The organism is Lentzea sp. NPDC005914 (assembly GCF_040629405.1).
In the GTDB taxonomy this organism is placed as follows: Bacteria; Actinomycetota; Actinomycetes; order Mycobacteriales; family Pseudonocardiaceae; genus Lentzea.
Genome location: NZ_JBEXVQ010000051.1, coordinates 1 through 57,671 on the forward strand (window position 1 = coordinate 1; position 57,671 = coordinate 57,671).

General features: G+C 69.1%; 49 protein-coding genes and 2 pseudogenes (1 of these 51 running past the window's edge). 15 read left to right on the plus strand and 36 right to left on the minus strand.

The window, feature by feature from the left end; genetic code table 11:
• Positions 1-100: 100 nt before the first annotated feature.
• Complete coding sequence (locus ABZ345_RS43035) at positions 101-976, plus strand: ABC transporter ATP-binding protein (protein WP_359860799.1); 876 nt, start codon at positions 101-103, stop codon at positions 974-976.
• On the opposite strand, the gene ABZ345_RS43040 is transcribed toward ABZ345_RS43035, so the two are convergent.
• From ABZ345_RS43040 to ABZ345_RS43060, 5 genes are all read right to left on the minus strand, one after another.
• Positions 961-3,096: a discoidin domain-containing protein gene (locus ABZ345_RS43040; protein WP_359860801.1), complete on the minus strand. Its 2,136-nt coding sequence runs from the start codon at positions 3,094-3,096 to the stop codon at positions 961-963. The two genes, ABZ345_RS43035 and ABZ345_RS43040, sit on opposite strands and share 16 nt — an antisense overlap.
• A 164-nt stretch (positions 3,097-3,260) precedes the next feature.
• On the minus strand, positions 3,261-3,593 hold the full coding sequence (locus ABZ345_RS43045; protein ID WP_359860803.1) for a hypothetical protein: 333 nt from the start codon (positions 3,591-3,593) through the stop codon (positions 3,261-3,263).
• A 69-nt stretch (positions 3,594-3,662) separates the two neighbouring features.
• Positions 3,663-4,526, minus strand: coding sequence for a patatin-like phospholipase family protein (locus ABZ345_RS43050; RefSeq protein WP_359860910.1), 864 nt, complete (start codon positions 4,524-4,526; stop codon positions 3,663-3,665).
• Positions 4,517-7,582 carry a BTAD domain-containing putative transcriptional regulator gene (locus ABZ345_RS43055; protein ID WP_359860805.1) on the minus strand — a complete coding sequence of 1,022 codons (3,066 nt, stop codon included), beginning with the start codon at positions 7,580-7,582 and terminating at the stop codon, positions 4,517-4,519. Before ABZ345_RS43055 ends, ABZ345_RS43050 begins: the two co-directional genes overlap by 10 nt.
• Positions 7,583-7,629: 47 nt before the next feature.
• On the minus strand, positions 7,630-8,718 hold the full coding sequence (locus tag ABZ345_RS43060) for an alkaline phosphatase family protein (RefSeq protein WP_359860807.1): 1,089 nt from the start codon (positions 8,716-8,718) through the stop codon (positions 7,630-7,632).
• Positions 8,719-8,766: 48 nt separating this feature from the next.
• Here ABZ345_RS43060 and ABZ345_RS43065 point away from each other — a divergent pair, with 48 nt between their 5' ends.
• Entirely contained in the window at positions 8,767-11,094 is a 2,328-nt protein-coding gene (locus tag ABZ345_RS43065; RefSeq protein WP_359860809.1) for a Tex family protein, read from the plus strand.
• A 54-nt stretch (positions 11,095-11,148) separates the two neighbouring features.
• Here ABZ345_RS43065 and ABZ345_RS43070 read toward each other — a convergent pair whose 3' ends face one another.
• Entirely contained in the window at positions 11,149-12,387 is a 1,239-nt protein-coding gene (locus tag ABZ345_RS43070; RefSeq protein ID WP_359860811.1) for an ABC transporter substrate-binding protein, read from the minus strand.
• A 209-nt stretch (positions 12,388-12,596) separates the two neighbouring features.
• On the opposite strand from ABZ345_RS43070, the gene ABZ345_RS43075 reads away from it, so the two are divergent.
• From ABZ345_RS43075 to ABZ345_RS43085, 3 genes are read left to right on the plus strand one after another with little or no spacing between them, the layout of a single operon-like run.
• A complete protein-coding gene (locus tag ABZ345_RS43075; protein WP_359860813.1) occupies positions 12,597-13,139 on the plus strand; it encodes a hemerythrin domain-containing protein in 543 nt (180 codons plus the stop codon).
• Complete coding sequence (locus ABZ345_RS43080; RefSeq protein WP_359860815.1) at positions 13,136-13,402, plus strand: hypothetical protein; 267 nt, start codon at positions 13,136-13,138, stop codon at positions 13,400-13,402. Before ABZ345_RS43075 ends, ABZ345_RS43080 begins: the two co-directional genes overlap by 4 nt.
• Positions 13,399-14,937 carry an NAD(P)/FAD-dependent oxidoreductase gene (locus tag ABZ345_RS43085; protein ID WP_359860817.1) on the plus strand — a complete coding sequence of 513 codons (1,539 nt, stop codon included), beginning with the start codon at positions 13,399-13,401 and terminating at the stop codon, positions 14,935-14,937. The genes ABZ345_RS43080 and ABZ345_RS43085 overlap by 4 nt, the downstream gene beginning before the upstream one ends.
• Before the next feature lie 4 nt (positions 14,938-14,941).
• Here ABZ345_RS43085 and ABZ345_RS43090 read toward each other — a convergent pair whose 3' ends face one another.
• The 4 genes from ABZ345_RS43090 to ABZ345_RS43105 all read right to left on the minus strand — a co-directional run bounded on the left by ABZ345_RS43090 (position 14,942) and on the right by ABZ345_RS43105 (position 17,391).
• Positions 14,942-15,391, minus strand: a complete 450-nt coding sequence (locus tag ABZ345_RS43090) for an SRPBCC family protein (protein ID WP_359860819.1) — start codon at positions 15,389-15,391, stop codon at positions 14,942-14,944.
• A gap of 21 nt (positions 15,392-15,412) precedes the next feature.
• Positions 15,413-16,042 carry a DUF4041 domain-containing protein gene (locus ABZ345_RS43095; protein WP_359860821.1) on the minus strand — a complete coding sequence of 210 codons (630 nt, stop codon included), beginning with the start codon at positions 16,040-16,042 and terminating at the stop codon, positions 15,413-15,415.
• Positions 16,043-16,117: 75 nt separating this feature from the next.
• The gene (locus tag ABZ345_RS43100) at positions 16,118-16,876 is read right to left on the minus strand and encodes an LLM class flavin-dependent oxidoreductase (protein ID WP_359860823.1); all 759 of its coding nucleotides are present in this window, start codon (positions 16,874-16,876) and stop codon (positions 16,118-16,120) included.
• A gap of 47 nt (positions 16,877-16,923) precedes the next feature.
• Positions 16,924-17,391: a hypothetical protein gene (locus ABZ345_RS43105; RefSeq protein ID WP_359860825.1), complete on the minus strand. Its 468-nt coding sequence runs from the start codon at positions 17,389-17,391 to the stop codon at positions 16,924-16,926.
• A 141-nt stretch (positions 17,392-17,532) separates the two neighbouring features.
• Here ABZ345_RS43105 and ABZ345_RS43110 point away from each other — a divergent pair, with 141 nt between their 5' ends.
• Positions 17,533-18,069, plus strand: a complete 537-nt coding sequence (locus ABZ345_RS43110; RefSeq protein WP_359860826.1) for a hypothetical protein — start codon at positions 17,533-17,535, stop codon at positions 18,067-18,069.
• Here the strand turns inward: ABZ345_RS43110 and ABZ345_RS43115 are convergent.
• Both ABZ345_RS43115 and mug read right to left on the minus strand, forming a co-directional pair.
• Positions 18,059-20,887 carry a BTAD domain-containing putative transcriptional regulator gene (locus ABZ345_RS43115; protein WP_359860828.1) on the minus strand — a complete coding sequence of 943 codons (2,829 nt, stop codon included), beginning with the start codon at positions 20,885-20,887 and terminating at the stop codon, positions 18,059-18,061. The two genes, ABZ345_RS43110 and ABZ345_RS43115, sit on opposite strands and share 11 nt — an antisense overlap.
• A 191-nt stretch (positions 20,888-21,078) precedes the next feature.
• Positions 21,079-21,573, minus strand: coding sequence for a G/U mismatch-specific DNA glycosylase (gene mug / locus ABZ345_RS43120; protein ID WP_359860830.1), 495 nt, complete (start codon positions 21,571-21,573; stop codon positions 21,079-21,081).
• A gap of 23 nt (positions 21,574-21,596) precedes the next feature.
• Between mug and ABZ345_RS43125 the strand changes: the two genes are divergently transcribed.
• The gene (locus tag ABZ345_RS43125; protein WP_359860832.1) at positions 21,597-22,073 is read left to right on the plus strand and encodes an HAD domain-containing protein; all 477 of its coding nucleotides are present in this window, start codon (positions 21,597-21,599) and stop codon (positions 22,071-22,073) included.
• Here ABZ345_RS43125 and ABZ345_RS43130 read toward each other — a convergent pair.
• From ABZ345_RS43130 to ABZ345_RS43150, 5 genes are all read right to left on the minus strand, one after another.
• Complete coding sequence (locus tag ABZ345_RS43130; RefSeq protein WP_359860834.1) at positions 22,060-22,194, minus strand: hypothetical protein; 135 nt, start codon at positions 22,192-22,194, stop codon at positions 22,060-22,062. The two genes, ABZ345_RS43125 and ABZ345_RS43130, sit on opposite strands and share 14 nt — an antisense overlap.
• Positions 22,195-22,357: 163 nt before the next feature.
• Positions 22,358-22,678 (minus strand): hypothetical protein, encoded by a 321-nt coding sequence (locus ABZ345_RS43135; protein WP_359860836.1) that lies wholly within the window; start codon positions 22,676-22,678, stop codon positions 22,358-22,360.
• A gap of 11 nt (positions 22,679-22,689) precedes the next feature.
• Positions 22,690-23,145 carry a hypothetical protein gene (locus tag ABZ345_RS43140; protein WP_359860838.1) on the minus strand — a complete coding sequence of 152 codons (456 nt, stop codon included), beginning with the start codon at positions 23,143-23,145 and terminating at the stop codon, positions 22,690-22,692.
• Positions 23,146-23,219: 74 nt separating this feature from the next.
• The gene (locus tag ABZ345_RS43145) at positions 23,220-24,872 is read right to left on the minus strand and encodes a 5'-nucleotidase C-terminal domain-containing protein (RefSeq protein ID WP_359860840.1); all 1,653 of its coding nucleotides are present in this window, start codon (positions 24,870-24,872) and stop codon (positions 23,220-23,222) included.
• 87 nt (positions 24,873-24,959) lie between these two features.
• Complete coding sequence (locus ABZ345_RS43150) at positions 24,960-25,463, minus strand: hypothetical protein (protein ID WP_359860842.1); 504 nt, start codon at positions 25,461-25,463, stop codon at positions 24,960-24,962.
• Positions 25,464-25,572: 109 nt separating this feature from the next.
• On the opposite strand from ABZ345_RS43150, the gene ABZ345_RS43155 reads away from it, so the two are divergent.
• The 5 genes and pseudogenes from ABZ345_RS43155 (at position 25,573) to ABZ345_RS43175 (ending at position 31,736) form a co-directional block, all read left to right on the plus strand.
• Positions 25,573-26,298 (plus strand): response regulator transcription factor, encoded by a 726-nt coding sequence (locus tag ABZ345_RS43155; protein WP_359860844.1) that lies wholly within the window; start codon positions 25,573-25,575, stop codon positions 26,296-26,298.
• Entirely contained in the window at positions 26,276-27,694 is a 1,419-nt protein-coding gene (locus tag ABZ345_RS43160) for a HAMP domain-containing sensor histidine kinase (protein WP_359860846.1), read from the plus strand. Before ABZ345_RS43155 ends, ABZ345_RS43160 begins: the two co-directional genes overlap by 23 nt.
• Before the next feature lie 18 nt (positions 27,695-27,712).
• A complete protein-coding gene (locus ABZ345_RS43165; protein WP_359860848.1) occupies positions 27,713-29,437 on the plus strand; it encodes a glycosyltransferase family 39 protein in 1,725 nt (574 codons plus the stop codon).
• Positions 29,438-29,662: 225 nt separating this feature from the next.
• A pseudogene (locus ABZ345_RS43170) lies at positions 29,663-29,833 on the plus strand (glycosyltransferase family 2 protein); the annotation flags it as partial.
• Positions 29,834-29,927: 94 nt separating this feature from the next.
• Complete coding sequence (locus ABZ345_RS43175) at positions 29,928-31,736, plus strand: glycosyltransferase family 39 protein (protein WP_359860850.1); 1,809 nt, start codon at positions 29,928-29,930, stop codon at positions 31,734-31,736.
• 3 nt (positions 31,737-31,739) lie between these two features.
• Here ABZ345_RS43175 and ABZ345_RS43180 read toward each other — a convergent pair whose 3' ends face one another.
• From ABZ345_RS43180 to ABZ345_RS43225, 10 genes are all read right to left on the minus strand, one after another.
• Positions 31,740-32,519 carry an SGNH/GDSL hydrolase family protein gene (locus ABZ345_RS43180; protein WP_359860852.1) on the minus strand — a complete coding sequence of 260 codons (780 nt, stop codon included), beginning with the start codon at positions 32,517-32,519 and terminating at the stop codon, positions 31,740-31,742.
• A gap of 53 nt (positions 32,520-32,572) precedes the next feature.
• The gene (locus ABZ345_RS43185) at positions 32,573-33,745 is read right to left on the minus strand and encodes a hypothetical protein (RefSeq protein ID WP_359860854.1); all 1,173 of its coding nucleotides are present in this window, start codon (positions 33,743-33,745) and stop codon (positions 32,573-32,575) included.
• A gap of 102 nt (positions 33,746-33,847) precedes the next feature.
• The gene (locus ABZ345_RS43190) at positions 33,848-34,789 is read right to left on the minus strand and encodes a DUF389 domain-containing protein (protein ID WP_359860856.1); all 942 of its coding nucleotides are present in this window, start codon (positions 34,787-34,789) and stop codon (positions 33,848-33,850) included.
• Entirely contained in the window at positions 34,783-35,055 is a 273-nt protein-coding gene (locus ABZ345_RS43195; RefSeq protein WP_359860858.1) for a hypothetical protein, read from the minus strand. The genes ABZ345_RS43190 and ABZ345_RS43195 overlap by 7 nt, the downstream gene beginning before the upstream one ends.
• Positions 35,056-35,414: 359 nt before the next feature.
• Complete coding sequence (gene aspS, locus ABZ345_RS43200) at positions 35,415-37,199, minus strand: aspartate--tRNA ligase (RefSeq protein ID WP_359860859.1); 1,785 nt, start codon at positions 37,197-37,199, stop codon at positions 35,415-35,417.
• A 126-nt stretch (positions 37,200-37,325) separates the two neighbouring features.
• Complete coding sequence (locus tag ABZ345_RS43205; protein ID WP_359860861.1) at positions 37,326-37,688, minus strand: hypothetical protein; 363 nt, start codon at positions 37,686-37,688, stop codon at positions 37,326-37,328.
• Between the two features lie 8 nt (positions 37,689-37,696).
• Positions 37,697-39,352 carry a HEAT repeat domain-containing protein gene (locus ABZ345_RS43210; protein ID WP_359860863.1) on the minus strand — a complete coding sequence of 552 codons (1,656 nt, stop codon included), beginning with the start codon at positions 39,350-39,352 and terminating at the stop codon, positions 37,697-37,699.
• A gap of 58 nt (positions 39,353-39,410) precedes the next feature.
• Positions 39,411-40,589 (minus strand): S8 family peptidase, encoded by a 1,179-nt coding sequence (locus tag ABZ345_RS43215; protein WP_359860865.1) that lies wholly within the window; start codon positions 40,587-40,589, stop codon positions 39,411-39,413.
• 108 nt (positions 40,590-40,697) lie between these two features.
• On the minus strand, positions 40,698-41,771 hold the full coding sequence (locus tag ABZ345_RS43220) for a S8 family peptidase (protein ID WP_359860867.1): 1,074 nt from the start codon (positions 41,769-41,771) through the stop codon (positions 40,698-40,700).
• Positions 41,772-41,845: 74 nt separating this feature from the next.
• Positions 41,846-43,009, minus strand: a complete 1,164-nt coding sequence (locus tag ABZ345_RS43225; RefSeq protein WP_359860869.1) for a S8 family peptidase — start codon at positions 43,007-43,009, stop codon at positions 41,846-41,848.
• 178 nt (positions 43,010-43,187) lie between these two features.
• On the opposite strand from ABZ345_RS43225, the gene ABZ345_RS43230 reads away from it, so the two are divergent.
• The gene (locus tag ABZ345_RS43230) at positions 43,188-44,099 is read left to right on the plus strand and encodes a hypothetical protein (RefSeq protein ID WP_359860871.1); all 912 of its coding nucleotides are present in this window, start codon (positions 43,188-43,190) and stop codon (positions 44,097-44,099) included.
• On the opposite strand, the gene ABZ345_RS43235 is transcribed toward ABZ345_RS43230, so the two are convergent.
• From ABZ345_RS43235 to ABZ345_RS43275, 9 genes and pseudogenes are all read right to left on the minus strand, one after another.
• Positions 44,039-44,851 carry an alpha/beta hydrolase gene (locus ABZ345_RS43235; RefSeq protein ID WP_359860873.1) on the minus strand — a complete coding sequence of 271 codons (813 nt, stop codon included), beginning with the start codon at positions 44,849-44,851 and terminating at the stop codon, positions 44,039-44,041. The genes ABZ345_RS43230 and ABZ345_RS43235 overlap by 61 nt on opposite strands.
• Before the next feature lie 13 nt (positions 44,852-44,864).
• The gene (locus ABZ345_RS43240) at positions 44,865-46,004 is read right to left on the minus strand and encodes an acyl-CoA dehydrogenase family protein (RefSeq protein ID WP_359860875.1); all 1,140 of its coding nucleotides are present in this window, start codon (positions 46,002-46,004) and stop codon (positions 44,865-44,867) included.
• Positions 46,001-47,848, minus strand: coding sequence for a biotin carboxylase N-terminal domain-containing protein (locus ABZ345_RS43245; RefSeq protein ID WP_359860877.1), 1,848 nt, complete (start codon positions 47,846-47,848; stop codon positions 46,001-46,003). The genes ABZ345_RS43240 and ABZ345_RS43245 overlap by 4 nt, the downstream gene beginning before the upstream one ends.
• 7 nt (positions 47,849-47,855) lie before the next feature.
• A complete protein-coding gene (locus ABZ345_RS43250) occupies positions 47,856-49,406 on the minus strand; it encodes an acyl-CoA carboxylase subunit beta (protein ID WP_359860879.1) in 1,551 nt (516 codons plus the stop codon).
• A complete protein-coding gene (locus ABZ345_RS43255; RefSeq protein ID WP_359860881.1) occupies positions 49,406-50,521 on the minus strand; it encodes an acyl-CoA dehydrogenase family protein in 1,116 nt (371 codons plus the stop codon). Before ABZ345_RS43255 ends, ABZ345_RS43250 begins: the two co-directional genes overlap by 1 nt.
• Positions 50,518-51,989 (minus strand): annotated as a pseudogene (locus ABZ345_RS43260) (acyclic terpene utilization AtuA family protein). Before ABZ345_RS43260 ends, ABZ345_RS43255 begins: the two are co-directional and overlap by 4 nt.
• Positions 51,990-52,248: 259 nt before the next feature.
• Positions 52,249-52,980 (minus strand): TIGR03084 family metal-binding protein, encoded by a 732-nt coding sequence (locus tag ABZ345_RS43265; protein WP_359860883.1) that lies wholly within the window; start codon positions 52,978-52,980, stop codon positions 52,249-52,251.
• Positions 52,977-53,558, minus strand: a complete 582-nt coding sequence (locus ABZ345_RS43270; protein ID WP_359860885.1) for a TetR/AcrR family transcriptional regulator — start codon at positions 53,556-53,558, stop codon at positions 52,977-52,979. The genes ABZ345_RS43265 and ABZ345_RS43270 overlap by 4 nt, the downstream gene beginning before the upstream one ends.
• 58 nt (positions 53,559-53,616) lie before the next feature.
• Positions 53,617-56,286, minus strand: a complete 2,670-nt coding sequence (locus ABZ345_RS43275; protein ID WP_359860887.1) for a hypothetical protein — start codon at positions 56,284-56,286, stop codon at positions 53,617-53,619.
• A gap of 413 nt (positions 56,287-56,699) precedes the next feature.
• Here ABZ345_RS43275 and ABZ345_RS43280 point away from each other — a divergent pair, with 413 nt between their 5' ends.
• The gene (locus tag ABZ345_RS43280) at positions 56,700-57,437 is read left to right on the plus strand and encodes a putative protein N(5)-glutamine methyltransferase (protein WP_359860889.1); all 738 of its coding nucleotides are present in this window, start codon (positions 56,700-56,702) and stop codon (positions 57,435-57,437) included.
• Positions 57,438-57,462: 25 nt separating this feature from the next.
• Positions 57,463-57,671 carry the 5' portion of a nuclear transport factor 2 family protein gene (locus ABZ345_RS43285; protein WP_359860891.1) on the plus strand. 136 nt of this gene lie beyond the right edge of the window, so only the first 209 of its 345 coding nucleotides appear in the window; its start codon is at positions 57,463-57,465; the stop codon falls past the right edge of the window.

Consider the following 57,671-nt stretch of genomic DNA (forward strand, 5'->3'; position numbering starts at 1 on the left):
CTCGGAAGCCACCCAACGACAAGCAACCATCAGCCACACCTCGTCGCTCCAGGCATCCAGAACATCCCGTCCTGAACATCAACAATCTTATGGAGCGATCATGAATCCCCTGACCGCCACCGCGGTGGGCAAGCGGTTCCGCACCCGCTGGGCGGTCCGCGACTGCGATTTCGCCATTCCCGAGGGCAAGGTCGTCGCCCTGGTCGGCCCGAACGGCGCGGGCAAGAGCACCCTGCTGCGCATGGCCGCGGGCCTCACCCACCCGTCGACCGGTGAGCTGAAGGTCTTCGGCGCCCCGGTGCGGGGCCGCATCCACCCGGACGTCTCGTTCCTGGCCCAGAACCGATCGCTCTACCGCGACCTCACGGTGCGCGAACTGGCGCGCGCCTGCGCGGCCATGAACGACCGGTGGTCCGCCGACCGGGTCCACGAGGTGCTCGGGCTGCTGGCCGGCGTGGACCAGGACATGAAGGTCGGCACGCTGTCCGCGGGTTCCCTGACCCAGGTGGCCATCGCGATGGCGCTGGGCCGGCTCCCCCGCCTGCTGCTCCTGGACGAACCGCTGGCCGACCTGGATCCGCTGGCCCGCGACGAGACGCTGCGGATCATCATGACCGAGGTCGCCGAGCGCGGCACCACGGTGGTGATGTCCTCGCACCTGCTCGGCGACCTGCGCGAGGTGTGCGACCACATCCTGCTGATCGACGACGGCCGTGTTCAGGTCGACGGCGACATCGAGGAAGTCCTCGCCCAGCACCGGATCCTGGTCGGCCCGGCCGCGGACGAGTCCGCTGTGGAGGGAACGCTGATCAGCGCGACCCGCACCGAGCGCCAGGCCACCCTGCTGCTCCGCGAGGCCAGGCCGGCGCCGAAGGGCTGGATCGGCACCGAACCTGACCTCGAAGCACTGGTCATGGGCTACCTGCGGGCATCGCGCGAACGGCGCTCAGCCCACCGCGGTCACACCTCCAGGTAGTCCAGGTTCGGACCGCCGTTCGCGGTCGTCGCGACTGCCCGGACCGTGTTCTCGCCCGCCTCCAGGTTCAGCGTCACGGTCACCGACTGCCAGGTCGTCCACGCGCCGGTGCCCGCGAACGCCTGCTCGTCGACCGCGAGCTGCCCGTTGACCGAGATGTCCAGCGGCCGGTTCACCGTCGTGCCGTTGGCGAACCGCAGCGTCACCTGCTTCGGTCCCGCCACGTCGCTGTTCACCTTGAACTCGACCGAGGAGCCCGCGACGTTGTCGTAGTTGACGAAGCCGGTGCCGGAGAACCCGGCGTGGTTCGACTCCACGACGCCCTGGGTGACGACACCGTTCTCCGCCTCGAACCGCGTCTCGGGCGTGGGCTCGCCACCGCCACCGCCGGCGTAGCCCGAGCCGAGCCACGCCTCGTCGATCCGCAGCTGCGCCTTGCCCTGCGTGGACGTCTTCTCGACCCGGATGTGCCGCGCGGTCGTGTTCGCGGGCAGGTCGATGAACTGCACACCGCGGTGGTTGGGCAGCGACCCGGACTTCACATTCGTCCAGTTGGAACCGTCGTTGGACGTGTAGACGTTGTAGTTCTTGATGCGCGCGGAGCCCGAGGCCGGGTAGGTCGTCGAGTCCTCGCGCTGGTTCAGCGCCACGTACGAGACCTTCTTGGCCGAGCCGAGGTCGAAGCGCAGCGACACCGTGCCCGCACCCGTTGCGTCCCAGTAGGTCTGGTAGTTGCCGTCCGCCGCTGCCGAGGCCGGGTGGCCGGAACCGGAAGCCGACGCGCTCATCGTGTACGACGACGGCGGGATGATCCCCTCACGCCCGGCCGTCTCGACCTTGAACACCGTGTCGTACTGGTCCCAGTTCGAGATGCCGCTGAGCGTGATCGTCCCGCCCGACTGCGTCCAGCTGACCGCCGCGCCGGTGCGCAGGTTGGTCACCTTGCTGACCTTGTAGCCGTTGTCGCGGACCTTCAGCGTGCTGCCGGACGGCTTGGTGATCACGTGGACGTAGTTCAGGTTCGGGTTCGCCTTCGACACCGTCGTGACGCCGTGCGCGCCGTCGTTGAAGAACCCGGGCTTGAGGCCGCCGTTGAGGTAGCCGCCACCGGATGTCCCGCCGATCGACTCCCAGATGTCACCCAGGTACGTGTTCGTGAAGTTGTTGAAGGTCGCCTGGTTCGACGGGAACTTGCCGTTGACCATCGCGGTCTCGGCCATCAACGCCTTGACGTCACTGCCGGCGTTGGTGATCAGCCGTCCGAGCGTCAGCTTGTAGTCGACCGTCGAGTTCGAGCCGGAGTACCACCACGCGCCACCGCTGGGCAGCTTGAAGCACGCCTCGATCAACCGCGGCGCCGCCGTGTAGACCGCCTGCGGGTAGTCGTAGCTCGGCGTCATGCCGGTCTTCTGCTCGTTGCTGATCGTGTCCATGATCGGCGTGTCCTCGTTGTTGTTGCTGAGGACCATGTCCGGGCGATCCTTCCGGATCCGCTCGTACAGACCGTTCTGCTCCCAGTAGGCGTTGTCGTTGTCGATCCAGAACCCGGCGAGCTTCGGGTAGCGCGCCATGACCTCGACGAAGTTGTCGTAGCTGAACTGCCCGAACCCGGGCCGCTCCTGCAGGTTGACCGTCTTGCCCTTGTACTTCGAGTACGCGGACGAGTCGAGCCACTCGTGCCCGCCCTCGTTGTGCCACTGGGGGTCGTCGGTCATGTAGTTGATGACCTTCACGCCCTCCTTGTCGGCGGCTTCGATCAGCTCACCGAGGAAGTCGCGCTTGGTCGAGCAGCTGCCGGGGATCGAGGACGGCCACGCGCGCGCGTAGCCGAGCCTGCTGTGGAACGACGCCAGCACCAGGTACTGCGCGTGCAGCTTCTTCGCCTCGTCCACCCAGTACTTGGCCGACCAGCCACCGTCGGTGACAGCGGACTCCCAGGCGCTGCAACTGGTGTAGCCCGGTGAAGTCCGCATCCCCCAGTGCAGGAACAGACCGGACGTGGAAGCACGCAACCAGTCCTGCCGCGGATGCAGCACCTCGGCCTGCGCCGGAGTGCTCACGCCTACAACGAGTAGAGCGGCGGTCATCAACACGCCGAGACGACGCAACGTTTTGCGCACGAGCCAGCCTCCTGGTGGACGCCTCCTGCGGCGGTAGGAAGACGTGCTCGGTGTTACCGCGCAAAGGTCTACGCCACTTAGCCGCTGAAGTTCAATAGGTCCTCGGAGGTATGACCGAGTTACACGACCAACTGAATCGAAAAAGGCTCCAAATGAGCCGATGTCTAACGGTCATCCCGCTTGAACAGCCGGCCTACGCCACGAAGGCAGAGTGCGAGCACCCACCCCACCAGGGTGAACCCGAGCGCGAACCACTTGGCCGGGCCGGGCGGCACCCAGAGCTGGCTGTGGTTCAGGCTCACGACCGGCAGGAGCAGGTCGATCGTGTACAGCCACGGGTCGAACCACTCTGGTTTCAGGTCGGCCCGCATCTTGGCGAAGTTGTCGGGGTCCCGGCTGAGGCAGCGGAAGATCCACCCGCCGGCGACCACGAGGAAGCCCAGCCACCACAGGATTCGCAGCGACCGGTACCCGCACCCCACGGTGGGGTTGAGCAACCACCACACCATCCGGTGCAGTCGGCCCGGGAACCCTTCCGAGCTGCAGATAGACCTGCGGCACATCGTTCAGCCGTGGGACGGATGGCCGTACAACCCGGCCCCGGCGATCTCCACCGACGTCAGGAACGCCACCGACGCGATGTAGGAAGCCTCGACCAGTTCCGCGGTGTGCGAGAAGTCCAGCGGCGTCACGGCCTGCACGGGCGGCCCCGGCAGGTACAGCACGGGCGCGTGCTGCGACGCCAGTTCGACCTCCAGCACGGCCTGGTTCCGCATGCCCAGCGTGGCCCAGAACAACAACGTCTCGGCCAGCGTCTCCGGCACCGTCGGCAGATGCCCCGGGAACGCACAATCCAGCACCACCAACGACTGAGCGCCCATCGCGAGCGCCTGCCGGATCGGCACGTTCGCCAGCACCCCGCCGTCGTAGAGCACCCGGTCGCCGATCCGCACCGGCGGATACACGCCGGGAATCGCCGCGCTGGCCAGGATCGCCGGGACAAGGTCCCCGGACGTGATGTTGACGGGCTCGCCCGTCACGCAGTCCACCGACACCGCGCCGAACGGCAGCGTCAGCGCGCCGAAGTCAGTGCACCCGTCCAGCCCCTCCGCCAGCACGTCGGCGAGCCCGGTGTTCGGGAACAGGTAGGTCTTGTTCGTCCGCAACGACCGGAGCTGCGCGATCGGCCCGCCGGGGAACACCCGCTGCCGGGTCATGCCCTCCCACATCACGGCCAGCCGCTCTGGAGCCTTCTCGGGGTCCAGCGCCAGCAGCGACCCGTTGACCGAGCCCACGGACGTGCCGACGACGAGATCGGGGCGCACGCCGTGTTCCTGCAACGCACGCAGCATGCCGACCTGCGACGCGCCGAGACTGCCTCCGCCGCCGAGGACGAAGGCGACCGGTCCGGGCAATGAGATCACGAGCAGAACGTACAAGAAGGCTCGAGCGACAGCACGCTGGCCGGGGCGTGCGCGGCCGAACCCGTGCAGCGCTGGAAGATCTCGGCAGCTTGCCCGTGTTCACCCAAAAAGGACCACGCCTCGGCCTGCGCCAACGCGTGCCCGGTGGCCAAAGCGATCTCCAAAGCCTCCTCCGCCCGCGACTGTCCCAGCACGGACAGCGTTGTCAGCGCACGGGCGTGGATCACCTGGAAACCGCGCGCCACAGCCAGTTCCAGAGCCAGGTACGCGTGCCGGGCGGCCTCCACGGGGTCGCCGGCGGCGAAGAGAGCACGAGCGAGCGACACCCTCGACCACGCCTCCTGGTAGGCGACCGAGCGGTCCACCGCCACGGAGACACCGCGGGTCAGCGAGGCGATCGCCACGTCGAACCGGCCCAGGTGGCGCTGCACGGTGCCGATGACGTCGAGCGCGCGCAGCAGGTAGTGCGTGTTCGCGGACGCGCGGACGGCCATGTCGTGCAACCGGGTCGCGACCGACAACGCCTGCGCGGACTGGCCCGTGTCCATCAGCAACAGGGATTCGTCGTGCAGCACGCACAGTTCCCAGTGCGGCACGCCCGCGGCGCTGGCAGCGGCCCGGCCGATCAGGTCGCGGGCCCGTGACACGTCGCCCAGGGCCAGCGCCACCTCGCCCGTCCAGCCGAGGGCGGGGACGTCGTCGGGCAGGAGCTTGATCGCCTTGTCGTAGTGCGCCATGGCCTCGTGCAGGTCGCCGGATGCCACGAACGCCGGGCCCACCGTGACCATCATCAGCGCGGTTTCCGACGCGCCGACCTGATGTCCGGTCGCCTCGCGGTAGACCTCCAACGCCTTCACCGGATAGCCCTGCACGACGTGACACGCGCCGAGGTTGTGCAACGCGCGGTGTGCTCCGACCAGGTCACCGGCCGAGCGGAACAGCTCCGCCGCGCGCGTGAAGTGCCCGACGGCGGTCCCGGCGTCCCACCCCATGACGGCGGTGCCGATCGCGGACTCCATCGTCGCCTGGCCGGCCAGGTCTCCCTCCTGCTTGGCGTGCCGCAGGGCCGCCGTCGCCACCGCCTGGGCGGTCTGGTGGTCGCTGCGCATCCAGAGGTAGCGCCGCAGCGCGTCGGCCATGTGCCAGCAGCCGCTGAACGCCAGCGTCACCATGCTGTCCCGCTCACTGTCCAACCAGGACAGTGCGGACTCGCGGTCGCCGAACGGCGGCACCTCGACCGTGCGCGACGGGCGTTCGGCGTGCAGCATCCGCGGCATCAGCACGTCCAGCGCGGCGTCGGCAGTGAGCACGTAGAAGTCGAACAACCGTTGCCGCGCCTCGGGATCATCGCCGAGACCACGAGCGTAGAGGTGCAGCAGGTCGTGCAACCGGTAGCGCCCGGCGGTGTGCGGCTCGATCAGGTTCGCGATCTCCAGCGCGGCAACGCAGGCCCTGGCCGACGCGAGCGGCTCCCCCAGCAGAGCGGCCGCCGCGTGCACGGTGAAGTCGGTGCGCGGCAACAATCCCAGCAGCCGGAACAACCGCGCGGGCCCAGGAGCCAGCTCGCGGTGGGAAAGAGCGAAGGCCGCCGACACCACGGCGCGCTGGTCGCCGCGGATCGCCAGCTTCGACAGCCGGTCGTCGCCTTCCAACGCCGCCACGGCATCGGCCACGCGGTCCCGGGACGCCGCCAGGTTCGCCGCCGCGACCCGCAACGCCAGCGGCAGGTGCCCGCACAACCGTGCCAGCGACTCCACCGCTTCGGGCTCGGCCGACGCCCGCGCCGGACCCAGCATCCGCCCGATCAGCGCGGCGGACTCCGACGGCGTCAGGACGTCGAGCTCCAGTCGATGCGCGTCGTCGACGGCCATCAGCCCGCGCAGGTCGTTGCGGCTGGTCACGACGACGACACAGCCAGGACTGCCGGGCAGCAACGGCCGCACCTGATCTTCGGAGACAGCGTTGTCGAGCAGCACGAGCATCCGCCGTTGGGCCAGCACCGACCGGTACAGCGCGGCCTGCTCCAGCTCGTCCCCCGGCACCTGCGAAACGCCCAACGATCGCAGAAACCCTGTCAGCGCCTCGGAAGACGTGATCGGCGGCGCGTCGTCGAACCCGCGCAGGTTCACGTAGAGCTGACCGTCCGGAAAGGACTCGCTGACCCGATGTGCCCAGTGCACGGCCAAAGCCGTCTTGCCCACGCCCGCCACACCCGCGATCGACGTGATCACCACGGTCGAACTGGACTCCAGCAACGCGTCCAGCGACTGCAGATGGTCCTCCCTGCCGGTGAACCGCACCAGGTCGGCGGGCAGCTGCCGGGGCACGACCTGCCCCGCCGGCACCACCCCCGCGTCCTGCGCCAGCACCGCGTCGTGCGCCTCGCGCAGCACCGGGCCGGGCTCCACCCCCAGCTCGTCGACGAGCCGCCGATGCGTGACCCGGTACAGCTCCAGCGCGTCGGCCTGCCGATCCGACCTGTACAGCGCGGTCATCAGCAACGCCACGAGACCTTCGCGGAACGGGTGCTCGGCCACCAGAGCCGTCAGCTCCGGCACCAGCTCGCGATGCCCGCCCAGCTCGAGTTCGAGAGAGCAGCACCGCTCGGTGACCGAGATCCGCCGTTCGTCGCACCGGTCGGCGTCGATCCGCAGCTCCGAGCTCGCCAGCCCGGCCAGCGCGGGCCCGCGCCACAGCTCCAGCGCCGACCGCAGCACCGGCGCCGCCTGCGAGGGTTCGAGAACGGCGGCCGACCGCACGCGATCTTCGAACGCGGCGACGTCCGTGCCGGCGACGACCCGGTAGGCCGTGCCGTCCGTGACGATCACCGAGGAACCGAGCAGCGCTCGCAGCGACGCGATCGACTTCTGCACCTGATGCCGGGCGGTGGAAGGAGGATCGACGTCCCACGCGACGGCCACCAGGTGGTCGAGAGCGACCAGCCGCCCGGACGCGAGCGCCAGCGCCGCCAGCACCTTCTGGTCCCGCGTGCTGCCGATCCGCACCCGCTCGCCGCTGCCCGCGAGAACCTCCAGAGGTCCGAGCAGCCGGATTTCCGTCACGGTCAGAAGATAACGACGGAATGCCCGCGACCGACCATCTGAGACAGTCAGGAGGCGCGAAACAGCAGTGGAATCGCCAATTCCTGTCTTGTTCTGGACCCGTGGAATCCGTTCAGCTTGCTCAGCACGGGTTCCGCCTGCCCCCGCACGACCACCGCCGAGTTTTTCATTGCCACGACAACATCTCCGATGCGGTCGAGCGCGAGCGGGCTGACCGGGCCGAACCAGCCGGCCTCCACGGCGTCCTCCTTCATCACCACGTCCGCGCGGTCGCCGAGGAACTCGCGCCACACCGCGAGCACCTCATCACTTTCGGTGTGCAGATAGCGCACGCGAGGATCTCCGGCGATCACCCGGACTCCCTGCCACAGCAGAGGTTCGGTGTCGAAGTCGATCCGGTCGTCCGCGGTGATCATTCCGTGGTCCGCGGTCACCACGAACAGGGAATCGGGCGGCATTCGCGCGGCGATGCGGGAAGCCAGCGCGTCCACGAATTCCAACTGCAGCAGCCACTCGTTGGAGCCCGCCCCGTAGATGTGGCCGATCATGTCGAGATCGCCGTGGTAGGCGTAGCAGAACGAGCGGTCCTGCTCGAGCGCCGCGACGGCACCGAGTGCGAGGTCGCCGAAGCCCGCCGCGCCCCGGAACCACGACCCGCGCAGCACGGCGCGCGTGAGCCCGCTGGTGCGTTGGGCGAGCGGCGCGACCGCGCTGACCGCCACCCCGGCCGCCGCGGCGCGTTCGAACAGCGTCGGATGCGGCTGGACGACCTCGGGCACGAGCAGCTTGCGCAGGTCGCCGTGGTCGTTCCCGGCCCGCGACCAGGTCAGCGCGTTGAGCACCTCGTCTCCGACCGCGAACGAGTAGCCGACGATGCCGTGCTCGCCCGCCAGCAGCCCGGTGCCGATCGAGGCCAGGCTCGTGGCGGTCGTCGACGGGAACCCGGCGTTGATCTCACGGCCGCCCAGACCCGCGAGGAACGGAGCGTGCTCGGCGTACTCGCGCAGCAGCTCGTGGCCCAGGCCGTCGACGAGCAGCAGCACGACACGCCGGGCGGACGGCAGGTCCAGGGTGTTGTCGGCGCCCGGAACGGCCAGGCCGGAGAGCAGTGACGGGACGACCTCGGCGATGGTCATGAGGCCACGGTGCCACGTCGAATCGGACAACGGGCAGAATGGCGCGCTGTGACAACGCTCATCCACCAGAAGATCGCTGACGAGCTCGGCGTGGCCAGCGGCCAGGTCAGCTCTGCTGTCGAACTGCTCGACGGTGGCGCGACCGTCCCGTTCGTCGCCCGCTACCGCAAGGAGGCGACCGGCGGTCTCGACGACGCGCAGCTGCGCACGCTCGAGGAGCGGCTCGGCTACCTGCGCGAGCTGGAGGAGCGCCGCGCGGCCGTCCTCAACTCGATCCGCGAGCAGGGCAAGCTGAACGACGCCCTCGAAGCCCAGATCCTCGCCGCCGACTCCAAGGCGCGGCTCGAGGACCTCTACCTGCCGTACAAGCAGAAGCGCCGCACGAAGGCCCAGATCGCGAAGGAGGCCGGTCTCGAACCGCTGGCCGACGCGCTGCTGGGCGACCCCGGGCTGAACCCGCAGGAAGAAGCCGCCAAGTTCGTCGACCCCGCCAAGGAGGTCGCGGACGCCGCGGCCGCACTGCAGGGCGCGCGGGCCATCCTCGTCGAGCGGTTCGGCGAGGACAGCGACCTGATCGGTGACCTGCGCGAACAGATGTGGACGCGCGGCCGGGTCGTCTCCAAGGTCCGCGAGGGCAAGGAGACCGAGGGCGCCAAGTTCGCGGACTACTTCGAGTTCGACGAGCCGTTCGCCAAGCTCCCGTCGCACCGCATCCTGGCGCTGTTCCGCGGCGAGAAGGAGGAGGTCCTCGACCTCGTCCTCGAGCCCGAGGAGCCTCGCGAAGAAGGCCCGTCCTCCTTCGAGGTGCGCATCGCGGCCCGGTTCGGCATCGACGACCGCGGCCGTCCCGGCGACAAGTGGCTCACCGACACCGTGCGCTGGGCCTGGCGGACCCGGATCCTCGTGCACCTGGGCATCGACCTGCGCGGACGCCTGCGCCAGTTCGCCGAGGACGAGGCCGTGAAGGTCTTCGCGTCGAACCTGCGCGACCTGCTGCTGGCCGCCCCGGCCGGCACGCGCGCCACGATGGGTCTCGACCCCGGCTACCGCACCGGTGTGAAGGTCGCGATCGTCGACGCCACCGGCAAGGTCGTCGCGCACGGCGTCATCCAGCCGCACGTGCCCGCGAACCGCTGGGACGAGTCGATCGCCAAGCTCGCGGCGTGGGCCAAGCAGCACAACGTCGACCTGATCGCGATCGGCAACGGCACGGCGTCGCGCGAGACCGACAAGCTGGCCGCCGACCTGATCAAGCGCCACCCGGAGCTCAACCTCACCAAGATCGTGGTGTCCGAGGCCGGTGCGTCGGTCTACTCGGCCTCCGCGTACGCCTCCTCGGAACTGCCGGGGCTCGACGTGTCGATCCGTGGCGCGGTGTCGATCGCCCGGCGGCTGCAGGACCCGCTGGCCGAGCTGGTGAAGATCGACCCGAAGTCCATCGGCGTCGGCCAGTACCAGCACGACCTGGCCGAGGCGAAGCTGTCGCGTTCTCTGGACGCGGTGGTCGAGGACTGTGTGAACGCGGTCGGCGTCGACCTGAACACGGCCTCGGTGCCGCTGCTGACCCGCGTCTCCGGCATCACGGCCGGTCTCGCGGAGAACATCGTGCTGCACCGCGACGCGAACGGGCCGTTCAGGACCCGCAAGTCGCTCATGGAGGTCGCGCGGCTCGGCCCGAAGGCGTTCGAGCAGTGCGCGGGCTTCCTCAAGATCCGCGGCGGTGACGAGCCGCTGGACGCCTCCTCCGTGCACCCCGAGGCGTACCCGGTGGTGCGCAAGATGCAGTCCGCGGCCGGCGCCGAGCTGATCGGCAACACCGCGGTGCTCACAAAGCTGCGGCCGGAACAGTTCGTCGACGAGCAGTTCGGTTTGCCCACCGTCACGGACATCCTCCGCGAGCTCGAGAAGCCCGGCCGCGATCCGCGGCCGGCGTTCAAGACCGCGACCTTCGCCGACGGCGTCGAGAAGATCGCCGACCTCAAGCCCGGCATGGTGCTGGAGGGCGTCGTGACGAACGTGGCCGCGTTCGGCGCGTTCGTGGACATCGGCGTGCACCAGGACGGTCTGGTGCACATCTCGGCCCTGTCCAACACCTACGTGAAGGACCCGCGCGACGTCGTGAAGTCCGGCGACGTGGTGCGGGTGAAGGTGCTGGAGGTCGACGAGGCCCGCAAGCGCATCGGCCTGACGCTGCGTCTGACCGACGAGCCGGGCAAGCCCGCTCCGAAGCAGCAGGGCGGCGGTGGCGGCGGTCGTGACCGGCGTCCGCAGCAGCGCGGTGGCGGGCAGCAGCGCGGCGGCCAGCAGCGCAGCACGCCTCCGGAGGCGAGCGGGTCCATGGCGGACGCGCTCCGCAAGGCCGGGTTCGGCAAGTAAGGCAACGAAAAGAGAGCCCCTCCCGGCGTCGGGAGGGGCTCTTTTTTTCTGGCTCTACTTGGCGCGAGTGCCCTTGGCCTTCACCAGCTCCGACTCGAACAGCTCCTCGACGGTCGTCAGACCACCGGGCGCCGACCTGTCGACCTTGGTGATGTACGACTGCGTGGACGACGGCCGCCCCACCAGCGAGTAGTGCAGCGTGCCGGTCAGCCCCTGGGTGTCCAGGCCGTTGGTGTCGTGGAACGCCCTGAGCACGCCATCGCGCGTGAGGTCGCCGTTCTTGCAGGCCTTCTCCACGACCGAGAGGAACACCTTCGCGACCGTGTACCCGTGGTCGACGTACAGCGCGGGCTTCTCGTTCGGGTAGTTCTTGTTGAACGCCGCCGCCACCTCGCGCGGACCCGCCTTGGTGCCCGTGAACGGCGCCACCGACGTCACCACGGAGACCTGCTTCTCCACGGCGGCGGCGACGGGCGAGTCCAGGAGCGCGGGGTCGTAGCCCACGACGTTGACCATGAACGGCACGTCCCACTTCATCGCCGCGGCGACACCCACGGCGGCGGCGGTCTGCGCGGGCGCGGTGCTCAGCACGATGGCCTTGGCGCCCTGGGCCTTCAACGAGGCGATCTGCTGCGACAGGTCGGCCGTAGTCTCACCGATCGGCTGCTTGGCGATGTTCATCTTCCACTGCTCGCCGACGAACGTGGAGCCTTCGAGCGCGTTGTCGCCGTAGCTGCCCTGGACGTACACGTGACCGACCGTGTCGCCCTCCTTGATGATCCCGCGCCGCTTGTAGAAGTCGAGTCCGTTGATGACGTCGAGGTCGTAGGTCGTGCCCACGATCATCATGTGCGGGTTGCCGAGCAGCGACGCGGCCCAGCTCGCGGGCGCGGTCAGCGTGCGGGTCTGCATGATGTCGGGCTCGATCGCCGCGGTCATCGGCGTGCCCGCGAGCTCCAGCAGACCCAGGACCTGCGGTTCCAGGTCGAAGTAGGCGTCGAGCGCCTTCTGGACGTCGTACGCGTGGTCCTTCAGCTTGAGGTCGACCCGGCGACCGCAGATGCCCCCGCGGTCGTTGACCTGCTTCAGGTACAGCTCGTAGCCCTTCAGGCGGGTCAGCGCGGACGCCTTGAACGGACCTGTCATGTCCGTGAGGATGCCGAGCGAGATCGTGTCGTCGGTAACGCCCGGCCCGGTCTTGACCTGGGCTTTCTCAGGTTCCCGAGCGCCACAGCCACCCGCTAGGACGGCGAGCGCTAAGGCGGCGGGCAGTACACGGCGGCGGAAGGGCATTCAGAGTCCTTGTCGAAAGATCAGAGCCGAACATACTAAGCGGTAGCTCAGTATTCGTTGAGCTGTCACATATTGCCTCTCTATGTGGTACGTGACACAGGATTGTTAGGTTCATGTGACTACCGCTCGACTACGCACTGTGCTAGCTCTTCGGCACCGAACGAAATGAGATACGGCGTTGGCCGTCACATTTCGGGTACCCGTGCGACATGGCTGATGACGTGATCACTTTGCTGCACCGGCAGCACGAGGACATCCGGATGCTGTTCGCCGAAGTCGAGGCCGCCGTCGGCGACGACGAACGCAAAAACGCATGGCATCGGCTCGTGCGCCTGCTTTCGGTCCATGAGACCGCGGAGGAGGAGATCGTCCACCCCGCTATCGCGCGGGTGAGCGGCGGCGAGCCCATCGTGGAGGCACGAGTCGCCGAGGAGCGGCGCGCCAAGGAGCTCCTCAGCACGATGATCGACATGGGGCCCGAGGCCGAAGGCTTCGACACGCTGCTCGTGCAGCTCCGTGACGACGTGCTCGCCCACGCGGACCACGAAGAACAGGCCGAGTTCCCACTGCTGCGCAAGGTGCACGACCAGGAACGGCTCGAACGGATGGCGCGTGCGGTGGAGGCCGCTGAGGCGATCGCGCCCACCCGCCCGCACCCCGGCGTCGAGAGCCCGATCGCGAACATGGCGCTCGGCCCGATCGTCGCCGTGGTGGACAAGGCGCGCGACGCGATCCGCAAGGTGCTCGGGTGACGATCGTGTTGACCGGCGGCACCGCGCTACGGCGTCACCTCGAGTTCGAGGACGTCGGTGTGGACATGCGCACGAGGCGTAGAGCGTTCGATGCGTTCAACCTCGCCGCCGAGCCGGTGCCGCCCGCGCCGATGATCGCGGAACGTCGGAACCGACCTCTCGTGAGGACCACACGAACGCACGAAGATCTGGAATGGTGGCCCGAACACGACGCGCGTGCTGTGCTGCGCGAGGTCGTCACGGCAATGGGGAGGCGCGCGTGAACGAGGTGGACGCGGTCGTCATCGGCTCGGGCCCAAACGGCTTGGTCGCGGCGGCTCTGCTGGCGGACGCGGGCTGGGACGTGCTGGTGCTGGAGCAGCGCGCCACCCCCGGCGGCGCCGTCACGTCCGCCGAGATCACGGCGCCTGGGTTCACGAACGACGTCTACAGCGCGTTCTACCCCCTCGGCCTCGGCTCGCCCGTCCTCGGCGCGTTGAACCTCGACGTGCAGTGGCAGCACGCACCGGCCGTGCTCGCCCATGTCCTGCCCGACGACCGCGTGGCGCTCCTCTCTCGTGAGATCGAAGCCACCGCGAAGTCCGTCGGCACGTTCGCGCACGCCGACGCCGACCGCTGGGAGTCCGAGTTCTCACGCTGGCAATCGGTGCGTGATGCCGTGCTCGAGTCGTTGCTGCGTCCGTTCCCACCGGTGCGTGGCGGTCTTTCTCTCTTGAAGGCCGCGGGCGTCGGCGAGGCCCTACGGCTGGCGCGCACCCTCACGCTGCCGGTGCGCCGTCTGGGCGAGGAGCTCTTCGAGGGCGAAGGCGCGCGCGTGTTGCTGGCGGGCAACGCGATGCACACGGACCTCGGACCGGACCAGGCCGGCAGTGCGGGTTTCGGCTGGCTGCTGGCCATGCTGGCGCAGGAGATCGGCAACCCGGTCCCCCGCGGCGGCGCGAAAGAACTGACGGCGTCCCTGGTGCGTCGCTTCGGCGGACGCATCGAGACGAACGCGCGTGTGACCTCTGTGCTCCATGCGCGCGGTGTCGCCGTAGGCGTGCGTCTGGCCGATGGTTCGGTCGTGCGCGCACGTCGAGCCGTCCTCGCCGACATCCCCGCACCTTCGCTGTACCTGGACCTGATCGGCGGCGACGCACTCCCGTCGCGGCTCGCGGAGGACTTGAAGCGGTTCCAGTGGGACGGCGACACGATCAAGGTCGACTGGGCGCTGTCGGGCCCGATCCCGTGGACCAACCCGGACAGCGCGCAGGCAGGGACGATCCACCTCGGCGGCGACGTCAACGGCCTGGCCACCGTGGCCCACGAGCTCGCGTGCGGCAAGGTGCCGCGCAACCCGTTCATGGTCATGGGCCAGATGACGACGACCGACCCGTCACGCTCACCCGCCGGCACCGAGGCGGCCTGGGCGTACACACACGTGCCGCTGAGCGGAGGCTGGACGCCGGACCGCCTGAAGCGCCGCGCCGACCGCATCGAGCTGATGATCGAGGAACGCGCGCCCGGCTTCCGCTCCCGGATCTTGCAGCGCTCGGTCCTCGGCCCGGCGGAGATCGGCTCGGTCAACGGCGGCACGTCGGCCATCCACCAGCAGCTGATCTTCCGGCCCGTGCCGGGTCTCGGCCGCGCGGACACCCCGTTCGACCGCCTCTACCTGGCGGGTTCGTCGGCGTGGCCGGGCGGCGGCGTGCACGGTGCGGCGGGAGCGAACGCGGCACGGGCGGCGCTCACGCGGTGGGGCGCGGCCGGCGAGGTCTACAAGACCCTGATCCAGGGGTTGCACAAGGCGATCTACTGACGGTTCAACCGGCGTGCTCGGCACGTCCGCGAGCCAACGCGTCCAGCCGCGCCAGCGATTCCTTGTTGCGTGGAATGAGCAGCACGTCCTGCACGAACTTCGGCAGCAACGTCGACGGGCCGCGCACGACCTGCTCGGCCATCCGCACCTCCGTGAGCGACGCCGACCGCGCCCGCAGGGTCAGCGCGATCCGCGCGGCCCCCACCGGCCAGAGCCGTGCGTCGAGTTCGAGAACGTGGAACGGCTTGCAGTGCACCACCTCGGTGGTGTCCTGGATGACCAGCGGCCACGGCCCCACGCTGTGGTGGATGCGCGTGCCGGGCTCGGGCCAGCCGGGGTCGACGTCGCGGATGTGCGACGCGCCCACCACCCATCCCACGTACGACCAGCCGTCGGCAAGCACTGCCCACACGGCCTCGAGGGGCGCTTCCACGTCCAGAGAAACCTCAGCCACGCACGGGAGGTACCCGCTGCGTCAGGAGGCAATCCGGCGCGTTCGGCGGCTTTCGGCCTTGCGCTGCAGGTGGCCGGCGGTGAGCTCCAGCTCGTAGGACCGAAGAGCCTGGTAGCGCGGCGAGATCCGGAGGGCGAACGTGCCGCTGAGCCGCTCGATCGCCGACGCAGCGCGATCGAGCCGCCTGCGGGCGGTGTCCAGGCCACCGGCTCGCAACATGCGCAGGCAGTTCTCGGCCTCGCAGTTGTACGAGCGGAGCATCAGCGCCGACCAGTCCTCGACGAGCCGCCGCCCGGTGGCGTCCGACCCGTTGTAGGTGACCTGCCCGCCGCCCTCGATCGCGGCACCGGTCTTGATCAGCGTCTTCATCTCGTCGTGGATCAGGTCGAGCTGCGCCTGGTGGTCCAGGCCCGCGTCGGTGCGGAAGACACCGGCCCGTTGGAAGGTCAGCTCCTCCTTCAACGGCTGCAGCTCGGCACGCGCGTTCTTGATCCGGTGGCGCAACGCCACCAGTTCGGCTCCGGCGCGGTCGACCTCTTCCAGCGCCTCTGTTTGCGCTGTTCGGGCGTCACCGATTCGAGCGAGCAGCTCCTGCAGGCCTTCCACGGCCCGCTCCAGCTCAGCGACCCGGCGGTTCTTGCGCCCGAACATGCTTACCTCCCCGAACAGCGACGAAAGGCCCACGACCGTTCCATCGCAAGGAGGTATCCACCGTTATCTATCGCGCTATGCACTCACTCCATCGAGTGAACCCACGAATCGGACGAACCCTTCGGGGTCCTCGCTCGTCGCCGACTGCTGCAAGATCACGCTGGTAGCGCCCGCCTCGGCCACCGAGGAGACGAGATCGGAGACGAACGCGCGGTCCCGCGAGTCCGTCTCCACGTAGACGACGATCGGGTGCTCGCGGCTCGCCCGCGTCTCGCGCACCCGAGCCAGATCGGCCGACGCGTCCAGGATGGTGCCGTCACCGACCTCACCGGCGAGATCCAGTGTCTTGGGGCCCAGTCCGCCCACGTAGATCGGCATCGGCGCGGCGGGCGGCCAGTCCAGTGCCACACCCGTCAGCGACACGTACTTGCCGGAGCAGGTCACCCGTTCGCCTGCCAGCAGTGCTTTCAGGGCGTCGGTGTACTCGCGCAACAGGGTCAGCGGCGACGGCACCCGCGCGCCGACCTGGCCCATCCACGACTGCAGCCCGTGCCCGACGCCGATCGTGACGCGGCCGGGGAACAACCGGTCCAGCGTCGCGGCCTCCATCGCGGTCAGCGCGACGTTGCGCAACGGCACCGGCAGCAGCCCGACGCCGACCTTCAGCCGTTGCGTCCACGCCAGAGCCGCTGACGCGCAGGCGATGCCGCTCTCCAGGAAGCAGTCCTCCCACAGCCACAACGAGTCCACACCGGACTCCTCGGCCGCGAGGACGACGGAACGCAGGTTCTCAGGAGGAAGCTGGGGCCGGTAGACAGCGCCGAGTGTGGTCACCCGTCCACTACTACCGGCCCCGGCCGTGGTTCAGCAACAGAGTCGGATCAGCCGGCGCTGTGGTACGTGATGTCCCAGTGGTTCGACTCGAAGTAGTAGATGTTGCCCGCGTTCGACTTCCACTTGTTGCCGCCGATGGACGTGAACCTGGTCTTGATGTAGTTGGTCACGCAGCTGGACAGCGAGATGTCCACCTTGTAGCCGTTCCAGTGCGAGTAGGTGCCCGACGCGTGACCGGTCTCGGTGCCACCGGAGATGTTCACCGCGCAGCCGGACGCGCTCTTGAACGTCTTGATGCCCGCGATGGTCGTCTGGTTGATCTGCTCGAACGACGTGCAGTTCGAGCGGTTGCGGTCGCTGCAGCCACCGCTGGACGACCAGGTGATGCCGGCCGCGCGCAGCTGCGCGGTCGCCTGCGCGTGGGTGTACTTGGCCGGCGCCGCCGAAGCGACGGACGCGCCGATGATCAGAGCCGCGAACATCGCGATCACAGCGGCGATCATGCGAACGAACATGCTCTCTCCTTATGCCCAAAGCAAGTGCGGCAGAAGCTAGGAAGGAGCGGTAAAGAGACGCCTAAATCGGTCTTTGGCCGATCTTTGGCGCTGTCGTGGACAGTCCCGGTCGTCATCAACCAGGGGATCGGAGCACCAACGATGCGCATTCGCCACGCCGTCGCGGCGACCGCACTTTCGCTCGGACTGCTGTCCGGCGTCACCGGCATCGCCCACGCGGCGCCCGAGGGCACCATCGGACAGGAAGAGGTCGCCGCCGCGGGTTACGGCGGTTCGATCAGCCGTACCGAGGTCATCAGCCGGGCGAAGAACTGGTGGGACCGCAAGGTTCCGTACAGCCAGTCCGCCTCCGCGTGGGACGTCAACCACGGCAAGCAGTACCGCACTGACTGCTCCGGCTTCGTGTCCATGGCGTGGAAGCTGACCTCCAGCCGCACCACGTCCACTTTGGACGGAGTTGCCACGAAGATCGCGTGGGGCAGCCTCAAGCCGGGCGACATGATCCTGCGCAACGGCCACGTGAAGCTGTTCGAGAAGTGGGCGAACACCGCCCACACCTCCGTCTGGATCTACGAGGAGGGCAGCACCGCGACCGACATGGACCACGAGACCGTGACGATCGCGACGCTGAAGGACGGCGGCTACGCGCCGTGGAAGTACAACAAGATCACGGGCTGACCAGTCCCCACTGAGCGCGCCAGCTGGGCACTTCCGTCATTTCACGGGTGCCCAGCCGCGTGAACAGCTCGGCGGCCTCACCCCAGCTGCGGTCCGCGCCTGGCACGTCCCCCCGACAGGCGTGGACCGCACCGAGGTCTCTGAGCGTGCGTGCCCGCCACAACGGCAGCCCCAAGTCGGACCACGCCGCCAGAGCCTCGGTCAGCACCACCAGCGCACCCGCGTGATCACCCGCCGCCAGCCGCCACTCCCCCAGCGTGCGGCGGACGAGCGCCTCGCCGAACCGGTCGCCGACGTCGCGGCAGCCGTGCATGGCGGTGGCGATCAGCGGTTCGGCGTGGTCGAGCGAACCCTTGCGGATCAACACCTTCGCCCACGCCTGGGCCGTGTAGCACCCGAGCAGCTCGTCACCGGTGCCCGCGACCATCTCGTGGGCGCGCACGATGTGCTCCTCGGCGAGGTCCAGCTCGCCTTTCGCGCGGTGCACGAGCCCCGTTCCGCGCGCTGCCAGTGCTTCGCCTCGCCGGCTCTTCGACGCGCGGTACGTGGTCTCCGCGAGCGCGAGGGTGGCCAGCGCTTCCTCGTCGTCGCCGAGTTCTCGTTTGATGGAGCCGATGCCGTAGAGCGCGTGAGCGACACCCTCCGGATCCTGCGATTCCAGCAGCTCGCGTGCCCTGCCGAGAGCCTCCAGCGCGCACGGGTACTCGCCGACGTCGCGGCACACCATGCCGATGCCGTTCATCGCGACGGCTTCGCCGCGCTTGTCGCCCAGGTTCACGAACAGCGTCTGCGCCGTGTCGAACCACGACCGCGCCTCGGCGAGGTTGTCCCGCTTGTAGTGCATCTGGCCGAGGCTGCAGCGCAGGACCGCTTCCAGGCGCAGGTCCCCGGTCTTCCACACGGCTTCCAGCGCCGCCGTGTGTGTTCGTTCCCAAGCCTCGTAACGGTTTCTGAGCCCGAACCAGGCGAACACCAGCACCTCGGCGAGCTGCGAGGCGATCTCCGCGAGGCCCAGCTCCGCGGCGCGCTCGACCAGCCTGGTCAGGAGTGATTCCTCGCGGGCGAACCACGCGTCCTTGTCCGTCGGGCGCGCTGCCGTGGTGACTATGCCCAGCGAGTCCTGCATGCGTGGCACGGCGAGGAAGAGCTGCTCGGTCAGTCCATCCACAGTGGACAGAGCGGCGACCAGGGCTCGTCTGACGACGTCTTCGCGTTCCTGTTGCGGGTCTTCGGCTTCCGCCAGCTCGCGGGCGTGCAGCCGCACCAGCTCGTGCATCCGGTACCGCGCGCTGCCGATGACGTCGAGCAGCCGCGCGTCGACGAGCTGGTCGAGCACGTCCTCGTCGAGCAGGTGCACCCAGAGGAAGCTCGGCACCTCGGGCAGCCCGAGGAACCCGAAGCTCCGATACGCCTTGCGGGCGTTCTCGTCGAGCGCGCGGTACGTCAGCTCCAGGCTCGACCGCACCGCCAGGTCGTCCGCGACCAGCTCGTCGAGCCGGCTGCGCTCGTCCGACAGCCTTCTGACCAGCTTCGACACCGGCCAGTGCGCCCGTCCGGCCAGCCGCGCCCCGGTGATCCGCACGGCGAGCGGCAGGTACCCGCACAGCCGCGCGACCTCGTCGGCCTGATCCGGTTCCGTGGCGACCCTGTCGTCGCCGAGGATCTTCTTGAGCAGCGTGACCGCTTCGTCGCTGCTCAGGACGTCGAGCGGGACGCGCCGCACGCCTTCCAGCCCGCACAACCGGCTGCGGCTCGTGATCAGCGTGAGGCAGCCGGGGCTTCCCGGCAGCAGCGGCCGGACCTGCGACACGCTCGTGACGCCGTCCAGCACGATCACCACGCGCCGCCCGCTGACCGTCGCCCGCCACAGCGCCGCGCGTTCCTCGGCCGACTCGGGAACCCGCTCGCTCGGCACGTCCATGGCGCGCAGCAACGAGTCCAGCGCCCCGGACGGCGAGTGCAGGTCCACGAACAGCTGCCCGTCCGGATACCGGTCCGCGAGCCGATGCGCCGCGTGCACCGCCAGCGCCGACTTGCCGACGCCCGCGGGCCCCTCGATCCACCAGACGCCGCCGTCGCTGTCGAGAAGCCTGCTCAGCTCCCTGTCGCGGCCGGTGAAGTCGCCGGCGTCGCGCGGCAGGTAGTTGCGCCTGCTGTCCCGCGCCCCTTCCAGCACGTCGCGGTAGAGCTGCTGCAGCTGCTCGCCCGGCTCGACGCCCAGTTCGTCGACCAGGATCTTGCGCGTCTCCCGGAACACCCGCATCGCGTCGGCCCGGCGCCCGGCCCTGGCGAGCGCGATCATGAGCTGACCTCTCAGCCGCTCGGCCAGCGGGTACTCGGTGACGAAGACGCCGAGCGGGTCGATGAGCTCCGAGTGCCGCCCCAGCGCGAGCTCGGCGTCGACCCACGCCTCGGCGGCGGCGAGCCGTTGCACGTCCAGCGTCTGCGCGAACACCACCGGCGTCCCGCGCCAGAGCTTGAGCGCGTCGTGCAGCGTCTCGGCCTTTTTCTTGAGATCAGCCTCGTCGCCCGCCTGCGCCACCAGCTTCCGGAACAGGTGCAGGTCGACCTTCTCGGGCTCGGAGCTCAGCACGTACCCCGCGGCCCGGTGCTCGACGGGCAGCCCGGCCCTTCGCAGGCTGCTGATGTGCACCTGCAGCGACTTGCGCGCCTGAGGCGGCGGCTCCTCGCCCCAGATCAGGTCGATGAGCCGTTCGACGGGCACGATCCGCCCGCATTCGACCGCCAAGACCGCTAGTATCTGCGCGGGCTTCGGCGGCACTGACGGCTCGACCGGCCCCAGAATCCTGACCTCCACTGCGCCCCCACCAGTGTTGATGATTCACCAAGATCTGCGCGACATTGCCAAATTCTGACGCACTCCGGCTGCCCCCGGTTCCACTTCTGGGTGAAGCCACTCGAATGGCCGCAGATGTCGCTGCAACCAGACCAGGGTTTGTCCCGTCCGCCCACTTTCAGTGGGCATGAATGTGACTTTCGTTCTGGTTTCTAGAGGCTCACTTTGACCCTCGCGAACTCCTCTGCGAGCGCCGGCAGCTGCCAGTGCGCGTTCAACCCGCTCGGATTGGGCAGCACCCACACCCGCACCCCGCCCACGGTGTCCTGCTGCGGTCCGACCTGCGCTTTCTTGCGGTCGAAGGCCGCCCGGTACACCGTCACACCGAGCACCGCGAGAACCTTCGGTGAATACCGCTCGACCTTTTCGGTGAGCTCCACACTGCCTTGACGCATTTCGTCAATTGTTAATTCGTCGGCTTTGGCGGACGGCCGCGCGACGACGTTCGTGATGCCGAGGCCGAGGTCGAGGAGCTGCAACTGCTCGGAGGGCGCGAACAGCCTCGGGGTGAAACCGGACAAATGCAGGGCGGGCCAGAACCGGTTTCCGGGGCGAGCGAAGTGGTGGCCGGTCGCCTCCGACACGAGGCCGGGGTTGATGCCGCAGAAGAGCACGTCGAGCCCGGGCTTGATCACGTCGGGAATCACCTCGCCGAGCCTACGGTGTCCGCGTGACCGGTATCCCGTTGCTCTTCCTCGACGTCGACGGCCCGCTGCTCCCGTTCGGCGACGGCGTGGCCGGCGCACCCGGCCTGGCCCGCCTGGACCCGCTGCACGGCCCGTGGCTGGCCGCCCTGCCGTGCGAGCTCGTCTGGGCCACGACGTGGATGGACGACGCGAACGAGCACCTCGCCCCGTTGCTCGGCCTGCCACGGCTACCGGTGGCCACCTGGCCGGACGACCCGCAGACCGAAGCCGAGGACATCCGCCGAGGCCTGCACTGGAAGACCCGCGGCCTGGTCGCCCGCGCGGGAGCCAGGCCGTTCGCCTGGGTCGACGACGAGCTCACCGACACCGACCGCGCCTGGGTCGCCGAGCACCACCCCAGAGCCCTGCTGCACAAGGTCGACCCGCGCCACGGCCTGACCGACGCCGACTACCTCGAACTGGACGCGTGGCTCCGCGCCGCCCCGCTCACTCGCAGCTGAGGGCGAACCCCGGCACCACCGCCGCCGACACGACGTGACCGGGCGCGAGGTCCGCCGCCGATGCCTTCCCGCCCGACCCGCGCCCCGCGGCACCGCTCGTCCCCGCGTCCTCCGGATCCACGTCCTCGAACTGGGCGCATGGCTCCGCGCCGCCCGCTCACTCCCGGCTGAGGGCGAACTCCGGCACCACCACCGCCAGGCACCACCCCGCCCGACCCGTGCCCGCAGTACCGCTCATCCCCCGCGTTCTCCAGATCCCGGAACAGCCGCCCGTCCCACAGCCCCTAAGCCGCAGGCACCCGCGGCCGCGGCGTCCACATCGTGTACCCGGCCCGCCGCGCATCCTCCGGCGAATGGAAGAACGCGTCCCCCTTCATCCGCTTGTAGTAAGGCGAATCCGGCGTGTGGAACATCATCGTCCGCGAGTTCGCCTTGATCGCGGGCGCCACCATCACCGGCTCCTCCATGATCGAGAGCCGGGCCTGCACAGGCACGGCCTCGAAGGCGTCGGCGAACCGGGCGCGCATGGTCAGCCACGTCAGCAGCACGCCCGCGAGGAACGCGCCCGCGCACAGCAGGAACATCTGCAGAAAGAACCCGAACAAGGCAAGAGCTCCTAGGCCGAAGTGAAGTCCTCGTCCACACGCAGGTCGGGGGCGGCGGCGCGCAGGGCGTCGCTCAGCTCGCCCGCGCGGTCCGGGTCCGCGACTCGTGCCGACGCGGTCAGGTGTCCTTTGCGGACGACGCCGGTGAACTCGGTGACGCCCTGGTCGAGCACCACTCCCAGCAGGCCGGACACCACGGCCGGAGGGACTGGCATGCGCTCGCCCGCGTTGGGGGTGATCATGTCGGTGATGCGGTGGGAGGCGGTCAGCACGCGCACGGCGTCGACCACGTCCTGACGCTCGGCGTCGGTGCCCGCAGTACCGGCCAGCACGATCTCGGACGACCTGACGGCGAACACCAGGTGGCCGACCGAGATCTCGGGGTCGGAGCGGAACGCGGTGCCCACCGAGGCGAGCAGCATCGGCACGACCAGGGCGCCGACGAAGACGCGTTGCGGCAACTGCACGCGCCTGACCTATCTCATTCGGACGTCTCGATGCCACCGCCTGGCGCAGAAGGCCCAGGACAACACACCCGAATTCACCCGTTGGTGGAGACGATCACGGGCACCCCGGAGGCCACCAGCCGCCAGTCGGACCGCACGAAAGCAGCGGGGTCGAGCACCCCCGCCGACTTGACCCACTCGATCAGCAGCTGGCGGATCTCCTGCCGCTGGTTGTGCAGCACGGGCGCGGACGCGATGTGCGGGAAGTCGCCGCCACCACCCTGCCGGTAGTTGTTCACCGCCACCGCGAACTCGAACGCGTCGTCGACCGGCACACCGTCGTACGCCAGCCCCACGATCCGCGACCCCACCGGCTGCGCGATGTCGATGTCGTAGGTCAGCGGCGCGGAGAGCCCGTAGGCGATGTCGAAGTTGTAGTCCGGCACGTCAGCGGACAGCTCGGCGGCCGTGAAGGGGCCGGAGGTGCAGACCTGCCGGAAGTACCGGGCCGACTCCTCCAGGAAGTCCCGCAGCTGACCCCCGGTCAGCCGCACCCCGACCAGCGTGTTGTCGAACGGGTACAGCCCGGCGACGTCCCTTATGGACACTTCCCCGCTCGGAATCGCGGCCCCCCGGTTGAACGGCGCGCACAACGACAGCACCGGCAGGGACGCCGACTTGGCGACCTCCAGCGCCTGCACGTGGTTGATGAACCCCAGAGCGGGCGTGTCCTCGAACCGCGACCGCGCGGCCGACATCGCCTCGAGACAGGTGCCGATCCGCGCGTTGACGTAGTTGATGACCTTCGCGTGGTCGTGCCGCAGCAGCCGCACGATCCGCGGGTCCTCCGCCACCCCGGCCGTCGACAGCACGGACGAACGCGAGGAGGCCACCGACCACCGGCCGTCGAACTCCAGGTCGAACTCCATCAGCGCCAGCCGCTTGCCCCAGTACAGCGGCTCGGTCAGCAGCACCGGCCGCCCGGTCACCTTGTTGACGGCGAACCGCTGCGGAATCTCCACGTGCGCGTGCCCGACCAGCACCGCGTCGATCCCCGGCACGGTCTCCGCGAGCAGTTCGGCGCAGTTCTCCGGGAACGGCACCTGATCGCCCAGGGACGAGGACAGATCGGCGCCGGAGTGCGCCACCACGATGACCAGATCGGACTTCGACCGCACCTCCGGCACCCAGTGCAGCGCCTGCTCGACCAGCCCGGGAAACGTCAGGATCCCGTCGACGACAGCCCGGTCCCACACCGCGATCCCGGGGTTGGTCAGCCCCAGGATCCCGACCCGCAACGGCGGTCCGCCCGTGCGCCACACGGTCTTGACCACGTACGGCGCGAACGCGGGCAGCCCGGTGGCGACGTCCACCGCGTTGGCGCCGAGCAGCGGGAAGTCCAGCTGCCGCTCGAACGTCCGCAGCACCTCGAGCCCGTAGTTGAACTCGTGGTTGCCCAGAGCGGCGGCCGTGTACCCGATGGCGTTCATCGCGGCCGCCATCGGGTGCACGTGCATGCGCGTGATCGGCTCGACCTTCGCGTAGTAGTACGCGAGCGGCGTGCCCTGGATCGTGTCTCCGGCGTCGAGCAGCAACGTCCGATGCCGCCCCACGGCGTCTCGCACCCCAGAGACCAGCGTGGAGATCTTCGCGAGGCCGACGTCGTCGTGCGCGTAGTCGTCGTACTCGCGGTCCCGGTAGTAGTCCCAGTTGAAGAGATTGCCGTGCAGGTCGGTCGTGCCCAACACAGTCAGTGTGAACGTGCGCAGACCGCTCACCTCCGGTTGTGGTCGGGCCCTGAACCCGACCATAACCACTCACACTTGACCGGGCAGCTACCTGGTCGGCGGCGCCTGCCGGCCCTGCTGCCCGCGTTGACCAGGCTCGACCACGCTCGAGGCGACGGTCTTGCCGTCTTCAGTGGTGGCGATCACCGTCACGGTGTCGCCGTTCTCGACACCTTCCTTCACGGTGTCGGCGTCGATCACGTAGGTCTTCGTGTAGCCGTCGGTGGACTTGACCTCCAACGACGTGTCGCTGATCGAGGTGACCTCACCGGTCTGGAACTCGCCGTGCGTGGCCGATCCGGAACCGAGGCCCAGACCGGGCCCGCGCATGCCGTTGCCGTTCGCGCCGTCCGGCGGCCCGCCCATGCCACCGGGGCCGCCCATGGCGCCGGTCTGCTGGTTCGTGCCGCTGGCCGCGTAGATCGCGACACCTCCGGCCGCGGCGATGCCCACGGCGATGGCCACTGCCGCCACTGTCTTCTTCGCGGTCCACGCCGGGCGTGCCGCGGGCTGGGGTGCGCCCCACTCCTGGGACGGCTGTTCTTCGGTCATGTCAGCCACCGTGGCGGCGTTGTCTGTGCCGAACCTGTGTACCGCGTAGGCCTGAGCTGTGCGGAGCGCTCACAGCTGGTACACAGGGTCCGCGTTCACGATGGGAGCCATGCGCGCGATGAAGACCGAACTCCGCAGGCCGGACGGGCAGCCGGTACGGGTGCTCGTGGTGGACGACGAGTCCACTCTGGCCGAGCTGATGTCGATGGCGCTGCGCATGGAGAAGTGGGAAGTCCGCACGGCGCTCGACGGTCAGACCGCGGTGCGGACCGCGCGCGAGTTCCGGCCGGACGTGGTGGTGCTCGACGTGATGCTGCCGGACTTCAACGGTTTCGAGGTGCTGCGCCGGATGCGCGGGGACTCCCCCGCGTTGCCGGTGCTGTTCCTGACGGCGAAGGACGCGGTGGAGGACCGCATCGCCGGGCTCACGGCGGGCGGCGACGACTACGTCACCAAACCGTTCTCGCTGGAGGAGGTCGTGCTGCGGCTGCGCGCGCTGCTGCGCCGCACCGGCGTGACCGACGCGGACGCGGGCGCCCGGCTGATAGTCGGCGACCTGTCGTTGAACGAGGAGACGCGCGAGGTCGAGCGCGGCGGCAAGTCGATCGACCTGACGGCGACGGAGTTCGAGTTGCTGCGCTACCTGATGAGCAACCCGCGCCGGGTGCTGAGCAAGGCGCAGATCCTCGACCGGGTGTGGAGCTACGACTTCGGCGGCCAGGCGAACATCGTCGAGCTCTACATCTCCTATCTGCGCAAGAAGATCGACGCCGGGCGCACCCCGATGATCCACACGATGCGAGGCGCCGGGTATGTCCTCAAGCCTGCGACCTAGAACCCTGCGCGGCAAGCTGGTCATCGGCCAGATCATCCTCGCCGTCGCGCTGTGCGTCGTCGTGGGCGGCGTGGCGGTGCTGGCGCTGCGCGAGTTCCTGACCAACGACCTGGACCGCCAGATCTCGCTGATGCTCAAGCAGGGGCCTCCCGGACGGCAGTACTTCGGGCCGCCCCTCATCGGCCTCGACGCGCAGATCGGGCCGTCCGGTGCCATCACCGGCACGATCGCGCTGCCCGGTGGCGACCCCGAAGCGCTGACCGGTGAGCAGAGCGCCGCGCTCGCGAGCGTGCCCGCCGGCTCGCACACCGTCGACCTCGGCGACGACGTGGGCGAGTTCCGCGTCGCCACCCAGGGCATGCGGATCAAGGGCCTGCCGATGACGCCGGTGCACGACGGCACGTGGCAGATGATCTGGGTGCTCGTGGCGCTGACCATCACGGGTGCGGCGGGCGTGGCGCTGGTGGGCCGGATCGTCGTGCGACGCGCGCTGGTGCCGCTCGACCGCGTCGCCGACACCGCGACCAGAGTCTCCGAACTCCCGCTGCACGAAGGAGAAGTCGCACTCGCCGAACGCGTGCCGGAGCAGGACACCGACCCGCACACCGAGGTCGGCAAGGTCGGCCTCGCGCTGAACAGGATGCTCGGGCACATCGGCGACGCGCTGAAAGCCAGGCACGACAGCGAGATGCGCGTCCGGCAGTTCGTCGCGGACGCCTCGCACGAGCTCCGGACCCCGCTCGCCGCCATCCGCGGTTACGCCGAACTGACCCGCCGCTCGACCGAGGACGTGCCTCCACAGGTCGCCCACGCGATGGGCCGGGTGGAGTCCGAGGCGGTGCGGATGACCTCGCTGGTCGAGGACCTGCTGCTGCTGGCCAGGCTCGACGCGGGCAGACCGTTGGAGCGCAAGGACGTCGACCTGTCCCGGCTGGTGCTGGACGTCGTCGGTGACGCCAGGATCGCGGGTCCCGACCACAGCTGGAAGCTCAGCCTGCCGAGCGATCCCGTGCTCGTCACCGGTGATGTGCAACGGCTGCACCAGGTCATCGGCAACCTGCTGTCCAACGCCCGCACGCACACCCCGCCGGGCACCACCGTGACCACCGGCCTGTCCGTCCACAACGGACGGGTGAACCTGACCGTGACCGACGACGGGCCGGGCATCCCGCAGGGCCTGGAAGTGTTCGAACGGTTCGCCCGCGGCGACTCCTCGCGGTCGCGGGCCGCGGGCAGCACCGGGCTGGGGCTGTCGATCGTGGAAGCCGTGGTCGGCGCGCACGACGGCGCGGTCTCGGTCCGGAGCGCGCCGGGCCACACCACGTTCACGGTTTCCCTGAAGACGTCACCGCACACAGCTCGTTCACAGCGAGAGCACACGACCGACCCAGGGTAGGCCGCGACTCTCGTCCGCATGAGACGAGAACGCCTGGCGCTGGCGGTCCTGCTGATCGCGACCGGCGCGCTGTACCTGTGGCGACTGGGGGACTCCGGCTGGGCCAACGCCTACTACTCCGCCGCCGCGCAGGCCGGTGCGACGAGCTGGAAGGCGTGGTTCTTCGGCTCGTCGGACGCCTCCAACGCGATCACGATCGACAAGACGCCCGCCTCGGTGTGGGTGATGGGCCTGTCCGCCAGGCTGTTCGGCGTCAACGCGTGGAGCATCCTGGTGCCACAGGCGTTGATGGGCGTCGGCAGCGTGTGGCTGCTGTACGCGACGGTGCGCCGCTGGTTCTCCCCCGCCGCCGCCTTGATCTCCGGCGCCGTGCTCCCGCTGACCCCGGTCGCGGTGCTGATGTTCCGCTTCAACAACCCGGACGCGCTGCTCGTGCTGCTGATGGTCGCGGGCGCCTACTGCGTCACCCGTGCGGTCGAGAAGGCCAGTCCCTTCTGGCTCGCGCTCGCCGGTGCCGCCATCGGGTTCGGGTTCCTCACCAAGATGCTGCAGGCGTTCCTGGTGCTGCCCGCGTTCGGGCTGGTCTACCTGCTCACCGCGCCGACGAGCATCGGCAGACGAGTGCTGCACCTCGCCGGCGCGCTGGGAGCGATGGTCGTCGCGGGCGGCTGGTGGATCGTCGCCGTCGAACTCACCCCCGACCGCCCGTACATCGGCGGCTCGCAGACGAACAGCGTGCTCGAACTGGCGTTGGACTACAACGGACTCGGCCGGATCACCGGTGACGAGGTCGGCAGCGTCGGCGGCGGCCGCGGCTGGGGCTCGCCCGGCTGGAGCCGCCTGCTGGGCAGCGAGATGGGCAGCCAGATCGCGTGGCTGCTGCCGGCCGCGCTGGTGCTGCTGGTCGCCGGACTGTGGCTGACGAAGGGCCGTGCCCGCACCGCGCTCGGGTTGTGGGGCGGCTGGCTCGTCGTCACCGCCGCGGTGTTCAGCTACATGAACGGGATCATCCACTCCTACTACACCGTGGCGCTGGCGCCCGCGATCGCCGCCGTCGTCGGCATCGCCGCCACCGAGCTCTGGGATCGCAGGCACGAACCCGTTGCGGCGGCGGTGCTTTCCGGCTCGGTCGCGTTGAGCGCGCTGCAGTGCTACCTGCTGATCAACGCCTTCTCCGCACCCGTCGCGGTGATCGTGCTGATGGCCGGGCTGATCGCGGCGGTCGGCATGGTGCTGTCGATGCGCTGGGCGATCCCGGTCGCACTCGTGACCGCGCTGCTCGGCCCGACCACGTACTCCTTCGCCACCGTCACCACCCCGCACACCGGCGCGATCCCCGTCGCGGGCCCGTCGAGCGGACGCATGGGCATGGGCGGCGGTGGAGGGCTGCTCGGCGCGTCCACTCCGAACGCTGAGGTGGTGAACCTGTTGCAGGCCAACGCTGATCACTACAGGTGGGCCGCGGCGACCATCGGCTCCAACAACGCGGCCGGGCTGCAGCTCGCCAGCGGGGAGCCGGTGATGGCGATGGGCGGCTTCAACGGCACCGATCCCGCGCCGACGCTCGAGCAGTTCCAGGAGTTGGTCCGAAGTGGACAGATCCATTACTACGTCGCCGCCGGCCGGATGATGCAGGGGGCCACCGGGAGCGACGCCGCCCACGAGATCGCCGAGTGGGTCGCCGCGAACTACACCGCGACGACCGTCGCCGGTGCCACTCTCTACGAACTGGATGCGTCATGATCTCTCTCCCAGCTGAAGCGGGGGGATTCAGCACTAGCGGGTTGAGTTTTCTGCTTCACCGCCCATTGCCGACCTGCTTGCACGGCGAGGGTCGGAGCGCCGACCATCGGTCTTGCACAAGCTCCACAGACTTCATGTCCCGTCAGCCCGGCGGTAGACCGGTCCGCAGCCTGGTCATCGCCCCGAACCGGCTGACTGAACGTGTCCGACGGTGTTCGGGCCTTGAACCTCGACCTCTCGACGGACCTGCGCACGCCGGTACGGCTGGTCGCGCCGCTGCTGTACGGGCACTCCGACCTCGCCACCGGCAGCAGGCCCGCGCACGGCGCCCGTGTCACCCGCAGCGCCAATCGGGAGGTGATCTCCCGCTGCTACAACGTGTTGCTGCGATCCACGCCCGTGCCGCTCGCGAACTGCTGCCGTTGGTGCGGGACACCGGCTGCCGCACACGGCCGGTTCTGCCGGTCACCGAACTGGGAAGGGTCCCGGCATGACCGCCACACTCACCCCGGCGCCCGTCGCCGCGCCCACGCCACCGGCAAGCCGGAGCACGAAATCTTTGCACCGCATCGCTTTCTTCGGCCTGCTCGCCGGTACGGCCGTGCTGTACCTGTGGAATCTCACCGCGACCGGCTATGGCAACGAGTTCTACGCGGCGGCGACGCAGGCGGCGTCGCAGAGCTGGAAGGCGTTGCTGTTCGGTTCGCTCGATCCTGGCAACACGATCACCGTGGACAAGCCGCCCGCGTTCCTGTGGGTGAGCGGGCTGTTCGCCAAGGTGTTCGGGTTCTCCAGCTGGACGGTGCTCGCTCCGCAGGCGCTGGAAGGTGTTGCGGCGGTGGCACTTCTTCACGCGACGGTGAAGCGGACGTCCGGTCTGGGCGCGGCGTTGTTCGCCGGTGCGGCCTTCGCGCTGACGCCCGTGGCGACGCTGATGTTCCGGTTCAACCTGCCGGACGCGTTGCTGGTGCTGCTGATGGTCGCGGCCGCGTACTGCACGGTGCGGGCGCTGGAGAAGGCGAACCCGTGGTGGCTCGCCGGTGCGGGCACGGCGATCGGGTTCGCGTTCCTCACCAAGATGATGCAGGGGTTCCTGGTGCTGCCGGCGCTGGCGCTGGCCTACCTGGTCGCGGCTCCGACGTCACCGCTCAAGAGGCTGCTGCACCTGCTCGGCGCCGGTCTCGCGGTGGTCGTGTCGGCCGGGTGGTTCATCGCGCTGGTCGAGTTGTGGCCGGCGGGCAGCCGCCCGTACATCGGCGGGTCGACCAACAACTCGTTGTGGGAGCTGGCGATCGGTTACAACGGTCTCGGCCGCATCTTCGGCAACTCAGGCGGCGGCGGTGGCGGCGGAGGCATGGGCGGCAACGGGAACATCGGCTTCGGCGGCGAGACGGGCATCGGCCGGTTGTTCGGCGCCAGCATGGGCCCGGAGATCTCGTGGCTGCTGCCCGCGGCGTTGATCGGTCTCGGTGCCGGGCTGTGGTTCCTGCGGCGCGCGCCCCGCACTGACCGCACTCGTGCGGCGTTGATCATCTGGGGTGGCTGGACGCTCGTCACCGGCGCGGTGTTCAGCTTCATGAGCGGCATCACGCACCCCTACTACACGGTCGCGCTGGCGCCCTCGATCGCTGCTCTCGTGGGTATCGCCGGCCACGGGTTGTGGCGCGGCAGGGCGCATTTCCCGGTGCGGATGGCGTTGACGGCGATGGTCGCGGCGACCGGTGTCTGGAGTTTCATCATGCTCGACCGCACGCCGGTGTGGCTGCCGTGGCTGCGCTGGGTCGTGCTGGTGGTCACTGCGGTCGCCGTGCTGGCGCTGGTGTTCGGCGTGAACGCCCGCAAGTGGCTGATCGGTGTGGTGCTGGCGGCGGCGTTGCTCGGCACCTCGGGCTACGCGGTCGCGACTGCGGCCACCACGCACAGCGGCTCGATCCCGTTGTCCGGGCCGCGTTCGCAACAGGGCGGCGGAATGCGGGAAGGCGAGTCGTCCACGGAGGTCGTGCAGCTGCTCAAGGGCACGGACACCGAATGGGCCGCCGCGACGACCGGTGCTCAGAGCGCGGCGTCGTTGCAGCTGGCGTCGGGCCGGTCGGTGATCGCGATCGGCGGCTGGAACGGCAGCGATCCGGCGCCCACGCTGGACGAGTTCAAGGCACTCGTCGCGGCCGGCAAGGTGCGCTACTTCGTCGCGGGCGGGCGTGGTGGCCCCGGCGGCGGCTCCAGCGAGATCAGCGAGTGGGTCGCGGCGAACTACCAGGCCACGACCGTCGGCGGGCAGACCATCTACGACCTGGCCTGACGCTCAGATCCGGCCGGTGTCGGCCGGAAGCACCTCGCCCGGCGCGCCGGCCGGCCACACCTCGGCCGGCTCGTCGGCGTTCCACAGCAACGGCACCACGTCCGCACCCCGGCGGAACAGCCACGGAATCCCCTTGAGCATCAGCCACGCGAAGTGGTGCCACACCGTGAGCTCGCGCCCGCCGGAGCACTCCAGGCTGACCTCGCCGATCGCGTGCCCGAGCGTGCGCAGCTCCGCGGCGAACGCCTGCGCGAGCATCCGGTGGCCGAGCTCGGACGGGTGCAGCCGGTCGACGGCCCACGTCTCCAGCTCGTACGCGCCGGGCAGCGTGTGGAGGTCGACGCACCGGACACCGTGCCGCGCAACGACGACGTCGACCACGCGGTTGTACTCGTCGATGCGGTCCTTCAGCACCCGCCGCAACCGGCCGGGCAGCTTGAACACGCGGCCCTGGTCGTGGAACCGCACGGTGACGACCGAGACCCCGGCAGCCGTCAGCCGGCCGCAGATGGCGTCGAGGTCCTCGTGCATCCGCCGCACCGAGAAGTCGGACCGCAGCGTGTCGTTGACGCCCGCGATGACGACGGCGGCACTGGGCTTGTCGCGCAGGGCCTGCGGCAGCTGGGTGCGTCTGACGTCGGCCAGCCGCGCGCCGGAGACCGAGTAGTTGCGGTAACCGTTGTCCGGGTAGGCGGACGAGAGGATCGGGCCGAAGCCGCGCCACCCGCCGGGAACGAGGTCGCCGATCCCGACCGCTGTCGAGTCACCGAGTAGCACCAGCACGCGACCCAGGATCAGCGTGCCCGGTGATCTCGGAATGACCGTGCGGGAACGGTTCAGCGAAATGCTGGGTAAAGAGGGAGTTCGAGCACCTCAGCGCCGTAGCGGTCGGCCAGTGCGCCGATCACCGCGTCGGCGTGCGACGCGACCGTCTTCTCGCCCAGGATCAGCGCGTCGCCCCGCAGCCGCACCCACCGGCCCGCCAGCACGACGCTGCGCGGCGGGGCGTTGTCGACGGTGGGCATCGGCTTGGACAGCGCCCGCCACGTCGCGAGCCACACCCACAACAGCTGGGCTTCCAGCAGGCGCGGTAAGAGGATCGCGTCGTCGTCCATCTCCGGCCACACCGACCCGACCTCGGCCCGCCACGCGGCGACCATGGCCTCGGACATGCCCGGCGGCAGCCCCCACCCGCACCAGCAGGACGGGAACGGAACCCTGAGTGCCGCCGCGTCGAACACGATGTCGCGGACGCAGCCGCCCTCGAAGTCGACGAACCGCACCCCGCGCGAGGTGACCAGGTGGTTGTCCGGGCACGAAGTCGACGGGCTGAACGCACGCCGCCGTGACGTGCTGAACGCCCGCGCGGCATCAGCCGCGAACTCGATGGCCTGCGTGGACGTCTCGACGCCCAGCGTGGTCCCCAGCAACGTCGGTAACCCCGCGATGGCGGCGTGCACGTCGACGGCGATCGGGTCCTGGCAGCACTGCGCACCGGCACGGCGCATCAACGCGTCGAAGTCCGCGTCACGACCGGCCGTGGTGGCGTGCAGGCGGCCCATGGCGTGGGCCCACGACAGCAGCCCGCGTTCGGCGGCGCGCGCGTCCTTGGAGTGCAGCTTCTCGGACAACCTCGGCGCCCGGCCCAGGTCCTCCAGCACGACCAGGCGCGACGCCGCGTCGTGCGCGAAAAGCTCTGGTGTGGCGCGCTCTTCCGCGGGCAACGCGGTCAGGAGCTGGTGGCTCACCGCCTCGTGCGCCCACGGGTCGCGATCACCGGAACCGGCCGGATACCGCTTCACGACCAGCGTCCGGGGCATCGAGAACGGCGAGGACGCCACTCTGACCCGGATCACGACGGAACGACCGGTCCCCCCGAGAGCCTCGGGGTCCGCAAGACGCACCTGTGCGCCCAAACGCCTGGTCAGTACCCGCTCGGCAGCGTCGACAGCTTCGGCGATCTCAGGTGAAGTCGTGTCGGGAGGGCCCGCGGTGATCTCCACGCTCATCCCCTCCGACCCTACTCCCCATGTCCGTGAGCCGGACCGACGCTAATCGGGCCAGACTGCGACTACCACCACTCGTTGATAACGGCTCGCGCTGTTTCCGGATCACCCCTTGGACAGTGGACGTGTGGAAACACCATCCGTTGCCCGGCGCCTGCGGATCAACAGAACGAACGCGGCCGCGACGACAATACCGATCAAGTTGATGGCCAACTGGGCCACCGCGGGTCCCACTCTGTCCCACACTCCGAGAACCGCGGCCAGCGCGGCATACCCGGCCGCCGGAACGGTGGTGACCGAGATGAACACACCGACGAGCGCCGCCGACTTCGCCGACGTCATCGACAGCATGCCCGCAGCACCCGCCAGCAACGCCACGATCAGCGAGAACGGCCCGAACTGGTAGACGAAGTCGACCTGGTGCCCGTTGACGAGCGCCGTCCTGTCGAACAGCCCGCCGAACTCACCGAACCACGTCAGCACCGACGTGATCACCATGGCCAGCGGGAACCCGATGCCCAGCGCCACCGATGCCCGTTTGACCAGGTCCCACCGCCGCGCGACAAGCCCGACCGCGATGGCGGCGAGCGGACCGAACTCCGGCCCGACCACCATGGCACCGACGATCGTGACCGGCGAGTTCGTCGCCACACCCACCGCCGCCAGCAGGCACGCGATGGTGAGGAACGCCTGGAAGGTGACGCTGGGCCGGGACTCCTCGCCCGATTTCGCTATCAGCTCCTCCCACACGATCACGTCCGAACCCTCGCCCGGCGCGTTCTCCTCGGCCCGGTCCGCGGCATCCGACAGCGACGTGTCGATCGTTTCGATCGTGACGCCACCGGTGTGGTCGATGTGCAGCTCGCAGAGCGCGACGACGATCTCGTCGACGGCCTCGCGCGCCACGTCGGCGGTGATGAGGTCGCCCTCGGGGTCGATCGCCGCGCCACGCAGGACGACCACGTGGGTGGCGCCGGGGTTGTCGAGAAGGATCTTCTGGGCGGCCTCGGACTGGTCGGCCGGGCAGACCACCCTCAGCCTCAGCACGACGCCATGCCTGACGGGTGCGCGGTGGTGGGCGCGGCCGTGGCGGTGGCGGGCGCGGCGGTGACGGGCGCGGCCGTGGCGGGCGCGGTCAGGAGGTTCGGAGACGACGCCGCGGCAGCGACCACATGCGCCCGGAATGAGGCCACGCCGGACCCACATCCGTCCGCGACAGCCGAGAGGTCCGAAGGCTTCACCACCGCACCAACCTCACCCGCCCCGTACGACGCCATGCCCGACGAACACCCGCCCGCGGCCGGCAGATTCATAGGCCACACCGCAGCAGCAACCGAAAACGCCCGGTACGACGCCGCACTCGACGAACGCCCGCCCACGCCAGCTGCCGAGCGGTCCGGAGACGCCACCGCCCCAGCGATCACACACGCCTGGGACGAAGCTGCGCCTGACTCACCCGCAGCAGCCGGGAGGTTTGCCGGCCACACCACCGCACCAACCTCACCCGCCCGGTACGAAGCCACGCCCGACGAACGCCCATCCACAACAGCCACGGCCGAGGGCTCGAACGGCGTCACCACCGCACCAACCGCATGCGCCCGGCACGAAGCCAGTGCGCCGCCGAACCCCTCAACCGCGACCCTCGTCGAGCGGCATCCGTCAGACACCGGCCCTAAGCCTTCTCGCCCTTTTCCTGCGGCTTCGCGTCGACGCCGGCTTCCTTGCGCTGCTGCGGCGTGATCGGCGCCGGAGCAGCGGTCAGCGGGTCGTAGCCGCCGCCGCTCTTCGGGAACGCGATGACCTCGCGGATCGAGTCGGCGCCCGCGAGCAGCATGCAGAGGCGGTCCCAGCCGAGCGCGATGCCGCCGTGGGGCGGCGCGCCGAACTTGAACGCGTCGAGCAGGAAGCCGAACTTCTCCTGCGCCTCCTCGGCACCGATGCCCATGACGTTGAACGCGCGCTGCTGCACGTCCGCGCGGTGGATACGAATCGAGCCACCGCCGAGCTCGTTGCCGTTGAGGATCACGTCGTAGGCGTAGGCCAGCGCGTTGCCCGGCTCGGTCTCGAAGTTGTCGATCCACTCCGGCGTCGGCGAGGTGAAGGCGTGGTGCAGTGCCGTCCACTTGCCGCCGCCGACCGCGACGTCGCCGGCCTCGAGCTTGTCTACGGCCTCGAACATCGGGAAGTCCACGACCCACGCGAACGCCCACGCGTTCTCGTCGACCAGGCCGACGCGGTGCGCGATCTCGACGCGGGCCGCACCGAGCAGGGCGCGCGCGTCGCGGGCCTCACCGGCGGCGAAGAAGATGCAGTCACCGGCGTTCGCGCCGACGGCCTTGGCCAGCCCGTCGCGCTCGGCGTCGGTCAGGTTCTTGGCGACCGGCCCGCCCAGCGTGCCGTCCTCCTGGACCAGCACGTACGCGAGGCCCTTGTGGCCGCGCTGCTTGGCGAACTCCTGCCACCCGTCGAGCGTGCGACGCGGCTGCGAGGCACCGCCCGGCATGACCACGGCACCGACGTACGGCGCCTGGAACACGCGGAACGTCGTGTCCTTGAAGTACTCGGTCAGCTCAGTCAGCTCGACCTCGAAGCGCAGGTCCGGCTTGTCCGAGCCGTACTTCGCCATCGCCTCGGCGTAGGAGATGCGGCGGAACGGCAGCGGCAGCTCGACGTCCTTCGTCTCCTTCCAGATGGCGGCGAGCAGCTTCTCCGTCAGCGCGATGACGTCGTCCTGCTCGACGAAGCTCATCTCGATGTCGAGCTGGGTGAACTCCGGCTGGCGGTCGGCGCGGAAGTCCTCGTCCCGGTAGCAGCGCGCGATCTGGTAGTAGCGCTCCAGGCCACCGACCATCAGCAGCTGCTTGAACAGCTGCGGCGACTGCGGCAGCGCGTACCAGGAGCCCGGACGCAGCCGCGCCGGAACCAGGAAGTCACGCGCGCCCTCGGGGGTGCTGCGGGTCAGGGTCGGGGTCTCGATCTCGACGAACTTCTCGCCGTGCAGGACCTCGCGGGCGATGCGGCTGACCTCGCTGCGCAGCCGGATGGCCTTGGCCGGGCCGGAACGGCGCAAGTCGAGGTAGCGGTGCTTGAGGCGCGCCTCCTCGCCGATCTCGCCCTCGCCCTCGACCTGGAACGGCAGCGGCGCCGCCTCGTTGAGCACCTCGAGGTCGCTCACGTAGACCTCGATCGCGCCCGTGGCCAGGTCGGGGTTCTCGCTGCCCTCGGGACGCCTGCTCACCTCGCCGGTGACCTTGATGACGTACTCGCTGCGCAGCCGGTGCGCGCGCTCGGCCATCTCACCCTCGCGGAACACGACCTGGGCGACACCGGACGCGTCACGGAGGTCGATGAAGATGACACCGCCGTGATCACGCCGGCGAGCGACCCACCCGGTGAGGGTGACGGACTGCCCGGCGTGCTCGGCCCGGAGTGATCCGGCCTCGTGCGTGCGCAACACGGTGGTGGCTCCTTGTAGACGAAGTCAGCTGTACCGTCAAGGCTAGCCAACGGCACCGACAGAATTTCACGCAGGGCTTTCCCAGGCGAAGGTGATCTCGATCGGCCAAGGCCCCGCGGCACGCTCTCAGTCGCGGAACAGGTGCTCCAGCTTCGGCCTGGCCTCGGCCCACGCCGCGTGCCAGCCGGGGTCGACCTGCTCGGCGTTCTCCCCGTCGTCCGCGATCCGTTCGATCATGTCCAGCAACGCAGCCTGGCTGCCGGCGTCCAGCACCGGCATCACCTCGACGAGGAACGGCAGCACCGCGGTCGCCGCCGGGCAGACGAACCCACCCTCCTCGTAGACCGTCCGATCGAGATCAACCACAGCCTGCGCGACGACCTCAGGATCGTTGGACAGCAACGCCCGCAGGTGCCCCGGCGTGTCCAGCGCGGGACCGTACGCGTGGTCGATCGCGTGCCACGCAACGGAATCCAGACCTTCCAGCACGCGCGGAATCATAGTTCCCGCAACGCCTCCCGCAGGTGCCCGTCGTCGTCATAAGCGCGCCAGCCGGCGAAGCGGGCCAGCCTCCGGTCCGACGCCAGCGCCGCCGATGCCCCGTCCAGCCGTGCACCGGCCTCCACCAACGTCCACGCGGCACTGATCATCGCGGGCTCGAACCGCCCGTCACCCAGGCCGTCGAGCACGTCGCGGCACACCGACACCGCATCCCCCGGCTCACCGGTCATCCGCACGTACGCGTACCGGGTGGAGACCCGCATCGCGACCCGTTCGTCCCCCATCGGCAACCGATCGACGAGGTGCGCCGCCTCAGGCCCCATCTGCGCGAGCAGGTGCACCGACCGGCGGCGCAGCACACCGGCCTCGGTCACGTCGGTCACGATCACGTCGGCCGCTTCCACCGGGTCGCCTCCGCAGCGCCACCACGCCCACGCCGCGAGCGGATCAGCGGGCGTGAGCTCCGGCACCGGTGTCCCGATCCGGCCGAGCGCCTGCAGCGCCACGTGCCGGTGCTCGGTGTCCAGCAGCGTCACCAGCTCCGCGACCTCCGGCAACCCCTCCGTGACCATCGAGGCCAGCGTCTCTCCCAGCGACGGCACCTGCATCAGGTAGCGCTGGATCGGGGTGGAGTGCGGGAACGACAGCAGGCGGCGCACGAGACCCGGCACCCTCACCCCGCAGCGAGCCAGCGCCCACGCGGCCACGTCGCTGATCCTGTCGTCGTACCTGAGCGACTCGTCGTCCAGCAGCACCGCGATCACGTCGGCGTGCTCGGCGGCCCGCATGCAGCCGAGCAGGTAGACGACTTCGCACCGGACGTGGGGGTTCGGGTCGGCGAGCCAGGACGCCACGATCGGCAGCAGCTCGGCGGCCGGAGACCGCCACCTGCTCAGCAACGTGCCCGCGTTGCGCACGACCCGGTACGGAACGGAGCTCAACTCCCGCAGCAACGCGGTGTGCTCCGCGGGCCGATCCGCGAACACCTCGGCCATCTTGTCGATCACCGCGCTGGGAACGACCCCGAACGACGCCGTCTCCCGCCACACCTCCAGGTCGCCGCTGAACCCCGGCACGAACTCCTCGACGCCCAGCTCCAGCGCGTACGCGACCGCCAGCCGCAGCTGCGGATCATCCGTCGGCAACCCGCGCAACCACGCCGCGATCTCGTCGTCGGCCGCGAACTTCCCCGCCGCCACCACGATGTCGAGCCGCGAGGGCACGTCGGACCAGCACCGCCGAATCGCCTCCAGCACACCGGAAGCCGACCCGCGACCGTCGCCGAACGTGCGCCACGCCTGCCGCCGGACGCCCGGATCTTCGTCCTCCACCAACGCCAGCACGCGAAACCGTTCCCGTTCCCACACGCGCAGCCAGTCAGGATCGTCGACGCCGTCGCGGGCCAGCCGGGACAGGTTGATCAGCACGCACGTCCGCCACGGAGCGTCCACAGAGGACGCTAGGTCGATCAGGAACGGCAGCGCCGCGTTGGCGGCGGAGTTCGGCCCGTAGCTGTCCCACAGCAGCTCGGCCAGGTCCCAGTCAGGTTTCGACGAATAACGCCGGGCGCGCAACAGGTGCGGCATCTCCTCGGCCGACCCGTAAGAGGTCTCCAGCTGATCCCACGCGATGTCCCCCAGTCCCTCCAGCACGGCGGGAGCATAGGAAAAGGCCGCGACAGCTGTCGCGGCCTTTTCAGGACGAACTGACTCACGCGCCGGGCGCGAGGTACAGCAGTCGGTTCGGCGAACCGGAACCCGGGCCGGTCACCTTGCCGGGCGTCGACTGCGCGACCAGGTAGGAAGCGACCTGAGCCGGCGTGGCCGTCTTGTTCGTCGACAGGTACCGAGCCGCGGCACCGGCCACGTGCGGGGTCGCCATCGAGGTGCCCGAGATGGTGTTGGTGGCCGTGTCGTTGGTGTTCCACGACGACGTGATGGCCGAGCCGGGCGCGAAGATGTCCAGCACCGCGCCGAAGTTCGAGTACGACGCGCGGGCGTCGGTGCGCTCGGTGGCGCCGACGGTGATCGCCTCGGCCACGCGGGCCGGGGAGAACGTGTTGGCGTTGGCGTTCGAGTTGCCCGCGGCGACCGCGAAGGTCACGCCCTTGCCGATCGCGTTGCGCACGGCCGTGTCGAGGGTGGCGTTGGCGCTGCCGCCCAGGGACAGGTTGGCGACGGCCGGCTTGACCGCGTTGGCGCCCACCCAGTCGATGCCCGCCGCGACACCGGCGAGGGTGCCGGAGCCGTTGTTGTCGAGCACGCGGACGGCGACGATCTTCGCTGCCTTCGCGACGCCGTACTGCGAGCCCGCGATGGTGCCCGCGACGTGCGTGCCGTGGCCGTTGCCGTCCTGCGCGACGTTGTCGTTGTCGACGAAGTCACGGCCGTTGGAAGCGCGGCCACCGAACGTGGAGTGGCTGATGCGCACACCGGTGTCGATGACGTACGCGGTCACGCCCGCACCCGTCGAGGTGTAGCTGTACTTCTGGTCCAGCGGCAGGTTCTTCTGGTCGATGCGGTCGAGACCCCACGACGGCGGGTTCGTCTGCGTCGCCTCGGCGTGCACGACCTGGTCGGCCTCGACGAACTCGACCGACGGGTCCGCGGCCAGGCGCTTGGCCTGCTTCTCGGTCAGCTTCACGTTGAAGCCGCCGAAGCTGGTGTAGTCGCGCTCCACCTTCGCGCCGAAACGCGAAGCCAGGGCGTGCGAGTTCGCCTTGCCTTCCTTGAGCTTCACGATGAAGCTGCCCGCGATCTTCTCGGGTGAGCCGAGCGACAGGACTTCACCCTCGGCCGCAGAAGCCGAGGGAACCATCAGAACCGACAGCGCGAGGGTCGCCGCGCCGGCACCGGCCAGGAACCGGATCTTTCGCGTCATGATGTGCATTCCGTTCTTTGCAGGGGAACGAACACTTTCGACGCTATGGATCGATCCGGTTCCTGCCAAGGGTGTCCTAAAGCTTGGACACGGTTGTTCACCGGAACAATTGACGCTTCACAGAGATGGCGGCCAGTAAAGGATACGAGTGACGGGTGGCGTGCCCGGAGTGCCCGTGGTAACCAATGCGCGCTCCACCTGTGCGGGCGTGGCGGCGTTGTTGAACTGCAGATAACGAGCGGCGACACCGGCCGCGTGCGGTGCGGCCATCGACGAACCGCTGAGCGTCGCGGTCGCCGTGTCGCCGGTGTTCCAGGCGGAGGGAATGTTCATGCCCGCTGCCCAGATGTCCACCAGTGGGCCGAAGTTCGACGACGACGACTTGGTGTCGGTCGGCGTCAACGCACCCACGCAGATCACCTGGGCGACCCGTTGCGGCGACGAGTTCCCGGGGTCGGAGTTGCTGCCACCGGCCGCGACCGTGTACGAGACGCCCGAGTCGATCGACTTCTTCACCGCGGTGTCCAGCGCCGCGGAAGCGCTGCCTCCCAATGACATGTTCGCCACGGCCGGCTTGACGGCGTTCGCCGTCACCCAGTCCACGCCCGCGATGACGCCGGAGATCGTGCCGCTGCCCTGACCGTTCAGCACCCGCACGCCCCAGACCGTGGCCCGCTTGGCGACGCCGTACTTCGTGCCCGCCGCGATACCGGCGACGTGCGTGCCGTGCCCGTTGTCGTCCTGGGCGACCGCGTCGTTGTCGACGGTGTCCCAGCCGTTCTTCGCGCGCCCGCCGAAGTCCGTGTGCGTGACGCGGATTCCCGTGTCGATCACGTAGATGTTCACGCCCGCGCCGGTGCTCGTGTAGGAGTACTTCTGGTCCAACGGCAGTGCGCGCTGGTCGATCCGATCCAGCCCCCACGGCGGGCTGAGCTGCGTGCCGTTCGCGTGCACGATCCCGTCACGCTCCACATGGGACACGTTCGGGTCGGCCTTCACGGAACGCAGCTGCGCGGCGGTCAGGCGCGCGCTGAAACCGGTGAAAACACTGGTGTACCGATGCTCGACCGTGCCAGCGAAGGAAGACACGGCTCCGTCGCGCATCACGACGATGTAGGACGAGGTGGCCGCGGACGCCGGGGCGACCACGACCGCTGCCGCCAGGGCGGCGACTGCCAGCAGGGCTCTCACAGGGGTTCCTTTCATTGCAGGGCAGGAAAAACGGCCCCGGCTCGCAGGGAGCCGGGGCCGCACATCAGGGGAGATCAGCTGGTCGACGGCCAGTACAGGAGCCTGGTCGTCGTGCCGGGACCGGGGTTGGTCACCTTGCCGTTGGTGGCGTTGGAGGTGATCGCGGCCGAGACCTGCGCGGGCGTCACGTTGAAGTTGCCCTGCAGGTAACGGGCCACCACGCCGACGACGTGCGGGGTCGCCATCGAGGTGCCGGAGATGGTGTTGGTGGCCGTGTCGCTGGTGTTCCACGCGGAGGTGATGTCGCGGCCGGGTGCGAACACGTCCACGACGGGGCCGTAGTTGGAGAACGACGACCGCGCGTCGTTGCGGTCGGTCGAGCCGACGGTGATCGCCGCCGCCACCCGTGCGGGCGAAGTGTTGGCAGCGTTGGTGTTCGAGTTGCCCGCCGCCACGGCGAACGTGACACCACGCGTGATCGCGCCCTGCACGGCGCTGTCGAGCGAGGCGTTCGCGCCGCCACCGAGCGACATGTTGGCCACCGCGGGCTTGACGTGGTTCGCGGCCACCCAGTTGATGCCCGCGTTCACGCCGGCGAGCGTGCCGGAGCCGTTGTTGTCGAGCACGCGCACCGCGATGATGTTCGCGGCCTTCGCGACGCCGTACTGCGAGCCCGCGATGGTGCCGGCGACGTGCGTGCCGTGGCCGTTGCCGTCCTGCGCGACCGCGTCGTTGTCGACGAAGTCGCGGCCGTTCTTCGCACGGCCGCCGAACGTCTGGTGGCTGATCCGGACGCCGGTGTCGATGACGTAGGCGTTCACGCCCGCGCCGGTGGTGTTGTAGCTGTAGCGCTGGTCGAGCGGCAGGTTGCGCTGGTCGATCCGGTCCAGGCCCCACGACGGCGGGTTGACCTGGGTGGCCTGGATGCTGAGCACCTGGTCGCGTTCCACGTACTCGACCGAGGGGTCAGCGGCCAGTCTGCGTGCCTGGGCGTCGGACATCTTGACCGAGAAGCCCTTGAAGGCGGCGTCGTACACGTAGCCGATCTGACCGCCGAAGCGTGCACCGAGAGTTGCGGCACTCGCGGTGACGCGGTTGTCCTTCATCTTCACGACGAAGCTGCCGGGGATGTTCTGGACGCCCTGGAAGGTGAGGATCTCACCCACGGCCGCCTGCGCGGGCGACGCGAAGGCAGCGATCATGACCGCCGCACCCAGCAGGGTTGCTGTCTTGCGCATTGCGTAGTCCTGTTCGTCGCAGGGGTGATCAGGAACCCAATCGAGACTATTGGCGGCGTAATAGGCCCGATATCTGAACTTTCCGGGTTTGCCGACGGCCCGAAACCGCCGATCGGCTGTACCGCGTTCCCTTTGCTGCCGATAGCCTTCCGAACTTGACTCCGGGAACGGAGGTGTGATGCTCACGATTTACCCACCGCGCGAGGAGCTCGCCGACCTGTTGGTGACGGGTCCGTTCGCGGACGCGTTGCGGGTCGCGATCCAGGTGCGGGGTCTCAGTCTCGAACGGCTGCAACACCGCCTGCGAGTGCGTGGCGCGCCGATCAGCGTGACAGCGCTGAGCTACTGGCAGTCAGGTCGCCGCAGACCCGAACGGCCGGAGTCGCTGATGGCGCTCGCCCATCTGGAGGACGTCCTCGGGCTGCCGGAGACCAGTCTCAGCAGACTGCTCGGCCCGCCACGGCCGCGCGGGCGTTCACGCAGGCGGGAGCTGTCGTCCCGGGCGCCGTGGGACGGTTCCGGGCTCGTGCTGACCGCACAGCACGACAGGGTGGACGTCGCGCCCTGCGGCGGCGTGCGCGGTGTCCGGTCGCGCCAGGTCATGCAGGCGACGTCGGCGGGCGTCGACCGCTGGATCCTGTGCCACGAGACGGGTTCCGCCGAGGTGCTGCCCGCGCTCACCGCGGTCCGCTCGTGCCGGGTCGGCAGGGTCGCGAGGGAACGCACCAACGGCGTGCTCGTCGCGGAGTTGTTGTTCGACGACCCGATCTCTCCCGGTGACTCGGTCGCGATCGAGTACGAATTGATCTATCCACATCCGACGGTCGAGCACACGCATTTCCGGCGGTTCGGCGAACGCGTGCACGACTACGTGCTGGAGATCAAATTCCCGGCCGGCTCCCCGCCCGCTTCCTGCGAGCAATTCGCCTCCGGTCCAGCGGGGACGGAAATGTTCGGCGGCGCACGCCCGGCCCCGGTGGACACGTGGGGTTACGCGCACGCCGCCGCGCTCGACTTCGGTCCCGGCCTCTACGGAATGCGCTGGACCGCGGCCGCCAGAGCCTCGGGGTCGTCGAGCCAGGGGAAGTGACCGGCGCCGGGCTGCACGACGAACTGCGCGCGCGGGAACAGGTCCGCGTACTCCTGCGCGCGCTTGGGCGGTAGCACGACGTCGAACTCGCCCGCGAGCAGAAGCGTTGGCACGTCGAGGTTCTTGAGCGCGGCACGCACCTGCTCGGAGTCGAACGCACCCTCGGCGTAGTACTCCTGCGCGGCCTCATCGTTGCGCGGGTGGTCGTCGAGCGCCCGCGCCGCGTCGTCCCAGCGGCCGTGCCAGAACGGGGCGGCCTTCGCGAACGCCTCGGGCGTCGCGTTGCCGGCCCAGATCTCCTCGAACCCCTTGATCGCTTCGGCGTACCAGGCCTCGCCGTCTCGTTGCAGGGCGAGCTCACGGCGGTCCTCGTCGGTGACGTCGATGCCGACGACCCGCGGACTGGGCGTGATCAGCACGATTTCCTCGACGTACTGCGGGAACCGAGCGGCGTAGAGCAGCACGAGGGTGGCACCGGCCGAGTGCCCGAGCAGCCGGACCTGGTCGAGACCGAGGTGCTGCCGGAGCGCTTCCACGTCGTCGACCTGACGGTCCGCCCGGTAGGTCTCCTTCGGCGCCTCCCCGGAGTCGCCGGTCCCGCGCAGGTCGAGCCGCAGCACGTGTTCCAGCGGAAGTCCGGCGATGTAGGACGAAGCCTGCATCGCCCCACCCGGAAGGCAGATCAGCGGATCCGCTCCGGACGGGCCGTGGTAGGCGAGGGTGATGCCGTCGAAAGTCTTGAAGAACCCCATGCCGCGCAGTGTGTCAGTAGGAACGTGGCAATTTCAGGCTGTTTTGCGCGACGAAGTTGAGGACCATCTCCCTGCTGACGGGTGCGATGCGGGACAGCCGGGACATCCCGAGCATCGACGCCAGCCCGAACTCGGACGTCAGCCCGTTGCCGCCGTGGGTCTGGATCGCCTGGTCGACGGCCGCCGCGATGGCCTCGCCCGCCGCGTACTTGGCCATGTTCGCGGACTCGCCCGCCTCCTTGTCGCGGCCGGAGTCGTAGAGCGCGGCCGCTTTCTGCGTCATCAGCCTGGCCAGCTCGATCTCGATGTGGATCTTCGCGAGCGGGTGCGCGAGGCCCTGGTGCGAGCCGATCGGGTTCTCCCACACCTTGCGCTGCTGGGCGTAGGTGACGGCCTTGTTCATCGCGAGCCGCGCCGAACCGGTGGCCATGCTCGCGCCCATGATCCGTTCGGGGTTGAGGCCCGCGAACACCTGCAGCAGACCCTGGTCCGGCGATCCGACGACGGCGTCGGACGGCAGCCTGACGTCGTCGAAGAACAGCGTGAACTGCTTCTCCGGCACGACGAGGTCCATCTCGATCTGGTGCCAGGTGAAGCCCTCGGCGTTGGTCGGGACGACGACCAGCACCGGCCCGGTCTTCTGGATCGCGACCACGAGCACGGCGTCGACCTCGTCGATGCCGGAGATGAACGTCTTGGTGCCCTTGAGGATCCAGTCGTCGCCGTCGCGCTTCACCTGGGTCTTCAGCTGGTGCGAGTTGGATCCCGCGTCCGGTTCGGTGATCGCGAACGCCATCTTGAGCGTCCCGTCCGCGAAACCGGGCAGCCACTTGGACTTCTGCTCGTCGGTGCCGAACCGCGCGATCACCGTGGCGCAGATCGCGGGTGACACCACCATGAGCAGCAACGGACATCCCGCCGCGGCCAGCTCCTCGCACACCGCCGCGAGGTCACCGATGCCACCGCCACCGCCGCCGTACTCCTCGGGCACGGCCACGCCGAGGTAGCCGAGCTTGCCGGCTTCCTCCCACAGTTCGGTGGTCTTCTCCCCCGACTTGGTCTTGGCGAGGAAGTACTCGGTGCCGTACTTGGCGCCCAGCTCGGAGACCGCCTTGCGCAGCGCGACCCGCTCTTCGGACTCGACGAAGCTCATGATTCGTCTCCACTCTTTTCGGCTACCACTGCCAGAACGTCGCCGGCGTTGACCTGCTGGGCTTTCTCGACGAGGAGCTCGGTGACGGTGCCCGCGTTGTTCGCGAGCACCCGGTGTTCCATCTTCATGGCTTCCAGCACGAGAAGCTCTTGTCCTGCTTCGACCGCGTCGCCCTGGTTGACGCTGACCCGCACGACCGTGCCGGGCATCGGCGCGATGGTCGCGCCCGGTGCGAGCTTGGTCTCCGGTTCGGGAAAGCGCGGCACGACCTTCAGCGACACCGAGCCTCGCGGCGAGTCGACCTCGACCAGATCGCCGTACCTCGCTACCCGGAACGGCGTTGTGACGCCGTCCAGGTCGAGCGTGACGGTGTTCCCGGTCGCCTGCTTCGGGTCGTACTCGACCTCGATCTCGGTGTCCCCGAACAGGAACTTCGCCTTCGGCTGCTGCGAGCAGACGTTGCGCCAGCCGAGCGGCAGGTGCCCGATCCTGCGGGTGGCCGCCTCAGCGAGTGCCGCGGCGAGCGCAAACGGTTGCGGGTCAACGGTCCGGGTGAAGTCGTGCTCGGCCAGGAACCCGGTGTGCGTGTCACCGTTGAGGAAAGCGTCGTTTCGGAGGATGTCGACGAGCAGCTGACGGTTCGTGACCAGACCGTGGATCTGCGCGCTCTCCAGTGCCGTCGCGAGCTTCCGGGCGGCCGCCGCGCGCGTCGGTGCGTACGCGATCACCTTGGCCAGCATGGGGTCGTAGAAGACCGAGATCTCCGACCCGTCCTCGACACCGCTGTCGAGCCTGACGTCGCCTGGGACCTCGAACCTGTGCAACGTGCCGCTGGCCGGGCGCCAGTCGTTCGCGGGGTCCTCGGCGTACAGCCGGACCTCGATGGCGTGCCCCTGCGGTTGCGGGGTTTCCGACGGCAGCCTGGCACCTTCGGCGATGCGCAGCTGCCATTCGACGAGGTCTACGCCGTAGACCAGTTCGGTGACCGGGTGCTCGACCTGCAGGCGCGTGTTGACCTCCAGGAAGTGGAAGTCCTCGCCCTTCAGCATGAACTCGACAGTGCCCGCGCCGACGTACCCGATCGACTCGGCCGCTGCCGTCGCCGCGGCGAACAAGCGCTTGCGGACGTCATCGGTGACCGCGGGACTGGGTGACTCCTCGACGATCTTCTGGTGCCTGCGCTGGATCGAGCACTCGCGTTCGCCCAGCGCCCACACCGTGCCGTGGGTGTCCGCGAGGATCTGCACCTCGACGTGCCTCGCATGCTCCAGCAACGGTTCGCAGAACACCGTCGGGTCGCCGAACGCCGACTCGGCTTCCCGGCGTGCGCTGGCGAGTGCTTGCTCGAACTCCTTGCGTTCGCGCACGATCCGCATACCCCGGCCGCCACCGCCCGCCGACGCCTTGATCAGCACCGGGAACTCGGCCACGGTCTCGGGGTCGAGTTCGGGCAGCGTCGGCACACCCGCGGCGGCCATCCGCTTCTTGGCGGCGACCTTCGAGCCCATGGCCTCGATCGAGTCCGGCTCCGGGCCGACCCAGGTCAGGCCCGCCGCCTGCACCTTCCTGGCGAAGTCGGCGTTCTCGCTGAGAAAGCCGTAGCCGGGGTGGACGGCGTCCGCTCCCGCCCTGGTGGCCGCCTCGACGATCAGGTCGGCGCGGAGGTAGGTCTCGCTCGGCGTCGCACCCGGCAGGTTGACCGCGAAGTCGGCTTCCCGGACGTGCGGGGCGCCGGCGTCCGGGTCGGAGAACACCGCGACCGTGCGGATGCCGTTGTCCTTGCAGGTGCGGATGATCCGGCGAGCGATCTCGCCGCGGTTCGCGATGAGGAGTGTCTTGATCACTTTGCGCTCACATCCGGAAGACGCCGAAGCCGTCGGCGCCCTTGATCGGTCCGCTGTGGACAGCGGAGAGACAGATCGCGAGCACGGTCCTGGTGTCGCGAGGGTCGATCACGCCGTCGTCGTAGAGCTTCCCGGACAGGAACGGCGCCAGCGACTGCTCCTCGATCTGCGCCTCGACCATCTTGCGCATGGCGGCGTCGTGCTCCTCGTTGTACTCCTGCCCCTTCGCGGCCGCCGCCTGCCGTCCGACGATCGACAGCACGCCGGCGAGCTGCGCGGGGCCCATCACGGCCGACTTGGCGTTGGGCCAGGTGAACAGGAACCGCGGGTCGTACGCCCTGCCGCACATGCCGTAGTTGCCGGCGCCGTAGCTGGCGCCCATGGTGATCGTCAGGTGCGGGACTTTGCTGTTGGACACCGCGTTGATCATCATCGAGCCGTGCTTGACGATGCCGCCCTGCTCGTACTGCGCGCCGACCATGTAGCCGGTGGTGTTCTGCAGGAAGACGAGCGGGGTGTCGCTCTGGTTCGCGAGCTGGATGAACTGCGTGGCCTTCTGCGACTCCTCGCTGAACAGCACGCCGCGCGCGTTCGCGAGGATGCCGATCGGGTAGCCGTGGATCCTGGCCCAGCCGGTGACGAGGCTGTTGCCGTACAAGGGCTTGAACTCGTCGAACTTCGACCCGTCGACGAGCCGCGCGATGACGTCCCTGGGGTCGAACGGGACCCGCTGGTCCTCGGACACGATGTCCAGGATGCTGTCGGCGTCGAACTTCGGCTCTTCGACCTCGTGCGGCTCCGGACCTCTTTTGCGCCAGTTGAGCCGTGCGACGACCCTTCTGGCGAGCCTGATCGCGTCGGTCTCGTCCTCCGCCACGAAGTCCGCGAGCCCGGACGTGGCGCCGTGCATCGTGGCGCCGCCGAGCGACTCGTCGTCCGAGTCCTCACCGGTCGCCATCTTGACCAGCGGCGGACCGCCCAGGAACACCTTCGACCGGTCCTTGATCATGATCACGTAGTCCGACATGCCCGGCACGTACGCGCCACCGGCCGTCGCGTTGCCGAACACCGCCGTGATGGTCGGGATGCCCGCAGCTGACAGTCGCGTGAGATCGCGGAACGCGCGTCCGCCGGGGATGAAGATCTCGCTCTGCGTCGGCAGGTCCGCGCCGCCCGACTCGACCAGGCTGACCAGCGGCAGCCGGTTCTGCAGCGCGATGTCGTTGGCCCTGAGGCTTTTCCTGAGCGTATAGGGGTTGGATGCCCCGCCGCGGACCGTCGGGTCGTTCGCGACGATCACGCACTCGACGCCCTCGATCCGCCCGATGCCGGTCACCACGCTCGCCCCGACCGGGAAGTCGGTGCCCCACGCGGCCAGCGGTGACAGCTCCAGGAACGGGCTGTCCTCGTCGATGAGCAGCTCGACCCGTTCGCGCGCCAGCAACTTGCCCCGCTTGTGGTGCCGCTCGACGTACTTCGGCCCACCTCCCGCGAGCGCTTTCGCGTGCTCGGCGTCCAGCTGCGCGATCTTCGCGAGCAGCGCCTCCCTGTTGCCCATCAGGCGAACCCCAATCGTCGTGCCGCGAGCTCGGTCATCACTTCACTCGCCCCGCCCCCGATACCGAGGATGCGGGCGTCCCGGTAGTGACGCTCCACTTCGGACTCCCGCGTGTACCCCATGCCACCGTGCAACTGCACCGCCGCGTCCACCACGAACGAACACGCGTCCACGGCGGCGTTCTTGGCGAAGCAGACCTCCGTGATCACGTCCTCGCCCCGGTTCACCCGCACCGCGATCTCCCGCGTGTACGTGCGCGCGAGGTCGATCCGCTGCGCCATCTCGGCGAGCTTGTGCCCGACCACCTGCCGCTTGATCAACGGCTTGCCGAACGTCTCCCTGTTCCTGGTCCACTCGACGGTCAGGTCCAGCGCCCGCTGCGCCGTCGCGTACGCCTCGACGGCCATCGTGACCCGCTCGACCTGGAACTGCCGCATGATCTGCACGAACCCGGCGTTCTCCTCGCCGACGAGGTTTTTGGCCGGCACCCTCACGTCGTCGAAGTGCAGCTCCGCGGTGTCGCTGCAGAGCCAGCCCATCTTGTCGAGCCTGCGCCGCGTGAACCCGTCCTCGATCACCAACAGCGAGATGCCCTGGTACCCCGGCTCTCCCGTCCGCACCGCCGTCGTGACGAAGTCCGCGCGGCATCCCGACGTGATGAACGTCTTGGTGCCGTTGACGATGTAGTGATCGCCCTGCCTGACGGCCTTGGTCTGGATGTTCGCGACGTCCGAGCCCGCACCCGGTTCGGTGACCGCGAGGCTGCCGATCTTCTCGCCCCTGATCGCCGGCTTCGCGAACCGCTCGATCAGGTCCTCGTTCCCGCTCTGCCAGATGTGCGGAATCGCGATGCCGTGCGTGCACAACGCCGCGATCAGCCCGCTCGACCCGCCCGCCTGGATGATCTCCTCGGTCAGCACCGCCGAATCCAGCAGGTCGCCGTCCTCGAACCCGATGGCCAGCAACCCTGTGGCGGCGGCCTTCTTGTGCAGCTCGCGCGGAACCTCGCCCTGCTGCTCCCACTCGGCGATGTGCGGCACGATCTCGTTGCGCGTGAAGTCCCTGACGAGCTGCCGAAGCTCCTTGCGCTCGTCGAACAGATCCTTCGTGATCACAGCAGCTCCTCCGGGATCTCGACTTCCCTGCTGCGCAACCACTCGCCCAGCGCCTTCGCCTGCGGGTCGAACCGCGTGCTGCTGGCCACGCCCTCACCGAGCAGCCCGTGCACCACGAAGTTGAGCGCCCTGAGGTTCCTGAGCTCGTACCGGCTGACCTCGTTGGCTTCCGGCAGCAACTCCTTGAGCTTCTCAGTGGTGAGAAAGGTGTTGAGCCACTCGTACGCCTCGTCCGTGCGAACCCAGACTCCGAGGTTCGCGTCCCCGCCCTTGTCCCCGCTGCGCGCTCCGGCGATTGTCCCCAACGGCCTCTTCACAGCAACACCGCCTTGGCGCTGACCTCGTCACGATTCACATAGGCCGCCTTGTACACCCCGAACGGCGTCCCGTCACCGGGCGGCGCCGTCACGTGGAACCCGGGATAGCTCGCCAGCGCCAGCTCGATCGCGGCCCGGCTGAACCCCTTGGCTCGCTTGGGGTCCGCGGTCTTGATCGTGACGTGCAACAACGCACTGGCTCGTTCTTCGGTGTCCGCGTCCTGGTGATCGGTCCTGGCGAGCGTCCAGGTCAGCCCTTCGTCGCCGATGGCCTGACGCAGCTGCCTCTGGACGAGGTCGGCCTTGGCTTCGACGTCGAGTCCGGTGAGGACGAACGTCGTGGCGTTCCTGAACCCGCCCAACGTGTTCAGGCACACCTTCAACGTGTCCGGCGGCGGACTCCCCTTGGTTCCCACGATCCTGACGCCTCGCTCGTGCTGTTCGAGCCTGATCGTGTCGAAGTGCGTGGTGACGTCCGGCCCCAGGTACTCCGGCGCCCCGATCTCGTAAAGCAGTTGGGCCGTAACGGTGTCGACCGTGACCGCCCCGCCCGTGCCGTCGTGCTTGGTGATCAGGCAGGACCCGTCCTCGTCGATCTCGGCGATCGGAAACCCGGGCCGGGCCGCGTCGATCTCGGTGAAGAACGAGTAGTTCCCGCCCGTCGCATGCGTCCCGCACTCCAGCACGTGCCCGGCGACCGTGGCCCCGGCAAGCCTGTCCCAGTCATCTCGCGCCCACCCGAAGTGCGCCGCGGCCGGCCCGACCACGAGGCTCGCGTCCGTGACCCGGCCGGTGACGACGACCTGCGCGCCCTGGTTCAGGCACTCGGCGATCTCCCACGCGCCCAGGTAGGCGTTGGCGGTCAGGGCATCCGGGAACCGCGCCTTGAGGTCGTCGCCCGTGACGTACCCGACCTTGGCGTCCAGCTTGCGTGCCAGTCCCTCGGGGTTGAGCCCGCCCGCGTTGACCACGATCTTGACGCCCTTGTCGAGCGCCAGCGCCAAGCAGTCCTCCATCTGGCGGAGAAAGGTCTTGGCGTACCCGAGGCTGGAGTCCTTCATCCGGTCGCGGCCGAGAATGAGCATGGTCAGCTCGGCCAGGTAGTCGCCGGTCAGGACGTCGAGCTCGCCGCCTTCGAGCTGCTCGCGCATGGCGGACAGGCGGTCGCCGTAGAACCCGGACGCGTTGCCGATCCTGATCACCGCTCGCCTCCCCAACCAGCCCCAACCAACTGGTTGGTCCGCCTAACCAACCGGTCAGTCCGCATAACCAACTGGTTGGTCAGCTCAACCAACCGGTCAGTTCCGCCAACCAACCAGTCAGTCTGACCAACTAACTGGTTGGTCTGCCTAACCAACTGGTCAGTCCGCCCAACCAGCCGGTTGGTTCGCCCCACCACCCTGCGCACCCTCACCGGCCACCTCCGGGCGGCCCCGCAAAGGCTTGCGCGATCGGCACCCACTCCTCCGCCACCGGCCCCACAGCCTCGACCGCCAACTCCTTGCGGTTCCTCCGCTGCGTGACCAGCCAAGCGAAGTCCAACGCCGGCCCGGAAACCCGGTTCTCGGCCCCCTCAGGCCCCCACGTCCACAGCTCGCCGCCCGGCCCGGTCAACTCCACCCGAACCTCAGCCTCAGGCACCGCCAGCCCGTTGAGCAGAAACGCGAACCCCATGGTCCGCACCCCGATGTGGCACACGTGCTTCAACCGCGAAGTCGGCGACCGCACCACCCCGAGCGCATCAGCGACGTCCTGCCCGTGCGCCCACGTCTCCATGATCCGCGCGGTCGCCATCGAGGCCGGGCTCATCGGCGGCCCGAACCACAGGATCTTCCCGGAGGCAGCGGCCAGGTGCTCCTGCAGCGCGGCCCGGCTCGCACGCCACAACGACAGCAGGTCCGGCAGCGCGGCCGCCTCGGCCGCGGTCCGGTCCACGATGTCGCCCGCCAGCGGCTGGGCCTTGAAGGCCTCGGGGTCGGTGATGGCGAGGATCGCTGCCTTGTCCGTCCACATGAGATGGCCGATCTGGTGCCCGATCGTCCACCCCTCGGCGGGCGTCGGCAGCGACCAGTCGGCGCCGTCGACGAGCGCGTCCAGGTCCCGCGACTCGGCGTCCAGGTCGACCAGCAGTTCGGTGATCACAGCTGCTCCTCCAGCATCCTCGCCCAGTAGCGCACGACGTGCGCCCGGCGCTTGGCGTCATCGGCGAGCTGGTTGGCGAGCGCCAGCCCGCGCACAAGATCAAGGGTTGCCTGCACCGCGTCCTTCACACCTGGCTTGGTGTCGTCGACGTCGAGCAGCTCCAACGCCAGGCCGTACACCTCGCGTCCCAGGCGCGCCTGCAGCTCCAGCACCAGGACGCGCAGGTCCGGGTCCGTGCGCGCCGCCACCCACAGCTCGAGGGCCGCGGTGAACAGGTCGCTGGCGTGGAAGTCCGCGATCAGCTCGACCACGGCGTGCGTGCTCTTGTCCGCGATCGCGGCACGCCGCTTGAGCACCTCGACGCTCTCCGCGCCCACGTGCGCCACGGCCGCCGCCACCAGTTCGCCGCGCGTCCGGAAGTGGTGCAGCTGGGCGCCGCGCGACACGCCGGCCCGCTCCGCCACCTCGGTCGTCGTGGTGCCTGACCAGCCACGTTCCACCAGGCACTCGACCGTCGCCTCCATCAGCTTCCGCTTGGTCCCCGCGCTGCGGTCGGCCTGGCGCTGCCTCGTCTCCACGGCCTCGAGTGTTCCGGCCCACAAACAAACAGTCAAGCCTGCTTGTAAATTCCGGCAGTCAGCTGACCAGGTAGCAGGACTTCACGACGTTGAGGAGCGGGTCGCCGCCGAACGCCGCTCGCGTGCACGGCGCCGGACTGGTGAACGTCTTGTACGCATACGAGCCGTTGCGCCCGAACGCGACAGTCTGCACACCGCTGAAGGAGCAGGTTCCGTTCTCCACCGCGCATTCCCTCGGGAAGCCGGAGGGTGTGCCCGTCCAGGCGTAGCAGGCCTTCAGGACGCCGATGAGCGGGTCGACGCCGAACGTTCCCTGTGAGCACTTCGCCGTCCCGCCAGACTGCGTCGCCCAGTACGAACCCCTGGCGCCGAACGCCTGCAGACCCGCGACAGGGCACGTGGATCCCTCGTACACGCACGCCGTCCACGCGCCCGCCGGAGCGTCCGGCAGCACGTAGCAGGACTTCACGACGCCGTACAGGGGATCGGAGCCGAACGAGGCGACACTGCACCTGGCACTGCCGCTGACCGTCATGAACCGGAACGCGCCGTTCAGACCGAACGCGACCGCGCGCCTGCCGTCCACCCGGCAGACTTCGTTCTCGGAGCCGCAGCTGGTCGCACCGAACGGTCCACCGGCGGGGGCGAGGTAGCAGTACTTGAACACGTTCGGCGTGGGGTCCTTCCCGAAGGTGGCGATCTCGCACCTGGCCGGACCGCTGATCGTCCGGTACAGGTAGGCGCCCGCGCCGAACGCGAGCACCTGCGTGCCGGTCGGGGTGCAGGCCTGGCCCTCCGCGGCGCACAGCGTGTAGCCGGGCGGCAGCAGGCCGGGCAGCACCCCGGCGTCGAACGGCTGGGGCCGCACGACGCCGGTCGCGATCACGGTGTAGGTGCCGCCGCCCGCTCCGGTCAGGTAGACGTAGTTGCCGTCTGCCGAGCCGCCGGTGATGCCCCCGCCCGGCTGGAACCTTCCGTCACTCCACACGACGGCACCGTTCACGGTGACCTTGACCGAGGAGGAGCCGTAGGTGGGGACACCGATTCGTCCCGCGGTGCCGGCCGCTGCGGTGAGCGTCGAGGTGAACGTGCCCGGCCGGTAGTCCCAGGTGCCCCTCACCTCACCGCTTGGCGTGGTGATGTTGCCTTCCGCGTGGGCGAGGTCGCCGAGGTGCGGCACGAAGTCGTAGTGCGTGGCACTGGTGGGGTTCAGCCCCAGCACCAAGAACGTCAGCACGTTGGTCGGGCCCGTGGCCCAGCCGTGCGAAGCGCTCGCGTACGAGCTGCGGTAGTACTCCGATCCGTCGTAGTTGTAGTTCTCCCAGAACGTGCTCTTGGTGCCATTCGGGGAGTTGAGCATGAAACCCCACTGCCGACGCATCAACGTCAGCGCGTCGGCGTCGTTGTTCGCCATCAGGCGCGCGATGAGCTCCATCGAACCGGTGAACGTGCCGATCAGGCCGGGGAACTCCGGCGTGACCGCTCCGATGTCGGTCCAGTTCGCGGTGAGCGCCCTCACGATCGAGGCATTCTTCTCAGGGCTGTCGGTGAGCTCGAACCAGACGGCCATCGAGTTGCCGTCCTGCGGGTGCAGGTCGGAACCGGGGATGTCGCGGTACAGACCGGTCGCCGGGTTCCACAGTCTCGCGTTGGCGGCGGTCTTCACCGCTTCCGCACGCTGCCGCCACGTGTCGGCGTACGCCGACACGCCCAGTCCGTCGGCGATCTCCGCGGCGGCGATGAGCGCCCCGTACAGCAACGCGTTCGCCGTGATCTTCTGCCCTGTGCCCCACTGCCGGCCCCAGTCGGCCTGTGCGGTGACGTTCAGCAGTCCGGTGCCGTCGACCTTCGCCAGGCTGAAGTTCAACGCTCGGACGTACTTCGGCCAGACCGACCGCGCCCACGCGGCGTCGCCGGTGTAGCGGTAGTACAGACCGGTCCCCACCAGTGTCCACAGGTGGTAGGTGTCCGAGTTGTACGTGTCCCCACTGGCCGGGTCACCGATCTCCGGCCCGGCGTACGGAAGCATGCCGTCGGCCCGCTGCAACCCGTACAGCACGTCGAGCCCGTTGCGAGAGGACCTCATGTCATTGAGCGACGCGTACGCGGTGCGGAGCGCGACGCCAAGATCGCCCGGCCACACCGTGCGGTCGCGTTTCGCACCGTCGGTGAGAACGCTGGTGCCGGCACTGACGACGGCGGAGTTCTGCCAGCCGGGGTTCGGGGCGAACTTCGACCGGCCCGTGTCGGGTGCGATGGTGTTGGTCTGCACCGTGTACGCACCGGCGTACCAAAGCTTGTTGATCAGGTCGTCATCGGAGCGGAAGTAGTTCGGGTAGTCGCGGGGATTCGGGCGGTCGGGATCCGGCGTGAACTGCAGCGTCACGTCGTCGACGTCGACCCAGCCGTCACTGCCGAGGAACAGCGTCAGATAGCGGAATCCACCACGCAGCTTCTCCTTGGGCATTGTGTAGGCGCCGGGACCGCTGACTGCGGCGAAGATCGCTCCATCCGAGCCGAAGTGCTGACTGCTCGCGTCGCTGTTCACCCCGACGTGTGCGGCGGTTTCGGAAAACGCGAGGCCGATCTGCCGGCCGGGAGCGCTCGCGCCGGCGAAACCCAGGCTGACCAGGCCGCCGACCTCCTTCTCGAAGTCCAGCACAAGGGAGGAGTTCGCACCGGAGAACCGGGCCGTGCCACCGGTGACGAGGTTGCCGGGGTTGGTCACGTCGCCTGTCGTCCGGTAAACCGAGACGGGTTTCACCGATCGTGACGCGGGGGCGAAGTTGTTGGGATCCGCCGCAGCCGGGGACTGGGCGGATTGCGCCTTGGCTCCGGGCACGATGATAAAGGCCAGCAGAAGCACACAGACCCACATGCGCACCATGGGTCCCCCTTTCCACACCCTGGCGCCGCCGGAGAATTCGGGCAGGAAAAAGAAGCGGACGCACTGATCTCCGTCCGCCACCCCCGCCCATTCCGGCGGATCGCGAATATTCACTCGAATGTCGTAAACCCGTATGTGCCATGCATTGTCAAAAATTGTTCCGCACTTGATAGTGCATCGGAAATATCGCGTTCGGCAACAGGGCTTTTGTATTCGGGTGCGCTTTCACCGGGATGCGCTAGTGTCCGCAGGCGATGAGCACAGTTGATCGACTCAGGGCCGCCGGCTGCGTGTTCGCCGAAGACGAAGCCGCACTCCTCCACGAAGCAGCCACCTCGCCCGAGCACCTGGAAGAGATGGTCGTCCAACGAGTCGACGGGCTGCCGCTCGAGCACGTCGTCGGCTGGGCCGAGTTCTGCGGGCAGCGGATCACGGTCACCAAAGGCGTGTTCGTGCCGCGCCACCGCACCGAACTGCTGGTAGACCTCGCCACCGACCTGAACCCGGAACTAGCGGTCGACCTGTGCTGCGGCTCGGGAGCGATCGGCGCGGTCCTCCAGCACAGGCTCCCCGACGCCACCGTCTACGCCGCCGACATCGACCCCGTGGCCGTGGCGTGTGCGCGCAAGAACCTCACGAACGTGTTCGAGGGCGATCTGTTCGACGCCCTGCCCACACACATAAGAGGACACATCGACGTAGTGGTCGCGAACGTGCCGTACGTGCCCACCGACGACATCCGGTTCATGCCACCCGAAGCGCGCGACTTCGAGGCACGAGTGGCGCTCAACGGCGGCCCGGACGGCCTGGACGTGCTCAGAAGAGTCGCGGACCAGGCCACGAGCTGGCTGCGGCCCGGTGGCCACCTGATGAGCGAGACGAGCGAGCGCCAGGCACCAGAAGCACTCAAGGCCTTCACCGCGGCCGGACTCGACGCCAAGCTCGTGACCAGCGAAGACGCCACCGCCGTACTAGGGCGCCTGGCGAAGTAGCCGCCAACTCCGTACGATGTACGGTATGTCGTACGACGAGGTCATGCAGTGGTTCACGCGCTGGGACGAGCTGGCAACAAGCGGCGACGTCGAGAAGATGGCCGACATGGCGCTGTTCCCGATCAACACGGTCACCGACGGCTCGGCGACGTCGTGGGACCGGGAGCGGTTCCTCACCGAGATGGGGGCTCAGCTCGGCGGTGACGTGAAGATGGAGTCCACCAGGACGCCGCA

Coding starts and splice junctions, on each gene's coding strand:
- ABZ345_RS43060 (WP_359860807.1), bottom strand. CDS start 8,718: ATGACCATCGCCGAGGTCGTCCCGTCACTGCTCTCCGGCCTGGCCGTT.
- ABZ345_RS43280 (WP_359860889.1), top strand. CDS start 56,700: ATGAGCACAGTTGATCGACTCAGGGCCGCCGGCTGCGTGTTCGCCGAA.
- ABZ345_RS43075 (WP_359860813.1), top strand. CDS start 12,597: ATGGCTGATGACGTGATCACTTTGCTGCACCGGCAGCACGAGGACATC.
- ABZ345_RS43165 (WP_359860848.1), top strand. CDS start 27,713: ATGAGACGAGAACGCCTGGCGCTGGCGGTCCTGCTGATCGCGACCGGC.
- ABZ345_RS43160 (WP_359860846.1), top strand. CDS start 26,276: ATGTCCTCAAGCCTGCGACCTAGAACCCTGCGCGGCAAGCTGGTCATC.
- ABZ345_RS43155 (WP_359860844.1), top strand. CDS start 25,573: ATGCGCGCGATGAAGACCGAACTCCGCAGGCCGGACGGGCAGCCGGTA.
- ABZ345_RS43150 (WP_359860842.1), bottom strand. CDS start 25,463: ATGACCGAAGAACAGCCGTCCCAGGAGTGGGGCGCACCCCAGCCCGCG.
- ABZ345_RS43195 (WP_359860858.1), bottom strand. CDS start 35,055: ATGAATCTGCCGGCCGCGGGCGGGTGTTCGTCGGGCATGGCGTCGTAC.
- ABZ345_RS43250 (WP_359860879.1), bottom strand. CDS start 49,406: ATGGGCAACAGGGAGGCGCTGCTCGCGAAGATCGCGCAGCTGGACGCC.
- ABZ345_RS43070 (WP_359860811.1), bottom strand. CDS start 12,387: ATGCCCTTCCGCCGCCGTGTACTGCCCGCCGCCTTAGCGCTCGCCGTC.
- ABZ345_RS43175 (WP_359860850.1), top strand. CDS start 29,928: ATGACCGCCACACTCACCCCGGCGCCCGTCGCCGCGCCCACGCCACCG.
- ABZ345_RS43215 (WP_359860865.1), bottom strand. CDS start 40,589: ATGCACATCATGACGCGAAAGATCCGGTTCCTGGCCGGTGCCGGCGCG.
- ABZ345_RS43095 (WP_359860821.1), bottom strand. CDS start 16,042: ATGTTCGGGCGCAAGAACCGCCGGGTCGCTGAGCTGGAGCGGGCCGTG.
- ABZ345_RS43240 (WP_359860875.1), bottom strand. CDS start 46,004: ATGAGCTTCGTCGAGTCCGAAGAGCGGGTCGCGCTGCGCAAGGCGGTC.
- ABZ345_RS43035 (WP_359860799.1), top strand. CDS start 101: ATGAATCCCCTGACCGCCACCGCGGTGGGCAAGCGGTTCCGCACCCGC.
- ABZ345_RS43185 (WP_359860854.1), bottom strand. CDS start 33,745: ATGAGCGTGGAGATCACCGCGGGCCCTCCCGACACGACTTCACCTGAG.
- ABZ345_RS43110 (WP_359860826.1), top strand. CDS start 17,533: ATGCGCATTCGCCACGCCGTCGCGGCGACCGCACTTTCGCTCGGACTG.
- ABZ345_RS43230 (WP_359860871.1), top strand. CDS start 43,188: ATGCTCACGATTTACCCACCGCGCGAGGAGCTCGCCGACCTGTTGGTG.
- ABZ345_RS43105 (WP_359860825.1), bottom strand. CDS start 17,391: ATGTTCGTTCGCATGATCGCCGCTGTGATCGCGATGTTCGCGGCTCTG.
- ABZ345_RS43235 (WP_359860873.1), bottom strand. CDS start 44,851: ATGGGGTTCTTCAAGACTTTCGACGGCATCACCCTCGCCTACCACGGC.
- ABZ345_RS43225 (WP_359860869.1), bottom strand. CDS start 43,009: ATGCGCAAGACAGCAACCCTGCTGGGTGCGGCGGTCATGATCGCTGCC.